At 50.9% G+C, this 57,671-nt stretch carries 54 protein-coding genes, 1 tRNA gene and 2 pseudogenes (2 of these 57 cut by a window edge); 30 read left to right on the plus strand and 27 right to left on the minus strand.

Features of this window, described 5'->3' with window-relative positions; all coding sequences use genetic code 11:
* A protein-coding gene (gene gloC, locus A31E_RS17665) for a hydroxyacylglutathione hydrolase GloC (RefSeq protein WP_001109447.1) crosses the window boundary here: on the plus strand, positions 1-602 show its 3' portion. The gene continues 46 nt to the left of window position 1, outside the view; the window shows 602 of its 648 coding nt (coding positions 47-648); the start codon falls outside the window, past its left edge; it ends in the stop codon at positions 600-602.
* A 50-nt stretch (positions 603-652) separates the two neighbouring features.
* Here gloC and aspC read toward each other — a convergent pair whose 3' ends face one another.
* The 4 genes from aspC to pncB all read right to left on the minus strand — a co-directional run bounded on the left by aspC (position 653) and on the right by pncB (position 6,476).
* Entirely contained in the window at positions 653-1,843 is a 1,191-nt protein-coding gene (gene aspC, locus A31E_RS17660; protein WP_016248556.1) for an aspartate transaminase, read from the minus strand.
* 184 nt (positions 1,844-2,027) lie between these two features.
* Positions 2,028-3,101: a porin OmpF gene (ompF, locus tag A31E_RS17655; RefSeq protein WP_000977929.1), complete on the minus strand. Its 1,074-nt coding sequence runs from the start codon at positions 3,099-3,101 to the stop codon at positions 2,028-2,030.
* Between the two features lie 602 nt (positions 3,102-3,703).
* A complete protein-coding gene (gene asnS, locus A31E_RS17650) occupies positions 3,704-5,104 on the minus strand; it encodes an asparagine--tRNA ligase (protein WP_000117892.1) in 1,401 nt (466 codons plus the stop codon).
* A gap of 169 nt (positions 5,105-5,273) precedes the next feature.
* Positions 5,274-6,476, minus strand: coding sequence for a nicotinate phosphoribosyltransferase (pncB, locus tag A31E_RS17645; RefSeq protein ID WP_010376903.1), 1,203 nt, complete (start codon positions 6,474-6,476; stop codon positions 5,274-5,276).
* A 265-nt stretch (positions 6,477-6,741) separates the two neighbouring features.
* Between pncB and pepN the strand changes: the two genes are divergently transcribed.
* A complete protein-coding gene (gene pepN, locus A31E_RS17640) occupies positions 6,742-9,354 on the plus strand; it encodes an aminopeptidase N (protein ID WP_016248557.1) in 2,613 nt (870 codons plus the stop codon).
* Between the two features lie 105 nt (positions 9,355-9,459).
* On the opposite strand, the gene ssuB is transcribed toward pepN, so the two are convergent.
* From ssuB to ssuE, 5 genes and pseudogenes are all read right to left on the minus strand, one after another.
* Entirely contained in the window at positions 9,460-10,227 is a 768-nt protein-coding gene (gene ssuB, locus A31E_RS17635; protein WP_001090478.1) for an aliphatic sulfonates ABC transporter ATP-binding protein, read from the minus strand.
* Positions 10,224-11,015 carry an aliphatic sulfonate ABC transporter permease SsuC gene (gene ssuC, locus A31E_RS17630; RefSeq protein WP_000235185.1) on the minus strand — a complete coding sequence of 264 codons (792 nt, stop codon included), beginning with the start codon at positions 11,013-11,015 and terminating at the stop codon, positions 10,224-10,226. Before ssuC ends, ssuB begins: the two co-directional genes overlap by 4 nt.
* Positions 11,016-11,026: 11 nt before the next feature.
* The gene (ssuD, locus tag A31E_RS17625; protein ID WP_001516124.1) at positions 11,027-12,172 is read right to left on the minus strand and encodes an FMNH2-dependent alkanesulfonate monooxygenase; all 1,146 of its coding nucleotides are present in this window, start codon (positions 12,170-12,172) and stop codon (positions 11,027-11,029) included.
* Positions 12,169-13,128 (minus strand): annotated as a pseudogene (locus A31E_RS0122270) (sulfonate ABC transporter substrate-binding protein). Before A31E_RS0122270 ends, ssuD begins: the two are co-directional and overlap by 4 nt.
* Entirely contained in the window at positions 13,121-13,696 is a 576-nt protein-coding gene (gene ssuE / locus A31E_RS17620; protein ID WP_001516126.1) for an NADPH-dependent FMN reductase, read from the minus strand. Before ssuE ends, A31E_RS0122270 begins: the two are co-directional and overlap by 8 nt.
* A 236-nt stretch (positions 13,697-13,932) precedes the next feature.
* Here ssuE and pyrD point away from each other — a divergent pair, with 236 nt between their 5' ends.
* Together pyrD and zapC are read left to right on the plus strand one after the other, a co-directional pair.
* Entirely contained in the window at positions 13,933-14,943 is a 1,011-nt protein-coding gene (gene pyrD / locus A31E_RS17615) for a quinone-dependent dihydroorotate dehydrogenase (protein WP_016248560.1), read from the plus strand.
* A 173-nt stretch (positions 14,944-15,116) separates the two neighbouring features.
* Positions 15,117-15,659, plus strand: coding sequence for a cell division protein ZapC (zapC, locus tag A31E_RS17610; RefSeq protein WP_001220666.1), 543 nt, complete (start codon positions 15,117-15,119; stop codon positions 15,657-15,659).
* Here the strand turns inward: zapC and A31E_RS17605 are convergent.
* Positions 15,656-16,765 carry a YcbX family protein gene (locus A31E_RS17605; RefSeq protein WP_001516128.1) on the minus strand — a complete coding sequence of 370 codons (1,110 nt, stop codon included), beginning with the start codon at positions 16,763-16,765 and terminating at the stop codon, positions 15,656-15,658. The genes zapC and A31E_RS17605 overlap by 4 nt on opposite strands.
* Positions 16,766-17,009: 244 nt before the next feature.
* Between A31E_RS17605 and rlmKL the strand changes: the two genes are divergently transcribed.
* From rlmKL to rmf, 6 genes are all read left to right on the plus strand, one after another.
* A complete protein-coding gene (gene rlmKL, locus A31E_RS17600; protein WP_001086563.1) occupies positions 17,010-19,118 on the plus strand; it encodes a bifunctional 23S rRNA (guanine(2069)-N(7))-methyltransferase RlmK/23S rRNA (guanine(2445)-N(2))-methyltransferase RlmL in 2,109 nt (702 codons plus the stop codon).
* Between the two features lie 11 nt (positions 19,119-19,129).
* Positions 19,130-21,037, plus strand: a complete 1,908-nt coding sequence (locus A31E_RS17595) for an ABC transporter ATP-binding protein (RefSeq protein WP_000053064.1) — start codon at positions 19,130-19,132, stop codon at positions 21,035-21,037.
* Positions 21,038-21,238: 201 nt separating this feature from the next.
* Positions 21,239-22,492, plus strand: coding sequence for a membrane integrity-associated transporter subunit PqiA (gene pqiA / locus A31E_RS17590; RefSeq protein ID WP_000333137.1), 1,254 nt, complete (start codon positions 21,239-21,241; stop codon positions 22,490-22,492).
* Positions 22,493-22,496: 4 nt separating this feature from the next.
* Positions 22,497-24,137, plus strand: coding sequence for an intermembrane transport protein PqiB (gene pqiB / locus A31E_RS17585; RefSeq protein WP_000445524.1), 1,641 nt, complete (start codon positions 22,497-22,499; stop codon positions 24,135-24,137).
* Positions 24,134-24,697 carry a membrane integrity-associated transporter subunit PqiC gene (pqiC, locus tag A31E_RS17580; RefSeq protein ID WP_001516130.1) on the plus strand — a complete coding sequence of 188 codons (564 nt, stop codon included), beginning with the start codon at positions 24,134-24,136 and terminating at the stop codon, positions 24,695-24,697. The genes pqiB and pqiC overlap by 4 nt, the downstream gene beginning before the upstream one ends.
* A gap of 255 nt (positions 24,698-24,952) precedes the next feature.
* Complete coding sequence (gene rmf, locus A31E_RS17575) at positions 24,953-25,120, plus strand: ribosome modulation factor (protein ID WP_000828647.1); 168 nt, start codon at positions 24,953-24,955, stop codon at positions 25,118-25,120.
* 69 nt (positions 25,121-25,189) lie between these two features.
* On the opposite strand, the gene fabA is transcribed toward rmf, so the two are convergent.
* The gene (gene fabA, locus A31E_RS17570; RefSeq protein ID WP_000227927.1) at positions 25,190-25,708 is read right to left on the minus strand and encodes a bifunctional 3-hydroxydecanoyl-ACP dehydratase/trans-2-decenoyl-ACP isomerase; all 519 of its coding nucleotides are present in this window, start codon (positions 25,706-25,708) and stop codon (positions 25,190-25,192) included.
* Between the two features lie 68 nt (positions 25,709-25,776).
* Positions 25,777-27,537: an AAA family ATPase gene (locus tag A31E_RS17565; protein WP_000156540.1), complete on the minus strand. Its 1,761-nt coding sequence runs from the start codon at positions 27,535-27,537 to the stop codon at positions 25,777-25,779.
* Positions 27,538-27,724: 187 nt separating this feature from the next.
* On the opposite strand from A31E_RS17565, the gene matP reads away from it, so the two are divergent.
* A complete protein-coding gene (matP, locus tag A31E_RS17560; protein ID WP_001516131.1) occupies positions 27,725-28,177 on the plus strand; it encodes a macrodomain Ter protein MatP in 453 nt (150 codons plus the stop codon).
* Between the two features lie 74 nt (positions 28,178-28,251).
* On the opposite strand, the gene ompA is transcribed toward matP, so the two are convergent.
* Positions 28,252-29,304 carry a porin OmpA gene (gene ompA / locus A31E_RS17555; protein WP_001516132.1) on the minus strand — a complete coding sequence of 351 codons (1,053 nt, stop codon included), beginning with the start codon at positions 29,302-29,304 and terminating at the stop codon, positions 28,252-28,254.
* 355 nt (positions 29,305-29,659) lie between these two features.
* Positions 29,660-30,169, minus strand: a complete 510-nt coding sequence (gene sulA / locus A31E_RS17550; RefSeq protein WP_000288698.1) for an SOS-induced cell division inhibitor SulA — start codon at positions 30,167-30,169, stop codon at positions 29,660-29,662.
* A 217-nt stretch (positions 30,170-30,386) separates the two neighbouring features.
* Between sulA and sxy the strand changes: the two genes are divergently transcribed.
* Complete coding sequence (sxy, locus tag A31E_RS17545) at positions 30,387-31,016, plus strand: CRP-S regulon transcriptional coactivator Sxy (RefSeq protein ID WP_016248561.1); 630 nt, start codon at positions 30,387-30,389, stop codon at positions 31,014-31,016.
* On the opposite strand, the gene yccS is transcribed toward sxy, so the two are convergent.
* Together yccS and A31E_RS17535 are read right to left on the minus strand one after the other, a co-directional pair.
* Entirely contained in the window at positions 30,979-33,141 is a 2,163-nt protein-coding gene (gene yccS, locus A31E_RS17540; RefSeq protein ID WP_000875016.1) for a YccS family putative transporter, read from the minus strand. The two genes, sxy and yccS, sit on opposite strands and share 38 nt — an antisense overlap.
* 9 nt (positions 33,142-33,150) lie before the next feature.
* The gene (locus A31E_RS17535) at positions 33,151-33,597 is read right to left on the minus strand and encodes a YccF domain-containing protein (RefSeq protein WP_001261229.1); all 447 of its coding nucleotides are present in this window, start codon (positions 33,595-33,597) and stop codon (positions 33,151-33,153) included.
* A gap of 122 nt (positions 33,598-33,719) precedes the next feature.
* Between A31E_RS17535 and helD the strand changes: the two genes are divergently transcribed.
* Complete coding sequence (gene helD / locus A31E_RS17530) at positions 33,720-35,774, plus strand: DNA helicase IV (RefSeq protein WP_001516134.1); 2,055 nt, start codon at positions 33,720-33,722, stop codon at positions 35,772-35,774.
* Between the two features lie 31 nt (positions 35,775-35,805).
* Here helD and mgsA read toward each other — a convergent pair whose 3' ends face one another.
* Positions 35,806-36,264, minus strand: a complete 459-nt coding sequence (mgsA, locus tag A31E_RS17525; RefSeq protein ID WP_001516135.1) for a methylglyoxal synthase — start codon at positions 36,262-36,264, stop codon at positions 35,806-35,808.
* Between the two features lie 95 nt (positions 36,265-36,359).
* Positions 36,360-37,022 carry a DUF2057 family protein gene (locus tag A31E_RS17520; protein WP_000847778.1) on the minus strand — a complete coding sequence of 221 codons (663 nt, stop codon included), beginning with the start codon at positions 37,020-37,022 and terminating at the stop codon, positions 36,360-36,362.
* A 172-nt stretch (positions 37,023-37,194) separates the two neighbouring features.
* Between A31E_RS17520 and A31E_RS17515 the strand changes: the two genes are divergently transcribed.
* A complete protein-coding gene (locus A31E_RS17515; RefSeq protein ID WP_001516136.1) occupies positions 37,195-37,608 on the plus strand; it encodes a CoA-binding protein in 414 nt (137 codons plus the stop codon).
* A 44-nt stretch (positions 37,609-37,652) separates the two neighbouring features.
* Here A31E_RS17515 and hspQ read toward each other — a convergent pair whose 3' ends face one another.
* Together hspQ and rlmI are read right to left on the minus strand one after the other, a co-directional pair.
* Positions 37,653-37,970 (minus strand): heat shock protein HspQ, encoded by a 318-nt coding sequence (gene hspQ / locus A31E_RS17510; RefSeq protein WP_001295356.1) that lies wholly within the window; start codon positions 37,968-37,970, stop codon positions 37,653-37,655.
* Positions 37,971-38,027: 57 nt separating this feature from the next.
* A complete protein-coding gene (gene rlmI, locus A31E_RS17505) occupies positions 38,028-39,218 on the minus strand; it encodes a 23S rRNA (cytosine(1962)-C(5))-methyltransferase RlmI (protein WP_000116311.1) in 1,191 nt (396 codons plus the stop codon).
* A gap of 94 nt (positions 39,219-39,312) precedes the next feature.
* Here rlmI and yccX point away from each other — a divergent pair, with 94 nt between their 5' ends.
* A complete protein-coding gene (gene yccX, locus A31E_RS17500) occupies positions 39,313-39,591 on the plus strand; it encodes an acylphosphatase (protein ID WP_016248563.1) in 279 nt (92 codons plus the stop codon).
* On the opposite strand, the gene tusE is transcribed toward yccX, so the two are convergent.
* The 3 genes from tusE to A31E_RS17485 form a co-directional block, all read right to left on the minus strand.
* Positions 39,588-39,917 carry a sulfurtransferase TusE gene (tusE, locus tag A31E_RS17495; RefSeq protein WP_010376933.1) on the minus strand — a complete coding sequence of 110 codons (330 nt, stop codon included), beginning with the start codon at positions 39,915-39,917 and terminating at the stop codon, positions 39,588-39,590. The two genes, yccX and tusE, sit on opposite strands and share 4 nt — an antisense overlap.
* Before the next feature lie 91 nt (positions 39,918-40,008).
* Positions 40,009-40,668 (minus strand): FtsH protease modulator YccA, encoded by a 660-nt coding sequence (yccA, locus tag A31E_RS17490; RefSeq protein ID WP_000375136.1) that lies wholly within the window; start codon positions 40,666-40,668, stop codon positions 40,009-40,011.
* Between the two features lie 207 nt (positions 40,669-40,875).
* Positions 40,876-40,963, minus strand: a tRNA-Ser gene (locus A31E_RS17485).
* Between the two features lie 404 nt (positions 40,964-41,367).
* Between A31E_RS17485 and hyaA the strand changes: the two genes are divergently transcribed.
* The 10 genes from hyaA (at position 41,368) to A31E_RS17435 (ending at position 51,169) form a co-directional block, all read left to right on the plus strand.
* Positions 41,368-42,486: a hydrogenase 1 small subunit gene (gene hyaA, locus A31E_RS17480; protein WP_001516139.1), complete on the plus strand. Its 1,119-nt coding sequence runs from the start codon at positions 41,368-41,370 to the stop codon at positions 42,484-42,486.
* On the plus strand, positions 42,483-44,276 hold the full coding sequence (hyaB, locus tag A31E_RS17475; RefSeq protein WP_016248564.1) for a Ni/Fe-hydrogenase large subunit: 1,794 nt from the start codon (positions 42,483-42,485) through the stop codon (positions 44,274-44,276). The genes hyaA and hyaB overlap by 4 nt, the downstream gene beginning before the upstream one ends.
* 18 nt (positions 44,277-44,294) lie before the next feature.
* On the plus strand, positions 44,295-45,005 hold the full coding sequence (hyaC, locus tag A31E_RS17470; RefSeq protein ID WP_001156752.1) for a Ni/Fe-hydrogenase b-type cytochrome subunit: 711 nt from the start codon (positions 44,295-44,297) through the stop codon (positions 45,003-45,005).
* Entirely contained in the window at positions 45,002-45,589 is a 588-nt protein-coding gene (gene hyaD / locus A31E_RS17465) for a hydrogenase 1 maturation protease (RefSeq protein WP_016248565.1), read from the plus strand. Before hyaC ends, hyaD begins: the two co-directional genes overlap by 4 nt.
* Entirely contained in the window at positions 45,586-45,984 is a 399-nt protein-coding gene (hyaE, locus tag A31E_RS17460) for a hydrogenase-1 operon protein HyaE (RefSeq protein ID WP_001516141.1), read from the plus strand. The genes hyaD and hyaE overlap by 4 nt, the downstream gene beginning before the upstream one ends.
* Complete coding sequence (locus A31E_RS17455; protein ID WP_000004881.1) at positions 45,981-46,838, plus strand: hydrogenase expression/formation protein; 858 nt, start codon at positions 45,981-45,983, stop codon at positions 46,836-46,838. The genes hyaE and A31E_RS17455 overlap by 4 nt, the downstream gene beginning before the upstream one ends.
* Positions 46,839-46,972: 134 nt before the next feature.
* Entirely contained in the window at positions 46,973-48,517 is a 1,545-nt protein-coding gene (gene appC / locus A31E_RS17450) for a cytochrome bd-II oxidase subunit 1 (protein ID WP_016248566.1), read from the plus strand.
* Positions 48,518-48,528: 11 nt separating this feature from the next.
* Positions 48,529-49,665, plus strand: coding sequence for a cytochrome d ubiquinol oxidase subunit II (gene appB / locus A31E_RS17445; protein WP_016248567.1), 1,137 nt, complete (start codon positions 48,529-48,531; stop codon positions 49,663-49,665).
* 13 nt (positions 49,666-49,678) lie between these two features.
* A complete protein-coding gene (gene cbdX, locus A31E_RS17440; protein WP_000270307.1) occupies positions 49,679-49,771 on the plus strand; it encodes a cytochrome bd-II oxidase subunit CbdX in 93 nt (30 codons plus the stop codon).
* An 87-nt stretch (positions 49,772-49,858) separates the two neighbouring features.
* Positions 49,859-51,169 (plus strand): AppA family phytase/histidine-type acid phosphatase, encoded by a 1,311-nt coding sequence (locus A31E_RS17435; RefSeq protein ID WP_016248568.1) that lies wholly within the window; start codon positions 49,859-49,861, stop codon positions 51,167-51,169.
* Here A31E_RS17435 and cspH read toward each other — a convergent pair.
* Positions 51,157-51,369: a cold shock-like protein CspH gene (gene cspH / locus A31E_RS0122285; RefSeq protein WP_000087760.1), complete on the minus strand. Its 213-nt coding sequence runs from the start codon at positions 51,367-51,369 to the stop codon at positions 51,157-51,159. The two genes, A31E_RS17435 and cspH, sit on opposite strands and share 13 nt — an antisense overlap.
* Positions 51,370-51,653: 284 nt before the next feature.
* Between cspH and cspG the strand changes: the two genes are divergently transcribed.
* The 4 genes and pseudogenes from cspG (at position 51,654) to A31E_RS17425 (ending at position 52,424) form a co-directional block, all read left to right on the plus strand.
* Positions 51,654-51,866 (plus strand): cold shock protein CspG, encoded by a 213-nt coding sequence (cspG, locus tag A31E_RS17430; protein WP_000066492.1) that lies wholly within the window; start codon positions 51,654-51,656, stop codon positions 51,864-51,866.
* A 10-nt stretch (positions 51,867-51,876) separates the two neighbouring features.
* Positions 51,877-52,065 carry a cold shock small protein YmcF gene (locus A31E_RS23945; protein WP_071524879.1) on the plus strand — a complete coding sequence of 63 codons (189 nt, stop codon included), beginning with the start codon at positions 51,877-51,879 and terminating at the stop codon, positions 52,063-52,065.
* Positions 52,040-52,261, plus strand: a pseudogene (locus A31E_RS26185) (cold-shock protein). Before A31E_RS23945 ends, A31E_RS26185 begins: the two are co-directional and overlap by 26 nt.
* Positions 52,251-52,424 (plus strand): GnsA/GnsB family addiction module toxin, encoded by a 174-nt coding sequence (locus A31E_RS17425; RefSeq protein WP_001019201.1) that lies wholly within the window; start codon positions 52,251-52,253, stop codon positions 52,422-52,424. Before A31E_RS26185 ends, A31E_RS17425 begins: the two are co-directional and overlap by 11 nt.
* A gap of 49 nt (positions 52,425-52,473) precedes the next feature.
* Here A31E_RS17425 and A31E_RS17420 read toward each other — a convergent pair whose 3' ends face one another.
* Positions 52,474-53,547 carry a 4Fe-4S binding protein gene (locus tag A31E_RS17420; RefSeq protein WP_016248569.1) on the minus strand — a complete coding sequence of 358 codons (1,074 nt, stop codon included), beginning with the start codon at positions 53,545-53,547 and terminating at the stop codon, positions 52,474-52,476.
* Between the two features lie 71 nt (positions 53,548-53,618).
* The gene (gene torS, locus A31E_RS17415; protein WP_071990829.1) at positions 53,619-56,363 is read right to left on the minus strand and encodes a TMAO reductase system sensor histidine kinase/response regulator TorS; all 2,745 of its coding nucleotides are present in this window, start codon (positions 56,361-56,363) and stop codon (positions 53,619-53,621) included.
* Positions 56,364-56,445: 82 nt separating this feature from the next.
* Between torS and torT the strand changes: the two genes are divergently transcribed.
* Positions 56,446-57,474, plus strand: coding sequence for a TMAO reductase system periplasmic protein TorT (torT, locus tag A31E_RS17410; protein ID WP_001516147.1), 1,029 nt, complete (start codon positions 56,446-56,448; stop codon positions 57,472-57,474).
* On the opposite strand, the gene torR is transcribed toward torT, so the two are convergent.
* On the minus strand, positions 57,447-57,671 hold the 3' end of the coding sequence (gene torR, locus A31E_RS17405) for a two-component system response regulator TorR (RefSeq protein WP_001120100.1). 468 nt of this gene lie beyond the right edge of the window; 225 of the gene's 693 nt are visible here — the last part of the coding sequence; the start codon falls outside the window, past its right edge — the gene reads right to left on this strand; it ends in the stop codon at positions 57,447-57,449. The genes torT and torR overlap by 28 nt on opposite strands.

Consider the following 57,671-nt stretch of genomic DNA (forward strand, 5'->3'; position numbering starts at 1 on the left):
CATTGATCTGGTGTGAACAAACTCGCCTGGCAGCACTGGTTGATCCTGGCGGTGATGCGGAAAAAATTAAACAGGAAGTTGATGCCAGCGGCCTGACGCTGATGCAGATCCTACTGACACATGGCCATCTGGATCACGTTGGTGCAGCGGCGGAACTGGCAAAACATTACGGCGTGCCAGTACTTGGTCCGGAAAAGGAAGATGAGTTCTGGCTGCAAGGCTTGCCTGCGCAAAGCCGCATGTTTGGCCTGGATGAGTGTCAGCCACTGACGCCGGATCGTTGGCTGAATGAAGGCGACACGATCAGCATAGGGAATGTGACTTTACAGGTGTTACATTGCCCAGGGCATACACCGGGCCATGTGGTCTTTTTTGATAATCAGTCAAAACTGCTGATTTCTGGCGACGTCATTTTCAAAGGTGGAGTAGGGCGCAGTGACTTCCCACGTGGCGACCATAATCAACTGATCTCCTCTATCAAAGATAAACTGCTGCCGCTTGGCGATGATGTGACGTTTATTCCAGGGCACGGGCCGTTATCCACCCTCGGCTATGAACGGTTGCATAACCCCTTCCTGCAAGACGAAATTCCCGTCTGGTAAAGGCGCATAAAAAAGCCCGCTTTCACAGCGGGCTTCATTGGTTTTAATGCTTACAGCACAGCCACAATCGCTTCGCACAGCGGAGCCATGTTGTCTGGCGTCATCCCGGCTACGTTCACACGACCGGAAGCCACAGCATACACGCCAAACTCTTCACGCAGACGCAGTACCTGTTCTTTAGTCAGACCGCTAAAAGAGAACATGCCGTTTTGTTTGATAATGAAACTGAAGTCGCGGTTTGCGCCTTTTTCCTGCAGCGTATTAACGAACAATTGACGCATACGCTGAATACGCTGACGCATATCAGTCAGCTCTTGTTCCCAGATAGCACGTAACGCATCATTACTCAGGATAGTGGCAACAACCGAAGCTCCGTGCGCGGGTGGGTTAGAATAGTTCGCACGAATCGCCGCTTTCATCTGGCTGAATGCGCGATCCACGGTTTCACTGTCCGCAGCAACCAGCGTACATGCGCCTACACGTTCGTTGTACAGACCAAAGTTTTTAGAGTAGGAACTGGCGACGATCAGTTCTTTATGCAGAGCTGCGAAAACGCGCAGACCTTCAGCATCTTCTTCCAGACCGCGAGCAAAACCCTGGTAAGCAAAGTCAAACAGCGGTAACCAGCCTTTCTCAACGGAAAGCTGCGCCAGCGTTTGCCATTGCTCCAGTGTAGGATCAATGCCGGTTGGGTTATGGCAGCAACCGTGGAACAGCACCACGTCGCCAGACTGGGCTTCGTTCAGACTGTTAATCAGGGCGTCGAAGTCCAGAGTATGTTTTTCCGCGTCGTAATAAGCGTATTCACGTACTTCCAGGCCTGCAGAGTTAAAGACGCTCTTATGGTTCGGCCAGCTAGGGTTGCTCACCCACACACGCTTAACGTCGGTATTTTTTGCCAGGAAATCGGCAGCCACGCGTAACGCACCAGTACCACCAGGGGTCTGAGCTGTGCGGGCGCGTTTGTCGTTGATTAGGGCGCTACCTTTACCAAACAGCAGTTCCTGGGTGCAACGACCAAATTCAGGAATACCGTCAATGCCGAGGTAGTTTTTGGTGGTTTCATTTTCGAGCAGATACTGTTCAGCCTTTTTAACGCTGGTCAGTACCGGGGTTTTGCCCGTCTCATCTTTATAGACACCAATCCCGAGGTTAATTTTGCCGGGACGTTCATCGGCACGAAACAGATCGGCCAGGCCCAGAATCGGGTCGGCAGGAGCGGCGGTAATGTTCTCAAACATGACGAGGTTCCATTATGGTTACAGAAGGGAAGTCCGCTATCAGGGTAACGGGAGATTTACAAAATTCCAACTATTACTGATGAAAACACCGGCTGTTTTTGCAAGACGTGAGATTGCTCTGGAAGGCATAAAAAAAACAGGACCAAAGTCCTGTTTTTTCGGCATTTAACAAAGAGGTCTGCTATTAGAACTGGTAAACGATACCCACAGCAACTGTGTCGTCAGAACCTACGCCCAGTTTGTTGTCAGAATCGATCTGGTTGATGATGTAGTCAACATAGGTAGACATGTTTTTGTTGAAGTAGTAGGTTGCGCCCACTTCAACATAGTTCACCAGATCAACATCACCGATACCACCTTCTACGTCTTTCGCTTTAGATTTGGTGTAAGCGATGGACGGACGCAGACCGAAGTCAAACTGGTATTGTGCAACTAACAGGATATCTTGCGTTTTGTTAGCAAAGCCGCCGGTGATCGGCGTAGCGTTACGGGTTTCACCGTAGTTTGCTGCCAGGTAGATGTTGTTCGCATCGTACTTCAGGCCGGTAGCCCACTGTTCAGCTTTTTTACCCTGGCCGAGAGGCTGGGCTTCCTGCAAGTTTGTACGGTCAGCAGCACCATAAGCACCAACGATACCAAAGCCTTCGAATTCGTAGCTGATGGAGCCGCCAACACCGTCGCCGTTAGAACGACGTGCGGTGTCGCGTTCGTTTTTACCCAGGTACTGAACAGCGAAGTTCAGGCCGTCAACCAGACCAAAGAAGTTGGAGTTACGGTAAGTTGCAACGCCGCCAACACGACCAACGAAGAAGTCATCGCTGTATGCAGTGTCACCACCAAATTCCGGCAGCATATCGGTGTAACCCAGTGCGTCATAAACAACACCATAGTTACGACCGTAATCGATTGAGCCAGCATCAGCAAATTTCAGACCAGCGAACGCCAGACGGGTTTTGTTGCCATTTTGGGCATCAGAACCCTCAGAGTTGTTACCCTGGAAGTTGTATTCCCACTGACCGTAACCGGTCAGATCAGAATTGATTTGAGTTTCCCCTTTAAAACCAAGACGGGCATAGGTCATATCGCCATTGCCACCGTAACTGTTTTCACCGTTACCCTTGGAAAAATAGTGCAGACCGACAGCTTTACCGTACAGATCTACTTTGTTGCCATCTTTGTTATAGATTTCTGCAGCGTTTGCAGTTCCTGCTACTAACAGAGCAGGGACGATCACTGCCAGAATGTTGCGCTTCATCATTATTTATTACCCTCATGGTTTTTTTTATGACACCTGCCACTGCCGTCAATAAGTTTCGTCAATAAATATTTACGGAGCTATTGATGAAAGTTTGGTGTCTTTATGTATCTGCAGGCATCTTTCCATTCAAACTAACGTTTCGCTACCGTGAAAGTGCTACAAAGATAAAGATATAGTTACAAAAAGAAAAAATGTGTAACTAAGTATTAATTTTAAGGAACTTTGTGAACACCGTCATATTTCCACCAGGATTTAATGATATTTATGGCGGATCTTATATATGTATATGATTTACTTATATTAAATCTAACTAAACAGAAATTTTCTTTCTGATGATTTCTCTCTGTGACTTCTCTCTAATACACTTTCAGCCATCCAGAAAGCCAATAATAAGTATAAAAATTGTGCTATCAGATAAGAAATGACTAATCCGCAATAAGGCTATGGGTTATTTTTTGTTCGCAAATGTTGCAAAGAAACATTCCGTAACAGGAAGATTGCTTTGGCAGGGTTGCAATTAGATTGATTGACTTAACAAACAGATAACTTGACAGAAGGGGATAAAAAAGAGCCAGCGGGTGCTGGCTCTCGGAAAAGTTAAATTAGAAACTGGCGTTACGTGGAGTGCGTGGGAACGGAATTACGTCACGCACGTTTTGAACGCCAGTCACGTAGGCGATCAGGCGTTCAAAACCAAGACCAAAACCGGAATGTGGAACAGTACCGTAGCGACGCAGATCGCGATACCACCAGTAATCTTCTTTATTCAGGCCCATCTCCAGCATACGTTCGTCCAGAACGTCCAGACGCTCTTCACGCTGGGAACCACCAATGATCTCACCGATACCCGGAGCCAGAACGTCCATTGCTGCAACGGTTTTACCGTCTTCGTTAAGGCGCATGTAGAACGCTTTAATGTCTTTCGGATAGTTTTTCACGACTACCGGCGCTTTAAAGTGTTCTTCTGCCAGGTAACGTTCATGCTCGGAAGAGAGATCCACACCCCAGTAAACCGGGTTTTCAAATTTCTTACCGCAGTTTTCGAGGATGGTTACCGCGTCGGTATAATCCACCTGCGCGAAGTCTGCCTCAATGAAACGCTCCAGACGTGAAACTGCATCTTTATCCACGCGTTCAGCGAAGAATTTCATATCGTCAGCACGTTCTTCGAGAACCGCTTTAAAGACGTATTTCAGCATGGCTTCTGCCAGGCCGGCGATATCGTTCAGGTTAGCAAACGCGACTTCCGGCTCCAGCATCCAGAATTCCGCCAGGTGACGGCTGGTGTTGGAGTTTTCTGCACGGAAAGTCGGGCCGAAGGTATAAATTTTAGACAGCGCACAGGCATAAGTCTCGCCGTTTAACTGGCCTGATACGGTCAGGAACGACTCTTTACCGAAGAAATCTTTGTCGAAATCAACTTTGCCCTGATCGTTACGTGGCAGGTTTTCCAGATCCAGTGTTGAAACACGGAACATTTCGCCAGCGCCTTCGGTATCGGACGCGGTGATCAGCGGTGTAGAAACCCAGAAGAAACCTTGTTCGTTAAAGAATCGATGCAGTGCCTGCGCCAGCGTGTGGCGAACGCGCGCAACGGCACCAATCAGGTTGGTACGTGGACGCAGGTGAGCGACTTCACGCAGATACTCAATGCTGTGGCGTTTTGCTGCCATCGGGTAAGTGTCTGGATCTTCAACCCAACCAGCGACTTCAACATTGCTGGCCTGAATTTCAAATTGTTGCCCCTGGCCCGGCGACGCCACGACTTTACCCGTCACAATGACCGAGCAACCGGTGGTCAGACGCAGTACGTCTTCATTGTAATTGGGCAGAGAATTATTGATGACAGCCTGTACAGGATCAAAGCAGGAACCGTCATAAACGGCGAGGAAGGAGATGCCAGCTTTTGAATCTCGGCGGGTACGTACCCATCCGCGCACGGTGACTTCGCTGTCAACGGCTACGCGGCCCTGGAGTACGTCGGCTACAGGCACAACGCTCATAATATTCTCTCTGTTAATAGTCGGAAAAAATAAACACTTGTCCACCCGTGAAATGGGGGGATACCTATGTTACCTGGCATCCGCAATCAGACAAGCAGAATTCGCAGATGCAGCGAAAGATTTCGGAATTAAAGGTAAAAAAGGGAGCCGTTATGGCTCCCTGATGATATTAACTGGCTTTTTTAATGTGCGGAAGGTCGAACGCTTTACGAAGTGCGCGAACAAACGCCTTGTCGTGGCAGATTGTTTTGCCAGGACTGTCAGAAAGTTTCGCCACAGGTTTACCGTTACACTCCACCAGCTTAATCACAATATTCAGTGGCTTGACTTGGGGGATATCGCAGGTCAGGCGTGTACCTATACCAAAACTTAATTGCACACGGGAAGAGAAGTGGCGATAAAGCTCGACCGCTTTGCGTAAATCCAGATTGTCAGAGAAAACCAGCGTTTTGCTCTGAGGGTTGATTCCCAGCTTCTCATAATGCGCGATGGCTTTTTCGCCCCATTCTACCGGGTCGCCAGAGTCATGACGCAGCCCCTGATAGCGGCTGGCAAATTCCACGCCGAAATCACGCAAGAATGCGTCCATAGTAATGCAATCGGTTAACGCAATTCCCAGTTGATCGGGATATTCATTGAGCCATGCGGCAAGTGCGGCACGTTGGCTGTTGGCAAGATCCGGGCTGATTTGTTGATGCGCCTGGAACCATTCGTGAGCCTGAGTTCCCATTGGCGTGAGGGAAAGCCGACGCGCCAGATCGTAGTTACTGGTGCCAACGAACCAGGATTCTTGTTGCAAACGTTGAACGATGGTTTCCTGGACTTCGCGGGAAAAACGTCGGCGGGTGCCGAAATCCATCAGATGGAAGCGCGACATATCGAGATCGGCAGTTAACGCCGAGAAGTCGACTAATTTGCTTTCCAGCGTATCGAGGGCTTGCGCAACGTCGGCCTGCGGTGAGCGGTAGCGATGTACCAGTTCACTGATGACCGCCAGCAAAGGAACTTCCCAGAGGATGACTTCACGCCACGGACCGCTTAAACGAATATCCAGCTTGCCGTTATCGTTGGTGACGGTGACCTGTTCCGGGTTAAAGCGGAACTCGCGCAACCAGTTGAGGTAGTCGGCCTTAAAAAAAGGCAGGGCAGAGAGCCATTGATATTCATCATCCTGCAGGCGCAGACGCTGCATCGCCTGGACCTGTTCACGAATAGCATCGGCATAAATACCCAGCAGATCGTCACCTCGGCAACGAAACTCCGCCGCGACATGCACATCATAATAGTGATGAAACACGGCTTGCTGCATATGCAACTTATAAGCATCTGTATCCAGCAGCGAGTGCAGAACAGGAGAAGCGAATTGTGTCATAGGTGCGCAGTAGCGTCCTCGTACGGGAGCGTTTAGTACAATAAACATCTTCAGGAACTGCTGGAGTATACCTTGTTTCGCAATTTATTGAACCCCGATCACACCATATGCCACGTTTATGGTCGATGGCGTTGCGCTCTGTATGTTATAAAAATGTAGCAATAAAAGCGTTTGTACCTGAAAAGATGAAGATTCTGCGTAGCGAGATTTATACAACAGGAATAGACTGAACACCTGACTCTATAAAAGATGCTAAAGGTTATTTATGACTCAACAGCCACAAGCCAAATACCGTCACGATTATCGTGCGCCGGATTACCAGATTACTGATATTGACTTGACCTTTGACCTGGACGCGCAAAAGACGGTGGTTACCGCGATCAGCCAGGCTGTCCGTCATGGTGCATCAGATGCTCCACTTCGTCTTGACGGCGAAGATCTTAAACTGGTCTCTATTCATATTAATGATGAGCCGTGGTCCGCCTGGAAAGAAGAAGAGGGCGCACTGATCATCAGTAATTTACCGGAGCGTTTTACGCTCAAGATCGTTAATGAAATTAGCCCTGCGTCCAACACTGCACTGGAAGGGCTTTACCAGTCAGGCGATGCGCTTTGCACCCAGTGTGAAGCCGAAGGTTTCCGCCACATTACGTACTATCTCGATCGCCCGGACGTGCTGGCGCGTTTTACGACTAAAATTATTGCCGATAAAACCAAATACCCGTTCCTGCTTTCTAACGGTAACCGCGTTGCGCAAGGTGAGTTGGAAAACGGACGTCACTGGGTACAGTGGCAGGACCCGTTCCCGAAACCGTGCTATCTGTTTGCGCTGGTGGCAGGCGATTTTGATGTGCTACGCGACACCTTCACCACGCGTTCTGGCCGTGAAGTGGCGCTGGAGTTGTATGTCGATCGCGGCAACCTTGACCGCGCGCCGTGGGCGATGACCTCGCTGAAAAATTCCATGAAGTGGGATGAAGAGCGCTTTGGTCTGGAGTATGACCTTGATATTTATATGATCGTTGCCGTGGACTTCTTCAACATGGGCGCAATGGAGAATAAAGGTCTTAACATCTTTAACTCCAAATATGTACTGGCGCGCACCGACACCGCTACCGACAAAGATTATCTCGACATTGAACGCGTTATTGGCCATGAATATTTCCACAACTGGACCGGTAACCGTGTGACTTGCCGCGACTGGTTCCAGCTTAGCCTGAAAGAAGGTTTAACCGTGTTCCGCGATCAGGAGTTCAGCTCTGACCTGGGTTCCCGTGCCGTTAATCGCATCAACAATGTGCGCACCATGCGCGGGTTGCAGTTTGCGGAAGACGCCAGCCCAATGGCTCACCCAATCCGCCCGGACATGGTCATTGAGATGAACAACTTCTATACCCTGACCGTTTACGAGAAGGGCGCAGAAGTGATTCGAATGATCCACACCCTGCTGGGCGAAGAAAATTTCCAGAAAGGGATGCTGCTCTATTTCGAGCGTTATGATGGCAGTGCGGCAACCTGTGACGATTTCGTCCAGGCGATGGAAGATGCGTCAAATGTCGATCTCTCTCATTTCCGCCGTTGGTACAGCCAGTCCGGCACGCCGATTGTGACTGTTAAAGACGACTACGATCCAGAAACTGAGCAGTACACCCTGACCATCAGTCAGCGCACGCCAGCTACGCCAGATCAGGCAGAAAAACTGCCGCTGCATATTCCGTTTGCTATTGAGTTGTATGACAACGAGGGCAAAGTAATCCCGTTGCAGAAGGACGGTCATCCGGTCAATTCAGTGCTGAATGTCACCCAGGCGGAACAGACTTTTGTTTTTGATAACGTCTACTTCCAGCCGGTGCCTGCGCTGCTGTGTGAATTTTCCGCGCCGGTGAAACTGGAATATAAATGGAGCGATCAGCAACTGACCTTCCTGATGCGTCATGCGCGCAATGATTTTTCCCGCTGGGATGCGGCGCAAAGTCTGCTGGCAACGTACATCAAATTGAATGTCGCCCGTCATCAACAAGGGCAGCCGTTATCGCTGCCAGCACATGTTGCAGATGCTTTCCGCGCTGTGCTGCTCGATGAGAAGATCGACCCGGCGCTGGCGGCAGAAATCCTGACACTGCCTTCTGTCAATGAAATGGCGGAACTATTCGATATCATCGATCCGATTGCCATTGCCGAAGTTCGCGAAGCACTCACCCGTACACTGGCGACTGAACTGGCGGATGAATTGTTGGCTATCTATAACGCCAATCACCAGAGTGAGTATCGTGTTGAACATGAAGACATTGCGAAACGTACTCTGCGTAATGCCTGCCTGCGCTTCCTCGCCTTTGGTGAAACGCATCTGGCTGACGTGTTAGTGAGTAAGCAGTTCCATAAAGCGAACAATATGACCGATTCGCTGGCGGCACTTTCGGCGGCGGTTGCTGCGCAGTTACCGTGCCGTGACGCGTTGATGCAGGAGTACGACGACAGGTGGCATCAGGACGGTCTGGTGATGGATAAATGGTTTATCCTGCAAGCCACCAGTCCAGCGGCGAATGTGCTGGAGACGGTGCGTGGTCTGTTACAGCATCGCTCATTCACCATGAGCAACCCGAACCGTATTCGTTCGTTGATTGGTGCGTTTGCAGGCAGCAACCTGGCAGCGTTCCATGCTGAAGATGGCAGTGGTTACCAGTTCCTGGTGGAAATGCTCACCGATCTGAACCGCCGTAATCCGCAGGTGGCTTCACGTTTGATTGAGCCGCTGATTCGCCTGAAACGTTACGATGCCAAACGTCAGGAGAAAATGCGTGCGGCGCTGGAACAATTGAAAGGGTTGGATAATCTCTCTGGCGATCTTTACGAGAAGATCACCAAAGCACTGGCTTAATACAAAAGTGCCTGATGCGACGCTGGCGCGTCTTATCAGGCCTACAAACCCGTTGGAATTGTTGGTTTTGTAGGCTGATAAGGCGTTCACGCCGCATCTGGCATGTTAACCATGACGCCGAATTGGTTGTTCAGAATGCCCTCGCTGCATCACCCGCTGTAACACTTCCGCTTCCAGTTCCGCTAACCGTACTGACCCTAATCGGCGCGGGCGAGGAATATCCACCGTCAAATCCAGGCCAATCTTTCCCTCTTCAATCAACAGCACCCGGTCAGCCATCGCTACCGCTTCGCTCACATCATGCGTCACCAGCAAGACGGTAAAGCCGTGCTCCTGCCAAAGTGACACAATTAAATCCTGCATCTCCAGTCGCGTTAAGGCGTCCAGTGCGCCCAGCGGTTCATCGAGCAACAATAAACCCGGACGATGAATCAACGCTCTTGCCAGCGCCACACGCTGTTTCTGCCCGCCAGAAAGTGCGGCAGGCCATTCCCCGGCACGATTTTCCAGCCCTACCGCAGCCAGTGCCTGATGCGCCGCATCGCGCCATTGGCCTTTAAGACCTAACCCAACGTTATCAATCACCGATTTCCATGGCAGCAGACGCGCATCCTGAAACATCATCCGCGTATCATCCTGAATCTCGGCCAGCGGTGTTATACCCGCCAGTACATCACCTGCGGTTGGTGTTTCCAGCCCCGCCAGCAGACGCAGCAGAGTACTTTTACCGCCGCCGCTACGACCAACAACAGCCACAAACTGACCTGCCGGAATATGCAAATCCAGTTGATTCAGCACGATATTTTCTGCGTAATGTTTGCTCACCGCATTAAGTAGCAGTGGTGTACCCTGGTTCAGACGGGCAGTATTCATGCCGTGGCCTCCTTCAGATGATAAGCCGGATTCCAGCGCAACCAGAGACGCTCTAGCAATTGGGCGCTAATGTCAGCAAGTTTGCCGAGCAGGGCGTAGAGAATAATGGCGACGACGACGACATCCGTTTGCAGAAACTCCCGCGCATTCATCGCCAGATAACCAATGCCAGAATTGGCAGAGATGGTTTCGGCAACAATCAGCGTCAGCCACATCAGGCCCAACGCAAAACGCACGCCGACCATAATTGAGGGCAGGGCACCAGGCAGGATCACATGCACAAACAGCGGCAAGCCGGATAAGCCATAGCTACGCGCCATCTCCACCAGCCCGCGATCGATATTACGGATGCCGTGCCAGGTATTGATATAAATGGGGAACAGCGTGCCGAGCGCTACCAGGAAAATTTTTGCAGACTCATCAATGCCAAACCACAAAATCACCAGCGGGATCAGCGCCAGATGCGGCACGTTGCGCAACATTTGAATTGAGCTGTCCAGCAACCGTTCTCCCCAGCGCGACAGGCCGCTAATCAATCCCAGAATCAACCCCAGCGATCCGCCAATCGAAAAACCAATCAGCGCCCGCCAGGAGCTGATCGCCAGATGCTGCCACAGCTCACCGCTGGCCGAGAGCGTCCAGAACGCGGCCACCACTCCTTCCGGAGAGGGCAAAATACGCGTCGACAGCCAGCCAACCGAGGAGGCCAGTTGCCACACCGCCACGATGCCCACCGGTAAAAACCAGGGGGCAACGCGCAATAACCACTTCTTCACTGGCGTTGCCATCATTTTCTTCCTTAGCTTTGCGCGACATTACGTGGGATGAACTCATTCGCTACCGCTTCGCCTTGCAGGTTCAATGGCTGTGGTTGGGGAATCTGTGGAATGGCAACATCCAGATGTGGGAACAGTAATTCGCCAACCCGATACGCTTCTTCCAGATGTGGATATCCTGAGAGGACAAAACTGTCGATGCCAAGCGCGGCGTATTCGTTGATTCGTGCGGCGACTGTCGGACCATCGCCTACCAGCGCCGTCCCCGCACCGCCGCGTACCAGACCAACGCCTGCCCATAAATTGGGGCTGATCTCCAGGTTGTCGCGCTTGCCGTTATGCAACGCAGCCATTCGCTGTTGCCCCACGGAATCCGTGCGGGCAAATGCAGCCTGTGCTCTGGCGATGGTGTCATCATCAAGATGGGAGATTAACCGTTCTGCGGCCTGCCACGCTTCGTCGTTGGTTTCGCGGACAATCACATGGAGGCGAATACCGAAACGAATTTTGCGACCATGTGCGGCCGCTTTTGCCCGCACTTGCTCGATCTTCTCTTTTACCAGTGCTGGCGGCTCGCCCCAGGTGAGATAAAGATCAACTTGTTCTGCGGCCAGATCCTGGGCGACGTCTGACGATCCGCCAAAGTAAAGCGGAGGATACGGTTGTTGAATCGGTGCAAAGAGCAGTTTTGCCCCGCGCACATGAATATGCTTACCGTTGAAATCGACAGTTTCTCCCTGCAATAAACGTCGCCAGACCTGAGTAAATTCCGCCGAGGCTGCGTAACGCTCGCTGTGGTCGAGGAACACGCCGTCTCCCGCCAGTTCTTGTGGATCGCTGCCTGTTACCAGGTTAAACAACGCACGGCCATTCGACAGACGGTCGAGCGTGGCGGCCTGGCGGGCGGCAACGGTAGGTGACGTTACACCAGGGCGCAGGGCGACAAGAAACTTCAGCCTTTGCGTAACCGGGATCATCGACGCCGCCACCAGCCACGCATCTTCGCAGGAACGGCCCGTAGGGATCAGCACGCCGGTATAGCCAAGACGATCCGCCGCTTGCGCGATCTGTTGCAGATAACCGTGATCAACCGGACGAGACTCTGTTTCCGTTCCCAGATAATGACCGTCACCGTGCGTAGGTAAAAACCAGAATATATTCAGACTCATAATTGTTTTCCTTCCAGTTGAGTGGGGTGCCAGATGCGCTGGCGAATATCGACTTTTTTCGGCAGCAGATGATTTTCATAAAACAGGTCGGCAGTATGTTGCTGTAAAGCGGCAACCTCGGCACTCACTGGTTTGATGGTGGTGGGAGGACGGTGGCCAAGATAAGAGGCTATTACCGGTGCCGGTAAGCCCATCGTTTTTGCCAGCAAGGTGATACTTTGCTCGCGCTGGCTGTGGGTTAACGCATCGGCCTGGCTAAAGGTCTCCAGTACGCCCTGAATAAAGGCACCGTTTTTTTCTGCATAGGGGCGGGCCGCCAGATAAAACGACCCGGTCTGATTCAGACCAGTACCATCTTTTAATACCCGCACACCACCCTGTAATAATGCAGCAGAGTAGTAAGGATCCCAGATGGCCTAGGCATCTACGTTACCTTGCTGGAAGGCCGCGCGGGCATCAGCAGGTGTCAGGTAAGTGGGCTGGATATCGGTGAATTTAAGCCCGGCCTGTTGCAGTGCGCGTAGTAACAGGTTGTGCGAACTGGAACCTTTCTGAAATGCGACTTTGTGGCCCTTCAGTTCAGCCACGGTTTTTATGGGACTGTTTTCTGGCACCAGAATGACTTCGGCTTTTGGTTTTGGCGGCTCGACACCGACGTATACCAAATCCGCACCAGCAACTTGGGCAAAGATAGGTGGAATGTCGCCCGTGCTGCCAAGATCAATACTGCCGATGTTGAGTGCTTCCAGCATCTGTGGACCCGCAGGAAATTCCACCCATGAAATTTTTGTTTGCGGATAGCGTTTTTCCAGGAGTTGATGGCTTTTTGCCAGCACCATGCTGATGCTGCCTTTCTGATAACCTATCCGTAACGCTTCAGGCGAAGACTCCGCAGCAACCGCGAGCGTAGTGACGCTAAGTAATCCCGCCAGCGCCAGTTTAAATATGTTACGCATGGGCGTTTCCTCGTAGAGAGAAAAGATCAGGAACCTGGACATCACGACGGTGCAACGCCTGCCAGAAGGCTTCGAGTGCGACATCAAGACGGGATTGCAGATTCGGCGTGAATTGCGGCTTATGCTGGAAATCAATCACCTGCGAGTCATCGGCAAACACACCGTGCAGGATCTCCTGCGCTTTTAAAGCGCTTAGTACCGGTTTGAGTGCGTAATCGACCGCCAATAGATGAGCCACTGTGCCGCCTGTTGCCAGTGGTAAAACCACTTTGCCTTGCAGTGCGCGTTCAGGTAGCAGGTCGAGAAGGGTTTTTAACGCCCCGGAATAAGCCGCTTTGTAGACGGGGGTCGCGACAATCAGCCCGTCAGCCTCTTGCAGTTGTGCAGTGAAAGTTTTCAGGGCCGGGCTGTCGAAACGTGCATAGAGCAAATCTTCCGGGGCGAAGTTTTGCAGATTCCAGTGATAAACCTCCACATCCAGGCTATTCAGCTTTTCTCGCGCATATTCCAGTAAGGAACTGGAGCGAGAAGGAAAGCGAGGACTTCCAGCCAGGGTAATGACACGCATACTCTCTCCTTATAACTAATTGTTCTTATTTCGTTAACATTGATAACAATTGGGTCAGTCTGACAGAGGGAGCTGGTGAGTCGAAATGATTTATCTGGTGAAGGAAAGCCAAAAAAAGCATAAAAAAGGCGCAATAAGAAAACGTTTGCTATTTATTGCCGCAGGTCAATTCCCTTTTTGGCTGAACTCGCACATAATACGCCCCCGGTTTGCACACCGGGAATCCAGGAGAGTTCATGTACTACCCCTTCGTTCGTAAAGCCCTTTTCCAGCTCGATCCTGAGCGCGCTCATGAATTTACTTTTCAGCAATTACGCCGCATTACCGGAACGCCGTTTGAAGCACTTGTTCGGCAGAACGTTCCAGCGAAACCGGTTAACTGCATGGGACTGACCTTTAAAAACCCGCTTGGTCTGGCTGCCGGTCTTGATAAAGACGGGGAGTGTATTGACGCTTTAGGTGCAATGGGATTTGGATCGATCGAGATCGGTACTGTCACCCCGCGTCCACAGCCAGGAAACGATAAGCCTCGTCTCTTTCGCCTGGTGGATGCGGAAGGTTTGATCAACCGTATGGGCTTTAATAACCTCGGCGTTGATAATCTCGTAGAGAACGTTAAAAAAGCCCATTATGACGGTGTTCTGGGAATTAACATCGGCAAAAATAAAGATACGCCGGTAGAGCAGGGTAAAGATGACTATCTGATTTGTATGGAAAAAATCTACGCCTATGCGGGATATATTGCCATCAATATTTCATCGCCAAACACCCCAGGATTACGCACTTTACAATATGGCGAAGCACTGGATGATTTATTAACTGCAATTAAAAATAAGCAAAATGATTTACAGGCGATCCACCATAAATATGTGCCAATTGCAGTGAAGATCGCGCCGGATCTTTCTGAAGATGAGTTGATCCAGGTGGCCGATAGTTTGGTTCGCCATAATATTGATGGTGTTATTGCGACTAATACCACCCTCGATCGTTCTTTAGTTCAGGGAATGAAAAATTGCGAGCAAACCGGTGGTTTAAGTGGTCGCCCGTTACAATTAAAGAGTACAGAAATTATTCGCCGCTTGTCGCAGGAATTAAACGGCCGTTTACCAATCATTGGTGTTGGTGGTATTGACTCGGTCATCGCCGCCCGTGAGAAGATTGCTGCGGGTGCATCACTGGTGCAAATTTATTCTGGTTTTATTTTTAAAGGCCCGCCGCTGATTAAAGAAATCATTACCCATATCTAATTATTTCTTTCATTTTCTCTTTATAAGATAATCAGGGCTTTATTTTCAGCCCTGGTTGTTTTATATTCATTCCTGTTACTTATTTAGATATTTTGTACTTTTCTTGTTGAGGTTATTAAGCAAAGCGACAATGGAATGTGTTGCGGTAGATTTATAGGGTAGAGGAGAGGCATATGCGAATTAAACCAGATGATAACTGGCGTTGGTATTACGATGAAGAGCATGATCGAATGATGCTTGATTTAGCCAATGGTATGCTATTTCGCTCACGTTTTGCTCGTAAAATGCTGACACCGGATGCTTTTTCTCCTGCGGGATTTTGCGTTGATGACGCCGCGCTCTATTTCACGTTTGAAGAAAAATGCCGCGACCTTAACTTATCAAAAGAACAAAAAGCCGAACTGGTGCTTAATGCGCTGGTGGCGATTCGTTACCTCAAACCGCAAATGCCGAAAAGCTGGCATTTTGTTTCTCATGGCGAAATGTGGGCACCAGTATCGGGTGATGCAGCCTGTGTCTGGTTAAGCGACACCAATGAGCAAGTCAATTTACTGGTTATTGAATCTGGCGAAAATGCTGCACTGTGCCTGCTGGCACAGCCTTGCGTCGTCATCGCCGGGCGCGCCATGCAACTGGGTGACGCTATCAAAATTATGAATGACAGGCTGAGACCGCACGTGAGTTATGACAGCGTCAGCCTTGAACAAGCCGTTTAACCTTTCAGTTTCAATGCACTCTTCGGCACACAACTACAGCAAAGAATTGTTCCGTCGTCGCTCATAGCTGATTTTTTCAGCGGGGTGACTTCGCCTTCCAGAAGCTGGATACGACAACTTCCGCAGATGCCAGCACGGCAAGAATAGGGAATACGAATCCCTTGATTTTCTAATTGTTCCAGTAATACCTGTTGGTTATTACCGCGAAATGCCTGCCCTTGCCAGTCGATATCTACATTTGCGTCCGCTTGTTGTGTCGCTGGGAAAGTGTCGTCCGCTGCGGCTGCGCCGTAGGCTTTTGCCGGTGCCGTTGCCAGAATTTCCACTTCATCGCCAACACGAATAACACCGCTGTTGCGGGCAATCAGGTTCTGACCGAAATCGACATCACCGTTATCCTGGGCAGTACGGAAAGATTGCAACGTTTTTAATGGTTCGCCAGCCGGATGCTTTTGCCCTTTTTCCGGGCTAACGGTGGTGAAAATACAACGGCTACATGGCTTCACCACATCGAACACCACATCGCCAATACGAATCACTTTCCAGGTGTCTTCTTCCCACGCAGGCACGCCAGAAACAACCAGATTGGGGCGGAATTGTTCCATTCTGACGCTTGCCGGACAGCGTTGCTGTACATCACGTAATGAGGATTCATTCGCGAGTAGATACGGATAGCCATCAGCGAATGACAGGGGTACAGTGTTGTGGCGTTTTACGCGCCGCGTCATCTGCGGCCCCACCCAGCGCAACTGCACTTCGCGGGAGAAAAATCCACTTAACCATGTGTTGATCGTGGCTGGAGCAATACGTGCAGTAAAATGGTTGCCCCACACTTCCGTTGGTGCGTCCTGTACGGCGAAATCGGCAAAGCGTACCCACGCGCTGCTGCCATCGGGCGCAGTGAGATGCAGACCGTCATGAACGGGAGAGGGGGTAAATCGCACCATCTGTGGAAACTGACGGGCGGTAATAAATGTGCCGTCGGGTTCTGTCAGCATAAAAATTCGATCGAAGGCCAGCCCGCTGATATCTGCAAGAGCGTGTGTCAGACCAATGCCGCGCATGGATTTAACAGGATGAATAAAAAGCCGGGTTAATGTCGCCACGGAGCGGTCCTCAAATGAAAATAAGCCCTCAACTTTATGACATGACGCACTTATTAGCTATAATGCGCAACAATTTTCTTAGAGCCTATACCAATAGGCTATTTTATTTGTCAGTTCGGCCCTGGGCTGCGCCCGAAATCATTAGGTGCTACGTGTACGCACCGGTTTCTCCGCGCTGCCCATCTCCTGACTGACTGCAACAATTACGCCTACTGCGGTAGGCTCTTAGAGTAAAAGTGACGATATGAATTCTCTGTTTGCCAGTACGGCCCGTGGGCTGGAAGAGCTGTTAAAAACTGAACTGGAAAACCTGGGGGCCGTTGAATGCCAGGTGGTTCAGGGTGGGGTCCATTTCAAGGGCGACACGCGGCTTGTTTACCAGAGCCTGATGTGGAGCCGCCTGGCCTCGCGTATTATGTTGCCGCTGAGCGAGTGCAAGGTTTACAGCGATTTAGACCTCTATCTCGGTGTTCAGGCGATCAACTGGACAGAGATGTTTAATCCAGGCGCGACCTTCGCTGTTCACTTCAGCGGCTTGAATGACACCATCCGTAACAGCCAGTATGGCGCGATGAAAGTGAAAGATGCCATCGTTGATGCTTTCACGCGTAAGAATCTGCCGCGTCCGAATGTTGATCGCGATACGCCGGATATCCGCGTTAACGTCTGGCTGAATAAAGAAACCGCCAGCATTGCTCTCGACTTAAGCGGTGACGGTTTACATCTGCGTGGCTATCGCGATCGTGCGGGTATTGCGCCAATCAAAGAAACCCTGGCGGCGGCTATTGTAATGCGTTCCGGCTGGCAGCCGGGAACACCATTGCTCGATCCGATGTGTGGTTCCGGTACGTTGCTGATTGAAGCGGCGATGCTGGCGACCGATCGCGCACCGGGCTTGCACCGTGGGCGTTGGGGATTTAGCGGCTGGGCGCAGCACGACGAAGCCATCTGGCAGGAAGTAAAAGCTGAAGCACAGACCCGTGCCCGTAAAGGTCTGGCGGAATACAGCTCTCATTTTTACGGTTCCGACAGCGATGCGCGGGTGATTCAACGCGCACGCACTAACGCCCGCCTCGCCGGTATTGGCGAACTGATTACTTTTGAAGTGAAAGATGTCGCGCAACTGACCAATCCGCTGCCAAAAGGGCCGTACGGTACAGTACTGAGCAACCCGCCATACGGTGAACGTCTGGACAGCGAACCGGCGCTGATTGCGCTACATAGCCTGCTGGGTCGAACCATGAAAAACCAGTTTGGTGGCTGGAATCTCTCTTTATTCAGCGCTTCGCCGGATCTGTTAAGTTGCCTGCAACTGCGCGCAGACAAACAGTACAAAGCGAAAAACGGACCGCTGGACTGCGTGCAGAAAAATTACCACGTTGCCGAAAGTACTCCGGACAGCAAACCAGCGATGGTGGCGGAAGATTACGCTAACCGTCTGCGTAAAAACCTGAAAAAGTTCGAGAAGTGGGCACGCCAGGAAGGGATTGAATGTTATCGCCTGTATGACGCCGATTTGCCGGAATACAACGTTGCCGTTGACCGCTATGCTGACTGGGTGGTGGTGCAGGAGTATGCGCCGCCGAAAACGATTGATGCGCACAAAGCGCGTCAGCGCCTGTTCGATATTATCGCCGCGACCATTTCGGTATTGGGGATTGCGCCAAACAAACTGGTGCTGAAAACCCGTGAACGGCAGAAGGGTAAAAATCAGTATCAGAAACTGGGCGAAAAAGGCGAGTTTCTTGAAGTCACTGAATACAACGCTCACTTATGGGTGAATCTGACGGATTACCTCGATACTGGTCTGTTCCTCGATCACCGCATCGCACGCCGTATGCTCGGTCAAATGAGCAAAGGCAAAGATTTCCTCAACCTCTTCTCCTATACCGGTAGCGCCACCGTGCATGCGGGATTAGGCGGCGCACGCAGCACCACTACGGTGGATATGTCGCGTACGTATCTGGAGTGGGCAGAACGCAACCTGCGTCTGAATGGCTTAACTGGCCGTGCGCATCGACTGATTCAGGCCGATTGCCTGGCGTGGCTGCGTGAGGCTAATGAGCAGTTCGATCTAATCTTTATCGATCCGCCAACCTTCTCTAACTCAAAACGAATGGAAGATGCGTTTGATGTTCAGCGCGATCATCTGGCGCTGATGAAAGATCTGAAGCGTCTGCTGCGCGCAGGGGGGACGATTATGTTCTCAAACAACAAACGCGGTTTTCGTATGGATCTCGACGGACTGGCAAAACTGGGGCTGAAAGCACAAGAAATTACGCAAAAAACACTTTCCCAGGATTTTGCCCGTAACCGCCAGATCCACAACTGCTGGCTGATTACCGCAGCCTGAAAGGAATAGTAATGTCATTAATCAGTATGCATGGCGCATGGCTGTCGTTCAGCGACGCGCCACTTCTCGATAATGCAGAGCTGCATATCGAAGATAACGAACGTGTTTGTCTGGTGGGCCGTAATGGCGCGGGCAAATCGACGTTAATGAAGATCCTCAACCGTGAACAGGGGCTGGATGACGGTCGCATTATTTACGAGCAAGATTTAATCGTTGCTCGTCTGCAACAAGATCCGCCGCGTAACGTTGAGGGAAGCGTTTATGATTTCGTCGCTGAAGGTATTGAAGAACAAGCGGAATACCTGAAACGCTACCACGATATTTCACGCCTGGTGATGAATGACCCGAGCGAGAAAAATCTTAACGAACTGGCGAAAGTTCAGGAACAGCTTGATCACCATAACCTGTGGCAACTGGAAAACCGCATCAACGAAGTACTGGCACAATTGGGATTAGATCCCAATGCTGCGCTGTCGTCGCTTTCTGGCGGTTGGTTGCGTAAAGCGGCATTAGGACGTGCGCTGGTTAGCAATCCGCGCGTATTACTGCTCGACGAACCGACCAACCATCTGGATATCGAAACTATCGACTGGTTGGAAGGTTTCCTCAAAACATTCAACGGGACGATAATTTTCATCTCCCACGATCGTTCATTTATTCGCAATATGGCGACGCGTATTGTCGACCTCGATCGCGGTAAGCTGGTGACCTATCCTGGGAATTACGACCAGTATTTACTGGAAAAAGAAGAAGCTCTGCGCGTGGAAGAACTACAAAATGCTGAGTTCGATCGCAAGCTGGCACAGGAAGAGGTGTGGATCCGTCAGGGGATCAAAGCGCGTCGTACCCGTAATGAAGGTCGTGTACGTGCCCTGAAAGCGATGCGTCGTGAACGTAGCCAGCGCCGCGAGGTAATGGGCACAGCGAAGATGCAGGTCGAAGAGGCCAGCCGCTCCGGTAAAATCGTCTTTGAAATAGAAGATGTTTGCTATCAGGTTGAGGGCAAACAACTGGTGAAAGATTTTTCCGCTCAGGTGCAACGTGGCGACAAAATTGCGTTGATTGGCCCGAATGGTTGCGGAAAAACCACGTTGTTAAAACTGATGCTGGGGCAACTTCAGCCAGACAGCGGGCGCATCCATGTCGGGACGAAACTGGAGGTGGCTTATTTCGATCAGCATCGTGCGGAACTCGATCCCGATAAAACGGTGATGGATAACCTGGCAGAAGGTAAGCAAGAGGTGATGGTTAACGGTAAACCACGCCACGTGCTGGGCTATTTGCAGGACTTCCTGTTCCATCCGAAACGGGCGATGACGCCGGTACGTGCACTTTCTGGTGGGGAGCGTAACCGTCTGCTGCTGGCGCGTCTGTTCCTCAAACCAAGTAACTTACTGATCCTTGATGAACCGACCAACGACCTTGACGTCGAAACGCTGGAACTGCTTGAAGAACTCATCGACAGCTACCAGGGCACGGTGTTGCTGGTGAGCCACGATCGTCAGTTTGTCGATAACACCGTAACAGAATGCTGGATCTTTGAAGGTGAAGGTAAAATCGGTCGTTATGTTGGCGGTTATCACGACGCTCGCGGTCAGCAAGAACAGTATGTGGCGCTTAAGCAACCAGCGGTGAAGAAAACCGAAGAAGTGCCTGTGCCAAAAGCAGAAACTGTAAAACGCAGCACGAGCAAACTAAGCTATAAACTGCAGCGCGAACTGGAACAGCTCCCGCAATTACTTGAAGAGCTGGAAGCAAAGCTGGAAGCCTTACAGGCACAGGTGGCAGATGCCTCCTTCTTCAGTCAGTCTCATGAACATACGCAAAAAGTGCTTGCCGATCTGGCTGCTGCTGAGCAGGAGCTGGAACAAGCTTTTGAGCGTTGGGAGTATCTTGAAGCGTTGAAAAATGGTGGCTGATCGCAAAACAGTTGTTTGATATAGAGGCTGATGACAAAGATAAATTGCCTGATGCGCTACGCTTATCAGGCATGAGGGAAACCTCAATTTATTGGATTTGTACAATTTATCATGCCGGAAAAGGCGCTCGCGCCGCATCCGGCATGAAAAACGAATACTTTGTCAGCAATCTGTAAAATAGCGCATCATTAAGGAGTACCAATGTGCGAACATCATCATGCCGCGAAGCATATTTTGTGCCCGCAGTGTGACATGCTGGTGGCGTTACCCCACCTTGAGCATGGTCAGAAAGCGGCATGTCCCCGGTGTGGCACGACGTTAACTGTTGCGTGGGATGCCCCACGTCAGCGCCCCACAGCATACGCGTTGGCTGCACTGTTTATGCTGTTGCTGTCCAACCTGTTTCCTTTTGTGAAAATGAACGTCGCCGGGGTAACCAGCGAAATTACGTTGCTGGAAATTCCTGGCGTGTTGTTTTCCGAAAACTATGCCAGCCTTGGCACTTTCTTTCTGTTATTTGTGCAACTGGTTCCTGCGTTTTGCCTGATAACTATTTTGTTATTGGTCAACCGCGCGGAATTGCCAGTTCGCCTGAAAGAGCACTTAGGACGGGTGCTTTTTCAACTTAAAACCTGGGGAATGGCGGAGATTTTCCTCGCTGGTGTACTGGTGAGTTTCGTTAAACTGATGGCTTATGGCAGCATTGGCGTAGGCAGCAGTTTTATTCCCTGGTGTTTGTTCTGCGTGCTTCAGTTGCGTGCCTTTCAGTGTGTCGATCGCCGTTGGTTATGGGATGATATTGCTCCTATGCCTGCGCTGAATCAGCCGCTGAAACCGGGGGTGACAGGTATTAACCAGGGGCTGCGCTCCTGTTCTTGTTGCACAGCAATCCTTCCTGCCGATGAACCGGTGTGCCCACGCTGTAGCACTAAAGGGTATGTTCGACGTAAAAACAGTCTGCAATGGACGCTGGCGTTGCTCGTTACGTCGATCATGCTGTATCTCCCTGCCAATATCTTGCCCATCATGGTGACCGATTTTTTAGGTTCAAAGATGCCGTCGACTATTCTCGCCGGGGTGATCTTGCTGTGGAGCGAAGGTTCTTATCCGGTCGCTGCGGTTATCTTTTTGGCCAGTATCATGGTTCCGACCTTAAAAATGATCGCCATTGGCTGGTTGTGCTGGGATGCCAAAGGACACGGCAAGCGTGACAGCGAAAGAATGCATTTGATTTACGAAGTTGTTGAGTTTGTAGGCCGCTGGTCAATGATTGACGTTTTCGTGATTGCGGTGCTCTCGGCGCTGGTGCGTATGGGAGGTTTAATGAGTATTTATCCGGCAATGGGTGCATTAATGTTTGCTTTAGTCGTCATTATGACAATGTTTTCTGCGATGACGTTTGACCCGCGTTTGTCGTGGGATCGTCAACCTGAACCAGAGCATGAGGAGTCCTGACAGTATGGAATCTAATAATGGGGAAGCCAAAATCCAGAAAGTGAAGAACTGGTCTCCCGTGTGGATATTTCCTATCGTCACGGCGCTTATAGGAGCGTGGGTTCTTTTTTATCATTACAGCCATCAGGGGCCGGAAGTGACCCTGATCACCGCGAATGCGGAAGGGATAGAAGGTGGCAAGACCACTATTAAAAGCCGTAGTGTTGATGTCGGCGTGGTTGAAAGCGCCACACTGGCTGATGATTTGACGCACGTTGAAATCAAAGCGCGTTTGAACGCAGGTATGGAAAAACTGCTGCATAAAGATACCGTTTTTTGGGTAGTAAAACCGCAGATTGGTCGCGAGGGCATTAGCGGCCTGGGGACTCTGCTGTCAGGGGTTTATATTGAGCTGCAGCCTGGGGCGAAAGGGGGCAAGCAGACGAGATACGATTTGCTTGATTCACCACCGCTGGCTCCGCCGGATGCGAAAGGGATTCGGGTGATACTCGACAGTAAAAAAGCCGGGCAACTTTCTCCGGGGGATCCGGTGTTATTCCGCGGCTTTCGGGTTGGCTCGGTGGAAACCAGCACGTTTGATACCCAAAAACGTAATATTAGTTACCAGCTCTTTGTTAACGCGCCTTACGACCGACTGGTGACCAGCAATGTTCGCTTCTGGAAGGACAGTGGCATTGCGGTTGATCTCACGTCAGCGGGAATGCGCGTGGAGATGGGTTCGTTGACAACGCTACTCAGCGGCGGCGTCAGCTTTGACGTGCCTGAAGGGCTGGATTTAGGGCAGCCTGTTGCACCGAAAACAGCATTCGTTTTGTATGACGATCAGAAGAGCATTCAGGATTCGCTGTACACCGATCACATTGATTATCTGATGTTCTTTAAAGATTCGGTACGCGGCCTGCAGCCTGGCGCACCAGTGGAATTCCGTGGTATTCGCCTGGGTACAGTAAGTAAGGTGCCTTTCTTTGCGCCGAATATGCGTCAGACATTTAATGATGATTACCGTATTCCGGTACTCATTCGCATTGAACCGGAACGACTGAAAATGCAGCTTGGCGAAAATGCGGATGTCGTTAAGCATCTCGGAGAGTTGTTGAAGCGTGGTTTACGTGGATCGCTGAAAACCGGAAATCTGGTTACTGGCGCACTCTATGTTGATCTCGATTTCTACCCGAATACGCCAGCGATAACTGGGATCCGAGAGTTTAATGGTTATCAGATTATCCCGACCGTTAGCGGCGGCCTGGCGCAAATCCAGCAGCGACTGATGGAGGCGTTGGATAAGATCAACAAACTTCCGTTGAATCCGATGATTGAGCAGGCGACCAGCACGCTGTCGGAAAGCCAGCGCACGATGAAAAACCTGCAAACTACGCTGGATAGTATGAACAAGATTCTGGCCAGCCAGTCGATGCAGCAGTTGCCGACGGATATGCAGTCAACGTTGCGTGAGCTGAATCGCAGTATGCAGGGCTTCCAGCCCGGCTCCGCAGCTTACAACAAGATGGTGGCGGATATGCAGCGTCTTGATCAGGTCTTGCGTGAATTGCAACCAGTGCTGAAAACGCTCAATGAGAAGAGCAACGCGCTGGTATTTGAAGCGAAGGACAAAAAAGATCCAGAGCCGAAGAGGGCGAAACAATGAAAAAGTGGCTAGTGACGATCGCGGCACTGTGGCTGGCCGGATGCAGCTCCGGCGAAATCAATAAAAACTATTACCAGTTACCTGTTATGCAGAGCGGTACGCAAAGTACCGCCAGCCAGGGTAATCGCCTGTTATGGGTAGAGCAGGTCGCAGTTCCTGACTATCTGGCGGGGAATGGCGTGGTTTATCAAACCAGCGATGTGAAGTATGTGATTGCCAACAACAACCTGTGGGCCAGCCCACTAGATCAACAGTTGCGCAACACCCTGGTCGCCAACCTGAGTACGCAACTGCCTGGTTGGGTGGTTGCCTCCCAGCCTTTGGGAAGCGCCCAGGACACGCTCAACGTAACCGTAACTGAGTTTAACGGCCGCTATGATGGCAAGGTTATTGTCAGTGGCGAGTGGCTATTGAATCACCAGGGACAACTGATCAAACGGCCGTTCCGTCTGGAAGGGGTACAAAATCAGGATGGTTACGATGAAATGGTCAAAGTGCTGGCTAATGTCTGGAGTCAGGAAGCCGCTGCTATTGCGCAAGAGATAAAGCGTCTACCTTAATTATAAATATTTGTAAATATAACCGTCTCCGGCATGTTGCCAGAGGCGGTTTTTTTGTGCAATTCGCAGTAAAAAACTTGTTCCGCTTCACATTTTTTGTACAACCAACATGTCCGTGTGGCTCACAAATATGACAGTGGCGTGAATTTTGCGCATTGACGGCAGTTATGATTCGCGGTATTGCTTAACTGTGATTGCACATTTAGTAATCACTGTTTTCTTTTCCACCAGAAACCAGTATGAGGGAAACGAGGCATGAAGAGACAAAAACGAGATCGCCTGGAACGGGCACATCAACGTGGTTATCAGGCCGGCATCGCCGGACGCTCAAAAGAAATGTGTCCCTATCAGACGCTGAATCAAAGGTCAGAATGGCTGGGAGGCTGGCGAGAAGCCATGGCGGACAGGGTAGTTATGGCCTGATTCTGTCTCTTTAAAAAGAAACCTCCGCAATGCGGAGGTTTCGCCTTTTAATATGCAGCCTGATTTAAATCAGAATGCAGAAGTATCCTGGAACAGACCAACTTTCAGATCGCTGGCGGTGTAGATCAGACGACCATCAACCAGTACTTCGCCGTCTGCCAGACCCATGATCAAGCGACGGTTAACAATGCGTTTAAAGTGAATACGATAGGTCACTTTTTTTGCCGTAGGTAGAACCTGACCAGTGAATTTCACTTCGCCTACGCCCAGTGCGCGGCCTTTACCTTCGCCGCCCAGCCAGCCCAGGTAGAACCCTACCAACTGCCACATGGCATCCAGGCCCAGACATCCCGGCATTACCGGATCACCGATGAAGTGACAACCGAAGAACCACAGATCCGGGTTAATATCCAGTTCTGCTTCAACATACCCTTTGTCGAAGTTGCCACCGGTTTCGGTCATTTTGACCACCCGATCCATCATTAGCATGTTCGGCGCTGGCAATTGCGGGCCTTTTGCGCCAAACAGTTCACCGCGACCAGAGGCAAGAAGGTCTTCTTTTGTATAGGATTCGCGTTTATCTACCATGTTCTCTGTAAGCCTTATTTTATTGAAGCACGCAGGATAGCTAACACGTGTACGCTGAACAAGTCCGATCAGTTCGGAATAAACCAGTTCAGCCAACGTAATGGCCACGGAAAACGGTGACGACCTTCCTGTTGCGATGCTTGCGCAATACGCTCCTGTATGGTCTGCATCAACGTCGTCTGGCCTTCGCCATCCCACATCAGATTTAATAATAAAGGCAGTGCATCAGTGACATCGTCCACTGCCCAGATTGTGAATTTGCCTTCCTCAACCGCCTTCACCAGTTCGCTGTGAAGACTCAAATGGCGAACGTTAGCCGTAGGGATAATCACGCCTTGTTTACCACTTAACTCACGCTGTTGGCAGATAGCGAAGAAACCTTCAATTTTCTCATTTAAACCGCCGACTGGCTGGGCGCGACCGAATTGATCCACCGAACCTGTGATAGCGATACTCTGATTCACCGGTACATCGGCAAGGGCGCTTATCAGGGCGCAGAGTTCAGCCATTGAGGCGCTATCGCCATCCACTTCGCTATATGACTGCTCAAAAGTCAGTGATGCCGAGAAAGGGATCTGTTGCTCGAGCTGCAGTTCCGACATCAGGAACGCCTGCATGATCATCATCCCTTTAGCGTGTATGTTGCCGCCAAGCTCGGCTTTGCGTTCGATATCGGTAAATTCGCCGTCGCCTATATGCACAACACAGCTAATACGAGAAGGTTCGCCAAAAGCGCGCGGATGGCCCGGAAATTCGATAACCGAAAGAGCGTTAATCTGCCCAACGCGTTCACCTTCGGTTTCGATCAGGATCTGCTCCTGAAGGATCTCATCCTGCATCCGTTCGGCAAGGAATCCTTCGCGCCATTCCCGCTGTTGTAGCATCAAGTTTAGCTGCTCGCCGGTAAAGCTATCGCCTTCGCATAAGGATGCGACTTCTTTACACTGGCGCAGGATCCACTGCGGTCCAAGCGGCAGAGTTTCTTGATCACCTGTGTAGCGGGTGGCTTCGCGGATAAGCACAGGCCAGGCATCGGCACCAGGCGCAGGTAACTGGTTATGTCGGGCGATAAACGTAACCCACCGACACCACTGGCTTACTGATCCCGCATCGACAATCTGGAGGGTATCTTCAAATTCACTATAAATAGCCTGCTCAGACAGTTCCGGCTCCATCTCCTGAAAATCAGCCAATGACTCGCGTTCACCGACCAGAATGACTTTAAGCTTCAGCGGTATTGAAGGAACAGAGACAGGGAGGGGGCGCGACTCATCAAACGCTACCCAGTCAAAACGTTCGCGCTTGACGATATTTTTCAGCCGCATCCACAGCAGAGGTTGTGCCAGCAGTGTACGCAAGGAGATGATTAAAATACCGCCATTTGCCTGATGCACCAGCCCTGGTTGCAAGGTAATGTCGCCATTAAACTGGCGAAGGCAGCCAAAGAGTTGTTCCGCTTCCACCCAGTCAGCAATGACGACTTGCGTTAGTGTTGCGAAATTATCATTTGCGCTAACGGCGTTACGTAAGCGAATGGTGTGGCCGGAAATCTCATAGTGACCGCCCATCAGTTGGCCTGCATCGCTTTGTAGCGTGCTTGCGGCATCGGCAATGAAATTCAGATACTCGGACTCTTCCGGGGCTTTCGCCAGCATAAAAGAGGATGATGCTCGGGCGTGCAGTAACTGTTCCAGCGCAAATTGCAGCCGCGGTTGAATGTCACTGAATAAAGGCTCGTTTTCGTCAATCAAATGTGGCTGTGCAAATACTTCCTGATAGCTTTCGGTATCAGGGACTAAGTCACGCCATGCAAGTTTCGTAATGGTCAAAGTTGATGTTTTTTAGTCTGTTGTCAAAGATGCGATTATACCGTAACCGACACTTCAGCACACGTGGAAAGCGCTGACAAAAGACCAGGCATTCACGCTAAAGCATCACAGGATGCGAGATTCTTTTCATCCCACAGTTAAAAAACTGATATTCTGTAAAGAGTTACAGGGTAACATTGAGATCGCTATGAAATATCAACAACTTGAAAATCTGGAAAGCGGTTGGAAATGGAAGTATCTGGTGAAGAAACACCGTGAAGGGGAGTTAATCACCCGTTACCTGGAAGCCAGTGCCGCCCAGGAAGCCGTTGACGTGTTGCTATCGCTGGAAAATGAACCCGTGCATGTTAATGGCTGGATTGAAAAGCATATGAATCCGGAGCTGGTCAATCGCATGAAGCAGACCATTCGGGCCAGACGGAAACGCCATTTTAATGCGGAACATCAGTACACACGTAAGAAATCAATTGATCTGGAATTTATTGTCTGGCAACGGCTGGCAGGTCTTGCGCAGCGTCGCGGTAAAACGCTTTCCGAAACGATTGTCCAGCTAATTGAAGATGCAGAAAACAAAGAAAAATATGCGAATAAAATGTCTTCTTTGAAGCAGGATTTGCAGGCCTTGCTGGGTAAGGAATAACTTGCAAAGATTATTTACTTTACTGAAGACGAAAAAAACCCCGCGTGAAGCGGGGTTTTTTATCAGACGAGAACTTAAGCCTGCGGCTGAGTTACAACGTCTTTGATACCTTTAACTTCGATCTCTACGCGACGATCCGGAGCCAGGCAGTCGATCAGTGCAGCGCGCTGTTTCACGTTGTCACAGGTGTTGCCGGTAACCGGGTTGGATTCGCCCATACCACGTGCAGAGATTTTGTCAGACGGGATACCTTTAGAGATCAGGTAATCAACGACGGACTGAGCACGACGCTCGGACAGAGCTTGGTTGTAAGCGTCAGAACCGATGCGGTCAGTGTAACCCAGAACAACTACGGAACCGTCTTTCGGATCCAGGTTGCTCAGTTGGCTGTACAGCTGATCCAGAGCAGCCTGACCTTCCGGTTTCAGGGTTGCTTTGTTGAAGTTGAACAGAACGTCAGACTTCAGAGTGAAGTGCTTGGTCTGTACTTCCGGTGCCGGAGCTGGAGCCGGAGCAACTACTGGAGCTGCTTCGCCCTGACCGAAACGGTAGGAAACACCCAGGCTCAGCAGGCCGTTGTCCGGACGAGTGCCGATGGTGTGTGCGTCACCGATGTTGTTGGTCCACTGGTATTCCAGACGGGTAGCGATTTCAGGAGTGATCGCGTACTCAACACCACCTGCGAATACCGGGGAAACGCCGGTGTCGTGGTCTTTATAGGATGCGCCACCAGGTACGTTAGCCTTGGTGTCCGCACGCCATACCATACCACCCAGACGAGTGTAGATGTCCAGATCGTCAGTGATTGGGTAACCCAGTTTAGCGGTCAGTTGAACGCCCTGAGCTTTGTATGCGCCATTGATGTTGTCGCCTTTGTACGGCATACGACCTAACCAGTCGTAACCCATTTCAAAGCCAACATACGGGTTAACCTGGTAACCACCAAAAGCACCTGCACCCAGTTGGTTTTCGTGGGTCGGACCATTGTTAGGAATGAAACCAGTGTCATGGTACTGGGACCAGCCCAGTTTAGCACCAGTGTACCAGGTGTTATCTTTCGGAGCGGCCTGCGCTACGGTAGCGAAACCAGCCAGTGCCACTGCAATCGCGATAGCTGTCTTTTTCATTTTTTGCGCCTCGTTATCATCCAAAATACGCCATGAATATCTCCAACGAGATAACACGGTTAAATCCTTCACCGGGGATCTGCTCAATATTAACTCTACCGATATCTTCGGCTTATGCCGAGCACCCCTGGCGATGTAAAGTCTACAACGTAGTTGAAAACTTACAAGTGTGAACTCCGTCAGGCATATGAAAAAAAAGATTTGTATAAGGTACGTTTAACCTTTTTTGTTAACGATAATTTACAGCATAAAATCGCGGAAACCGCTTCAGACAAGCCTCCGCAGGGAAAATGAGCCATGAGTGAAATCATCAGCCGGACGGTAAAAAAAGTTCCAGGATTAATCCTAAATTTACTTAATGATACAAATTAGAGTGAATTTTTAACCCGGAAAGTTGTCTCGTGGCGTGAGAGGATGCGCTTACTGGACGCATAATGAACCCCATTGCGTTACCTTCATTGGCGGCATCCACAAGTTCAGCATGTTCTTCTTCTGTCAGATCATCTGCTAACCAACCGATCACCACGCTGTAATTTCCTGTGCGTAATGCGCGAACCATTGATTCCACTGTGTGGCAAGGGGAAAGCTGGTTGATCTGCATCACTTTCGTTAAAGGTAGTCCAGCAGCCTGAACCCATTCACGACTCAATTTTTGTTGTGGCGTTAACCATAACTGCCAACGCGATTGTTGGCCGAGTTGTTGTAATAATGGCAAAAGCAAGAGTTGCGTCATCATGGGCTGATCTTCGCGATAGACAACTTCACTAATTAGCCCAGCTGTAGTGTTTTCCGTAGAGACACGCGCGATTTTGCTTGTTGCGGATGAGAACAACGAAGAACGATGTGCATAGCCTGAAGTGTACATAATCAATCCAGCCCTGTGAGTTACTGTATAGATATACAGTACATCCGGTGACAACAAAGATCAACCCTATTTTCGGAAAGTGCCTCGCAAATTTTGTCGTTGGTGGCTGGAAAACATAAATTAATCTTGCCCCTTGAGAATAAGTTGCCTATTTTCGTATTTAACGGATCCGTTAATGTGAATCATTCTTTTATATTATGATTTTAAAAGGAATTTTATGAAAAGCCTCTCCTATAAGCGGATCTATAAGTCACAGAAATACCTGGCAACGTTGGGCACAATTGAATACCGATCATTGTTTGGTAGTTACAGTCTGACCGTTGACGACACGGTATTTGCGGTAGTTTCTGATGGTGAGTTGTATCTTCGGGCTTGTGAGCAAAGCGCACAATACTGTGTAAAATATCCGCCAGTCTGGCTGACATATAAAAAGTGTGGACGGTTCGTTACCCTCAATTACTATCGGGTTGATGAAAGTTTATGGCGAAATCAACTGAAGCTGGTACGTCTGTCAAAATATTCTCTCGACGCAGCGCTTAAAGAGAAAACTACACGTAATACCCGGGAAAGACTGAAAGATTTGCCCAATATGTCTTTTCATCTGGAAGCGATTCTCGGGGAAGTGGGGATTAAGGATGTACGGGCGTTACGTATACTTGGGGCGAAAATGTGTTGGTTGCGGCTGCGGCAGCAAAATAGTCTGGTGACAGAAAAGATCTTGTTTATGCTTGAAGGCGCAATTATCGGTATTCATGAAGCAGCGCTCCCGGTGGCACGCCGCCAGGAGCTTGCTGAATGGGCTGATTCTATTACGCCAAAGCAGGATTTTCCTGCGGAACTTGAGTAATCCTGTGCTGCAGGCGGCCAATTTCTGGCAGTAATGCAATCAATAACCCGATTTGTTGTACAACCAGAGGCTCCTTGCTGTCTGCTCGCGGCTCAAGTTGCTGCATCCGTTGTTTCAGGCCTGCTAATGCCTGATTGACGCGTTCTTCATCGGCAGGTTGATGATGTAGCGCGTCATCAACGTAGCAAACAGCATCATCAAGAAACGCCAGAATTTCAGGATTAGTTAACTGCTCACGGTGTGCGCCGAGGGCTGAGATGTAGCTGGTGAATGTATGGTTGAGACACAGTAACCGGAACGCGTCTTCGCGAATTTGCGGTGTAACGTTCGGTTCGCTGGACATATTCGACACTACTGAAGCCAGCTCTGCATCGCGGTTGTGGGCATCGCGGCGGGCAATACGATACGCCAGACGGTTATCACGTCCCTGATGATATTGCTCGAGAATGGCATCGAGATAGCGGCAGTTGGCCTCGGTCGCGCGTTCAAGCATCCTGGGCAGATTGCGGAAACGCCAGTCTGGCCAGATGTAACTTACCGCTGCCCATGCTATGGCACACCCGATTAGCGTATCGATTACGCGTGGCAGCGCCACTTCAAAACCCTCACCCAGCAGATTGAAGCACAGCAGCACCAACAGCGTAATGAACATCGTTGCATGAGCGTATTGCACGTTACGGAAGGCGAAAAAGAGCACGCCGGTAATGACCAGGAGCACCAATTGCCCTTCCAGTGATGGAACAAACCACAGCACTGGAATACCAATCGCAATACCCACCAACGTACCAATAATCCTTAACTTCAGGCGGTGGCGCGTGGCGTTATAGTTTGGCTGGCAAACAAACAGGCTGGTCAGCAAGATCCAGTAACCGTGATGCATCCCGGTTATCTGAATGATGGCGTAGCCGACGCACAACACCAGTGACATCCTTACCGCGTGGCGGAAGAGGGCGGATTCCGGCGTAAAGTTACGGCTAAGGCGCAGCCAGATATCACTTAATCCGTGTGGGCTGTCGTCGGCAAGTTGGCTTTCAGTATCGTTATGCGGCATCGCCTGAGCTTGCTCTGATTCAATCGTCGCCAGTTGAGCATCAATGGCGCGTAAGTTTGTCAGCAGAAATCCCAACGTTTTTAGCAAATCAATCGGCGCACCGTTATCGCGCATCCGCTCAAGCGCTGCGTCAATGTGAGTGAAGGCGCGTTCAAAATGCGGGTCGTGTTGGTAAGGCTGACGCAGCAAAATACAGCGTGACAGTTGCTGGCAAGCTTGTCCCTGCATTGACATCAGCCGCTGGAAACGGAACAGCACGTCGCTGTGGCGAAAATGTTCCCGCAACGTTTGATATTGAATATGAGAAGAGCTGGCACGCTCGTGGATATCTTGCGCCACAAAGTAGTAATGTAATGTGCGACGCGTTCCCCGTTGACCACGATCGCCGCGTAAGCGAGTCAGCAATGAGAGCTTCGTCTGGTTCAGCGTCGCCATTAGTTGCCCGTTGGCGAGAGCCAGTTCGTAGAGCGGCGCCTGGCTTTCGTCTTCTATATCGGGATCGAACATGCGTGATTTCAGTTCCAGATAACGTGCCAGTTGTTCATAGCAACGCGCCAGATTGTCCTGCAATGGGCGGACAGGGAACAGCAGATGGCCGATAAGCGTCAGGATGTTGTACCAGACGGCTCCTGCAAGCAGATACATAGGCTGTTGATACCAGTGCTCATACAGAGATGTTCCCAGCATGGTGTAAATGGCTATCAACAACGCGCCAAAAGCGATAGTCGCGTAGCGTTGCCCCAGTCCGCCGAGCAAAATGAAGCCGCTGGTGGAGAGCGTTAAGCCAATGGCAAACAACCAGGGCCACGGGAACAACAGTTCTACCGAGGCCGAAGCGATAAAAAAGCAGAACAGCGTAATGATGAGGTTACGCAGACGTCCCGCCAGCCGGTCATCGAGATCGGTCAATGCCGCCGCAACCATTCCGAGTGTCAGCGGAATCGTCAGTTTTACATCACCCAGCCACCACGGAAACGCAGTAGTACCGCAAAGTGCGATAAAAATGCGGGCGTAATACAGCCAGGCGCTGTTCCAGGTATAGCGTTTGAGCAAAGGGCTTAGCATAAAGGCCATAAAATTAGATTATTCGAAACGGCGGCGCGCATTCGCTTCACGCGCAGCTTGAGCTGTTTCCACAGAAACTACGCGGCGACCTACCGGCCACAGTGCAATAGCGGCAATTTTAAAGTTCGCAATGCCGACAGGAATACCGATGATGGTGAGGCATTGCGCAATACCAGAAGCAATATGCATTAAGCATAACCACCAGCCGAAGAAAATCAGCCAGAAAATATTCAGTACGGTGCCGCCCGTGTTGAGCAACACATTTTTACCCGCCGGATTCAGTTCATCGACATGAATAGCTTCATTGCCGTAGGGCAACAACGAAAGTTTAGTGATTTCCCAGCAGGAACGAGTCAGCGGTAAGGTAAAAATCAGCACAATACTGACAAGGGTCGCTAACAACCAGGCCAGGGTAGTGGCGAATCCGCCCAGGACAAAGTTCAGAATGTTCAAAACGGTACGCATAAAACCTCGCTTTACTGTGGTTTTCAGTAATGGGCGGCAATTGTAACGTTTTTTTGGGCTGGAGCACGTTTTCTCTGACGGTTACACTGATAAGAAATAACATCGTGTGGATCTACAGAGACATGGAACTGAAAGCGACAACTCTTGGCAAGCGTCTGGCACAGCACCCTTACGATCGGGCGGTGATCCTCAATGCCGGGATAAAAGTTTCCGGCGATCGTCACGAATATCTCATTCCTTTCAATCAATTACTGGCGATTCACTGTAAGCGCGGTCTGGTGTGGGGCGAGCTGGAATTTGTGTTGCCTGATGAAAAAGTAGTGCGTCTGCACGGCACCGAATGGGCTGAGACACAGCGTTTTCACCATCATCTTGATGCTCACTGGCGGCGGTGGAGCGAGGAGATGAGCGAAATTGCGGCCGGCGTCTTACAGCAGCAACTCGATTTGATTGCCACGCGCACCGGCGACAATAAATGGCTGACGCGGGAGCAAACTTCTGGCGTACAGCAACAAATTCGCCAGGCTTTGTCGGCGTTACCGTTGCCGGTCAACCGGCTAGACGAATTCGATAACTGTCGTGAAGCGTGGCACAAATGTCAGGCCTGGCTGAAAGATATTGAAGGCAGTCGGTTGCAGCATAATCAGGCGTACACCGAAATCATGCTCAATAAGTATGCGGATTTTTTCCGTCAGGTTGAGTCTTCACCACTTAATCCGGCGCAGGCTCGTGCAGTTGTCAATGGCGAGCATTCGTTATTAGTACTTGCTGGCGCAGGAAGCGGAAAAACGTCCGTGCTGGTAGCGCGAGCCGGCTGGTTGCTGGCGCGCGGCGAAGCGTCTCCTGAGCAAATCTTATTGCTGGCGTTTGGCCGAAAAGCGGCTGAAGAGATGGATGAGCGTATTCGCGAACGGCTCCATACTGAAGACATTACCGCACGCACGTTTCATTCACTGGCGCTGCATATTATTCAGCAAGGTAGCAAAAAAGTACCGACAGTCAGCAACCTGGAAAATGATACTACTGCCCGTCATGAACTCTTTATTGCTGAGTGGCGCAAGCAATGCAGCGAGAAGAAAGCGCAGGCGAAGGGCTGGCGGCAATGGCTGACGGAAGAAATGCAGTGGTCAGTGCCAGAAGGTAACTTCTGGGATGATGAAAAATTGCAGCGTCGTCTCGCATCTCGCCTCGATCGCTGGGTAAACCTGATGCGGATGCACGGTGGTGCACAGGCTGAAATGATTGCCAGCGCGCCCGAGGAAATTCGTGACTTGTTCAGTAAACGCATCAAGTTGATGGCTCCCTTGTTGAAGGCGTGGAAAAGCGCACTGAAGGCAGAAAATGCCGTTGATTTTTCCGGTTTGATTCATCAGGCCATTGTAATCCTTGAGAAAGGCCGCTTTATCAGCCCGTGGAAACATATTCTGGTCGATGAGTTTCAGGATATCTCACCGCAGCGCGCCGCTTTGTTAGCGGCATTACGCAAGCAAAACAGTCAGACGACGTTGTTCGCCGTTGGCGATGATTGGCAGGCCATTTACCGCTTCAGCGGGGCGCAAATGTCGCTCACCACGGCTTTCCATGAAAACTTCGGTGAAGGCGATCGCTGTGATTTAGATACTACTTATCGTTTCAACAGCCGTATCGGGGAGGTGGCGAATCGCTTTATCCAGCAAAACCCCAGTCAACTGAAAAAGCCGCTAAACAGTTTAACCAATGGCGACAAAAAAGCCGTTACTCTGCTGGAAGAGAGCCAGCTTGATGCTTTGCTGGATAAACTGTCTGGTTATGCCAAACCGGAAGAGCGCATTCTGGTGCTGGCGCGTTACCATCATTTGAAACCCGTCAGTCTGGAAAAAGCGGCGACGCGCTGGCCGAAGTTGCAAATTGACTTTATGACGATTCATGCCAGCAAAGGGCAACAGGCGGATTACGTCATCATTGTTGGTTTGCAGGAGGGGAGTGATGGCTTCCCGGCTGCGGCGCGTGAGTCGATTATGGAAGAGGCGCTATTGCCGCCAGTGGAAGATTTCCCTGACGCCGAAGAACGGCGGTTAATGTACGTTGCGCTGACTCGTGCAAGGTATCGGGTATGGGCATTGTTCAACAAAGAGAATCCTTCTCCCTTTGTCGAAGTCCTGAAAAAACTGGATGTTCCGGTGGCGAGAAAACCGTAAGAAACAGGTGGCATTTGCCACCTGTGCAATATTATTTCAGGCGTTCCGCGAGATAACGCTGATAATCCGGGATCAGAATATCCACGGCGTCGTTGAAATGCGGCGACTGGATGATGAAATCTGCCGTTGCTACGTTGGTAGCGACCGGAATGTTCCACACTGTCGCCAGACGTAGCAATGCTTTCACATCGGGATCGTGCGGCACGGCGTTTAACGGGTCCCAGAAGAAAATCAGCACATCAATTTTCCCTTCAGAAATTAATGCGCCGACCTGCTGGTCACCGCCCATTGGGCCACTTAGCATGGCATTAACGTTCATTCCTGTTGCGCGGGAAATTAAGTTACCCGTGGTGCCCGTTGCATAAAGCTCGTGCTGCTCCAGAAGCGGTTGATGCCGCCCCACCCAGCTCATCAGCGTTTGTTTGCAGTGATCGTGTGCCACCAGCGCAATATGTTTCCGCGCAGGTAAAGTGCGAGTCGTCAGTTCCATAATTTACATCCGTAGTTAGCTTTCCTACAGATTACTGTAAGCACTTACCGCTGCAAGATAAAGACCGAAAAAGCCTGCGCGCAGGCACAAAAATATCAGGACGATGGTTGTTTTTCCGCCCATTGCAGGAAGGTATTTCGCGTTTGTGGATCAGCCAGCTTAAACCAATACTTCAGTCGTTGTTCAGTGAGCACCTGAGATTGCGGTGGAATCGCATCCAGTTCGGAAACGCCAGAAAGCAGTGTGCTGTCATCTGCCATCATGGTGGCAAATTGCGGAAGCGAGGCGCGCTTCGCAGATTTGTTATAGCGTTCAACCTCTCCTTCATAATCAATCGTTTTTGCGGTTGAGGTAATCGCCAGAATATCCAGCTTTACCGGGATCGGCGTCGCATCGCCATCTAACAATTCAAGGCGCGGAGTGGCATCAAAATGGGTCGCTTCCCGTTCATTCTCCAGACGGGGCAGGCGAAAATTCACCTGGCTGATAAGTTGGGTATTAAAACTGACGACCAGAGGTGGGGAGATATACAGACGTTCTTCATTACCAGAAAGGTTGATGGTTTTCTCGACGCGAAACACTAATTGATGCGGGCCGTTATCCAGTTCAATGCTGTCCGCGCCGCGCAGCAGAGAACTGGAAACTTTCTTGCCGTCGAGCACCAGAAGGTCAACGTCGCTGGACAGCCGCAGCGTGGTGGCAAAAACGGTCACCGGCAAACATAATACAATCAAGGTGGTCAAAATGCCGGTTTTCATAGATAGCTCCTGTCTAATGACCGCCCGAATAATAATGTATCAAAATTTTTCTTTAATCATACTTACTAACATATAGACATATTTCCATCTTTTGCTCTCATACATTCGTATTAGCTGCATGGTTGGTATGTCGGTATTGTCGTACACTTTGGTAAATAGTCTGGAGGAAATGATGAAAGAAACCGATATTGCAGCCATTTTAACGTCCACTCACACCATTGCGCTGGTAGGGGCAAGTGATAAACCTGACCGTCCAAGTTATCGCGTAATGAAATATCTGCTTGATCAGGGCTATCACGTCATTCCTGTCTCACCAAAAGTCGCCGGTAAAACGCTGCTGGGCCAGCAGGGTTACGGTACGCTGGCGGAAGTTCCGGAAAAAGTAGATATGGTAGATGTCTTCCGTAATTCAGAAGCTGCGTGGGATGTAGCGCAGGAAGCTATCGCCATCGGTGCGAAAACCTTATGGATGCAGCTAGGGGTGATTAATGAGCAAGCTGCGGTACTGGCGCGGGAAGCTGGGTTAAATGTGGTAATGGATCGTTGCCCGGCCATTGAGATCCCTCGTCTGGGGCTGGCTAAATAAAAAAATCCCCGGAAGGCAAAAACCTTCCGGGGATTTTATGGGGATTAGTTACGCAGACGCGGTGCCTGGAGTTGCTTGCGGATCGTCTGCGCCAGCTCATCCATTGACGGCTGCTCTGGATGTTCATCCTGCAATTCGCTACTTAGCTGGGCTTCAGCCAGGTAGGTATGAACCGGTAGGCCGTTGTCATCCTCCATCACCACGTGATACCACGGAGCGGCGCGAAGCTCATCGTTCACCGCCAGCTCATCAGGTGACGGTTCAGAGAGCGAATAAACCGGGTCGATATCCACGACCACTCCGAGATAACCTAACAGGGAATGGCGGACCTGCTGGCCGATACCGAATTTGCTGGCAATCATAGTCACCTCCCGGGAAATCTTCACCTTTGATATAAGGACAGAATTCCACATTTCAAGTTACATGACGCGACAGGCAAACCCTTTCAGATATAGCCCTTCCGGGTAGGTAGCGATCACCGGATGATCGGCTGCCTGACGGAACTGCTCTATAAATTGTATATCACGACCGGCATCAATTGCGGCATCAGCGATGATTTTCTGAAATAAATCGCTGGTCATCAGGCCAGAACAGGAAAAAGTCAGAAGAACACCGCCCTCATTCAATAACTGAATTGCCAGCATGTTGATGTCTTTATAGCCGCGGCACGCGCCCATTAGCTGACTTTTGTTCTCAACAAACTTCGGCGGATCCATCACGATAACGTCAAATTTTTCACCGCGATCGCGGTAGGTGCGCAGTAATTTAAAGACGTCATCGCGCACAAACTCAGCTTTGCTCAAATCGAGTTTGTTTAGCTCAACGTTTTTCCGTGCGATATCCAGTGCTTCCTGTGAAGTATCGACACTGACCACCTGGCTACAACCGCCCATCAATGCCGATACTGCGAATCCACCGGTATAAGAGAAGCAGTTCAGCACGCGTTTATTTTCTACATAGCGGCGTGTTGCCAGGCGACTGTCACGCTGGTCCAGGTAGTAGCCCGTTTTGTGCCCGTGTTGAATGTCCACCAGTAGCTTCATGCCATGTTCTTCAATAGGCAGCAGGGCAGGTGGCAGCTCGCCGGTTACTGGCCCCTGGGTCAGCTCCATCCCCTCTTTTTTACGTACTGCCACGTCGCTACGATCGTAAATCGCGCATTCCGGATAGAGCGTTTGTAGGGCGCTGATTAATGCTGCGCGCTGATACTCCGCGCCTGCACTCAGCAGTTGCAGCACCAGAAAATTGCCGAAACGATCAATAGTAATACCCGGCAGGCCGTCAGACTCACCGGCGATTAAACGATAGCTATCGAGACCATCTTTTTTCGCCAGCCAGTCGCGCCACTTTTGCGCCTGTTGTAAGCGGCGGGTGAAAAAGGCAATGTCGATGGATTCTGACGGATCAAACGTCCAGACACGAGCGCGGATTTGCGACGCTGGCGAATAAGCGCCGCGTGCTAACCATTTTCCCTGATGATCAACAATATCGATGGTTTCACCGAGGCTGGCTTTACCTTCCATACGTGCGACGGCACCGGAAAAGACCCACGGATGGCGACGAAGTAATGATTTTTCGCGCCCTTTGGCTAACACTAAACGTACACTCATAATTTACTATTCTGTCGATGCAAAGAAATGGGCGTCATTGTCCGGAGTTTTCCATGGATTTGCAACGCGTCCATTAAGGATAAGGAGAGCGGTGATGTCGAAAGTATGCATAATTGCCTGGGTTTACGGGCGAGTTCAGGGGGTAGGGTTTCGTTATACCACTCAGTACGAAGCGAAAAGGCTAGGGTTAACCGGCTACGCAAAAAATCTTGATGATGGCAGCGTGGAAGTGGTTGCCTGTGGTGATGAAGGGCAGGTGGAAAAATTAATGCAGTGGTTAAAGAGCGGCGGTCCGCGTTCAGCCCGCGTGGAACGGGTGCTTAGCGAACCGCATCATCCTTCTGGCGAATTAACGGATTTTCGTATCCGTTAAATGCATTTCACGGGTTTCGGCAGGCCGGCAATTTTGGTGGCTTGCTTTGCCGGGCCTTTCGGGAACAGTCGGTACAGATAGCGGCTGTTACCTTTTTCTTCGCCAAACTTATTCGCCATCGCTTTTACCAGCATACGAATCGCCGGAGACGTATTAAATTCCAGGTAGAAGTCACGCACAAAGCGCACTACTTCCCAGTGTTCAGGCGACAGCGTAATCCCTTCCTTTTCGGCAATCACGGCTGCCAGAGGTTCGCTCCACAGGCTACTCTCTTTGAGATAGCCTTCGGTATCGGTCTCTATCTCTTTACCTTCGAAGATCAACATATTCATTTACTACCTTAGTCAGACTGGCTGCAGTGTAGCAAAAAACAAAGCCCCGCATAAAGCGAGGCTCTGTAAGTGGTATCGGGCGAGATTAATCGCGGCTGGCGAAGCCAAGAATGCTCAACAGGCTCACGAAGATGTTGTACAGCGACACATACAGACTCACCGTGGCACGAATGTAGTTCGTTTCACCGCCATGAATGATGTTGCTGGTTTCAAACAGAATCGCGCCAGAGGAGATCAGAATAAATACCGCACTGATTGCCAGATGCAGGGCAGGCAGTTGCAGGAAGATATTCGCTACCATTCCAATCAACACCACCACAATACCGGCCATCAGCATACCGCCGAGGAAAGACATGTCTTTGCGGGTGGTAAGCACATACGCAGAGCAGCAGAAGAACACTAATGCTGTGCCGCCCAGCGCCATAGCGATTACGTCGCCCATTCCGGCAGACAGGTAAGTGTTCAGAATCGGGCCGAGGATATAACCGAGAAAACCGGTAAAGGCGAACGCGGAGATAATCCCGGTTGGTTTGTTGGCAGTTTTATAGGTCAGGAACATCAGACCATACATCCCTACCAACGTCAGAATCAGGCCCGGAGATGGCAGCATCAGAACCGTACTGGCCGTCGCGGTAATTGCCGAAAAGGCCAGCGTCAGGCTCAGCAGAAAATAGGTATTACGCAGCACCTTATGGGTGCTAAGTAGTGATGTACGGTCATGTGAAGAACTAACTATACGATCCATGGAGTCACTCTCTATGACAGGTGTAATTAATAAAGCAGCATAATGATATTGCCGAAAGCTACCCAGAGGTTTTACCCATCTTTACGCATTTGATCTGGAACAGATTTAGCAAAGACGAGTTTAACCATTGGGAATGGTATAACGGCATGGTGATTTTGACAGGTAAAAGAAAAAGGGGTTAGCATTTAGCTAACCCCTTATCTTATTTGGCGGAAGCGCAGAGATTCGAACTCTGGAACCCTTTCGGGTCGCCGGTTTTCAAGACCGGTGCCTTCAACCGCTCGGCCACACTTCCGGAATGACGCGAACTATAAACATCCCGATGCGTCGTGTAAACCCCCAATTTGTTTGTTTGCCTGAAAAACAGCCAAAATGGTGTTGTTTGCGTGAAATAACAGCAATTTGGGTGTTTCGTCGCCATAAAAACCACTCGTAATCTTCCTGCGCCAGGCTTTTAGGAAAATAAGATCCATTTTTATCGCTAAAAGATAAATCCACACACTTTGTATTGTTTTGTGCAAAACGTTCACTACGCTTTATTAACAATACTTTCTGGCGACGTGCGCCAGTGCAGAAGGATGAGCTTTCGTTTTCTGTCTCTCTCGTGAAGCGATAGTTTACCTTGCTACAGGGACGTCGCTTGCCGACCAAAAGCGCCCGGCACTTCAGTCGGTGTCGCAAGGAGAAGAGACGTGCGATATGAATAATGAGGAAACCTTTTACCAGGCTATGCGACGTCAGGGGGTTACCCGGCGGAGTTTTCTTAAATATTGCAGTCTGGCTGCCACCTCGCTGGGATTAGGCGCGGGGATGGCACCGAAGATTGCTTGGGCGCTGGAGAATAAACCGCGCATTCCGGTAGTGTGGATCCACGGTCTGGAATGTACCTGCTGCACCGAATCTTTTATCCGTTCTGCTCATCCGCTGGCGAAGGATGTCATTCTTTCCCTTATTTCTCTCGACTACGACGATACCTTAATGGCTGCCGCTGGTACTCAGGCGGAGGAAGTCTTTGAAGATATCATCACGCAATACAACGGCAAATATATCCTTGCAGTAGAAGGTAACCCGCCGCTGGGCGAGCAGGGGATGTTTTGTATCAGCAGCGGTCGGCCGTTTATTGAGAAACTCAAACGTGCCGCTGCGGGGGCCAGCGCAATTATTGCCTGGGGAACCTGCGCGTCCTGGGGCTGCGTACAAGCCGCTCGCCCCAATCCGACGCAGGCAACGCCTATCGATAAAGTCATTACCGACAAACCAATCATTAAAGTCCCTGGTTGCCCGCCGATCCCGGATGTGATGAGCGCCATCATTACTTATATGGTGACGTTTGATCGCCTGCCAGATGTCGACAGAATGGGGCGTCCACTGATGTTCTACGGTCAACGTATCCACGATAAATGCTATCGCCGCGCCCACTTTGACGCTGGTGAGTTTGTCCAGAGTTGGGACGATGACGCCGCTCGCAAAGGTTACTGCCTGTACAAAATGGGGTGTAAAGGGCCAACCACCTATAACGCCTGCTCCTCAACCCGTTGGAATGATGGCGTCTCCTTCCCGATCCAGTCCGGTCACGGTTGCCTGGGCTGTTCTGAAAATGGTTTCTGGGATCGCGGCTCATTCTACAGCCGCGTGGTCGATATTCCGCAGATGGGAACGCACTCTACCGCCGATACCGTGGGCTTAACCGCGCTTGGCGTCGTGGCTGCGGCTGTTGGCGTACATGCAGTCGCCAGCGCGATTGACCAGCGCAGACGTCATAACCAGCAACCAGCAGAGACCGAACAACAGCCAGGCAACGAGGATAAACAGGCATGAGCACTCAGTATGAAACTCAGGGATACACCATCAATAATGCCGGACGTCGCCTGGTGGTCGACCCGATCACGCGCATCGAAGGTCATATGCGCTGTGAAGTGAATATTAACGATCAGAATGTGATCACCAATGCTGTCTCCTGCGGCACGATGTTTCGCGGGCTGGAGATCATTTTGCAAGGCCGTGATCCGCGTGATGCGTGGGCGTTTGTTGAACGTATCTGCGGCGTCTGCACCGGCGTACACGCCCTGGCTTCGGTTTACGCCATTGAAGATGCTATTGGCATCAAAGTGCCGGATAACGCCAATATCATTCGCAACATTATGCTGGCGACGCTCTGGTGCCACGACCATCTGGTGCACTTTTATCAGCTCGCCGGAATGGACTGGATCGACGTACTTAACGCGCTGCAAGCCGACCCGCGTAAAACTTCCGAACTGGCGCAAAGCCTCTCCTCGTGGCCGAAGTCTTCCCCTGGTTACTTCTTTGATGTGCAAAATCGACTGAAGAAATTTGTCGAAGGCGGGCAGTTAGGGATCTTCCGCAACGGCTACTGGGGGCACCCGCAGTACAAACTGCCACCAGAAGCCAACCTGATGGGCTTTGCTCACTATCTCGAAGCTCTCGATTTCCAGCGTGAGATTGTCAAAATCCACGCGGTCTTTGGCGGTAAAAACCCGCATCCCAACTGGATTGTCGGCGGGATGCCTTGTGCCATAAATATCGACGAAAGCGGTGCGGTCGGGGCGGTTAATATGGAGCGCCTGAACCTGGTGCAGTCGATCATTACCCGCACGGCGGACTTCATTAATAACGTGATGATCCCCGACGCCTTAGCCATCGGCCAGTTCAACAAACCGTGGAGTGACATCGGCACTGGCCTTTCTGATAAATGCGTCCTCAGCTACGGTGCGTTCCCGGATATCGCTAACGACTTTGGCGAGAAAAGTCTGCTGATGCCTGGCGGTGCGGTGATCAATGGCGATTTCAAAAACGTACTGCCAGTGGATTTAGTTGATCCGCAGCAGGTGCAGGAATTTGTCGATCACGCCTGGTATCGTTATCCCGACGATCAGGTCGGGCGTCATCCGTTCGATGGTATCACCGACCCGTGGTACAACCCCGGCGACGTTAAAGGTAGCGATACAAACATTCAGCAACTGAATGAACAGGAGCGCTACTCGTGGATCAAAGCGCCACGCTGGCGCGGTCACGCGATGGAAGTAGGGCCGCTGGCTCGCACGTTAATCGCTTACCACAAAGGCGATGCTGCGACCGTTGAGTCGGTTGATCGGATGATGTCGGCGCTGAACCTGCCGCTTTCTGGCATCCAGTCGACGTTAGGCCGCATTCTGTGCCGCGCCCATGAAGCTCAGTGGGCTGCAAGTAAGTTACAGTACTTTTTCAACAAGTTAATGACCAACCTGAAAAACGGCAATCTTGCCACCGCCTCCACCGAAAAATGGGAGCCTGCGACCTGGCCGAAAGTGTGCCGTGGCGTCGGCTTTACTGAAGCACCGCGTGGGGCTTTAGGTCACTGGGCCGCTATTCGCGATGGCAAAATCGATCTCTACCAGTGTGTGGTGCCGACCACCTGGAACGCCAGCCCGCGCGATCCCAAAGGGCAAATTGGTGCTTATGAAGCCGCACTGATGAACACCAAAATGGCGATCCCCGAGCAACCGCTGGAGATCCTGCGTACCCTGCACAGCTTCGACCCGTGCCTCGCCTGTTCAACGCATGTGCTGGGCGACGACGGTAGCGAACTGATCTCCGTGCAGGTGCGCTAACAGCGAAGGAGAATCATCATGCAAGAGAAAAGCGACAACGTTATCAGCCACTATGTCTTTGAAGCGCCCGTGCGGATATGGCACTGGCTGACGGTGCTGTGCATGGCGGTATTGATGGTCACCGGCTACTTTATCGGCAAGCCGCTGCCTTCAGTCAGTGGTGAGGCGACGTATCTGTTCTATATGGGCTACATCAGGCTAATACACTTCAGCGCCGGGATGATTTTTACCGTCGTCTTGCTGATGCGGATCTACTGGGCGTTTGTCGGCAATCGCTACTCACGCGAGCTTTTCATCGTGCCGGTATGGCGCAAAAGCTGGTGGCTGGGCGTGTGGTACGAAATCCGCTGGTATCTGTTTCTGGCAAAACGCCCGAGCGCTGACATTGGCCATAACCCCATCGCGCAGGCTGCGATGTTCGGCTATTTCCTGATGTCTGTTTTTATGATCGTCACCGGTTTTGCGCTGTACAGCGAACACAGCCAGTACGCCATTTTTGCGCCGTTTCGTTATGTAGTGGAATTTTTCTACTGGACGGGCGGCAACTCGCTGGACATTCATAGCTGGCATCGGCTGGGCATGTGGTTGATTGGCGCATTTGTGATTGGTCATGTTTATATGGCGCTGCGTGAAGACATCATGTCCGACGACACGGTGATCTCCACGATGGTGAACGGCTACCGTAGCCACAAATTTGGAAAAATGAGCAGCGACAAGGAGCGTTCATGAGCGAGCAACGTGTAGTGGTAATGGGGTTGGGCAACCTGCTGTGGGCCGATGAAGGTTTCGGTGTGCGGGTGGCGGAACGGCTGTATGCCCATTATCACTGGCCCGAAAACGTGGAGATTGTCGATGGTGGTACTCAGGGGCTGAACCTGCTGGGGTATGTTGAAAACGCCAGCCATCTGTTGATTCTCGATGCTATTGATTACGGGCTGGAACCTGGAACACTACGAACATATGCCGGAGAGCGCATTCCGGCATATCTCAGTGCGAAGAAAATGAGCCTGCACCAGAACAGTTTCTCCGAAGTATTAGCGCTGGCAGATATCCGCGGACATCTGCCAACACATATTGCCCTCGTCGGGCTACAACCGGCAATGCTCGACGACTACGGCGGTAGCCTTAGCGGGCTTGCGCGGGAGCAACTGCCTGCAGCGGAACAGGCGGCGCTGGTGCAACTGTCGGCGTGGGGAGTTGTGCCGCAACGGGCGGAGGAATCGCGTTGTCTCAATTATGACTGTCTGTCGATGGAAAATTACGAAGGTGTTCGCTTGCGTCAGTATCGGATGACGCTGGAGGAGCAGGGATGATTAACGACTCACCTTTTAGTGCGTTGTGGCAACGTATGCTGGCGCGTGGTTGGACGCCGATCACTGAGCCTCGTCTCGATCAGTGGCTTATGCAAGCGCCGGATAGTGTGGTGCTGTTAAGCAGCGATCCGAAACGTACTCCTGAAGTCAGTGATAATCCGGTGATGGTCGCAGAGCTACTGCGTGAGTTTCCAGATTATGCATGGCAGGTGGCAATTGCCGATCTTGAGCAAAGTGAAGCCATCGGAGACAGATTTAGTGTTTTTCGTTTTCCAGCCACATTAGTGTTTACTGATGGTCATTATCGCGGCGTATTGAATGGCATTCACCCGTGGGCAGAGCTGATAAACCTGATGCGCGGCCTTGTCGAATCAAAACAGGAATGTGATTCATGAGTGAGACTTTTTTCCATCTGCTGGGGCCAGGAACGCAACCTGATGATGACAGTTTCAGCATGAATCCGCTGCCAATTACCTGTCAGGTGAATGATGAACCGAGCATGGCGGCACTGGAGCAGTGTGCTCATAGTCCACGGGTGATTACGCTGTTAAACGATCTACAGCATCAACTAACGCAACGCGTACCGCCATTAGGCGAGGTGCTGGCCGTCGATCTGTTAAATCTCAATGCTGATGATCGCCACTTTATCAATACGCTTCTCGGAGAAGGGGAAGTGTCAGTGCGCATCCAACATATTGACGGCAGTGAAAGTGAAATTCAGGAGGCGATCTTCTGCGGATTGTGGCGAGTACGCAGGCGTAGCGGTGAGCTGTTGCTGGAAGACCGGCTGGAGACAGGCTGCGCGCCGCTGCCGTTATGGCAGGCGGCAACGCATAATACGCTGCCGACAGATTCGCTGCTACCACCGCCCATTGATGGTCTGATGAACGGACTGCCGCTGGCTCATGAATTGCTGGCGCATGTGCGTAATCCTGAGGCGCAGCCACATAGTATTAACCTGACGCAGTTGCCTGTCAGCGAGGCTGACAGGTTATTTCTCTCGCGGCTGTGCGGGCCGGGTAATATCCAGATTCGCACTATTGGCTATGGCGAGAGCTATATCAACGCCACCGGTTTGCGACATGTCTGGCATTTACGCTGTATGGATACGTTAAAAGGCCCATTACTTGAGAGTTATGAAATCTGCCCGATACCGGAAGTTGTGCTGGCAGCGCCGGAAGATTTGGCGGACTCCGCGCAGCGGTTGGGCGAGGTGTGTCAGTGGCTTATAGAAAGCGCGCAACAGTGAAAATGGCGGCAAATATCGCTTTCAGTCCTATGAATATCGCAATCAGCGAATACAACCACCTACAAACTGTAAGGATAAAAAGGGAGATCTACTATTAAAGGGTTATTTCCCTCTCTTCGCCTACAGGAGTTCGCATGTGGGATGTTATTGATTTATCGCGCTGGCAGTTTGCACTGACCGCGCTATACCACTTTTTGTTCGTGCCCCTTACCCTGGGGCTGATTTTTTTGCTGGCTATCATGGAAACCATTTACGTGGTCACCGGCAAAACAGTCTACCGCGATATGACGCGCTTCTGGGGTAAGCTCTTCGGTATCAACTTCGCTCTCGGCGTGGCTACTGGTCTCACCATGGAGTTTCAGTTTGGTACTAACTGGTCATTCTATTCCAACTATGTGGGCGACATTTTTGGCGCACCGCTGGCGATGGAAGCATTAATGGCCTTCTTCCTCGAATCCACCTTTGTCGGTCTGTTCTTCTTTGGCTGGCAACGGCTGAATAAATACCAGCACCTGCTGGTCACCTGGCTGGTGGCATTTGGTTCCAATATCTCCGCATTGTGGATTTTGAATGCCAATGGGTGGATGCAGTTTCCGACCGGCGCGCATTTCGATATCGACACCTTGCGTATGGAGATGACCAGTTTCAGCGATCTGGTCTTTAACCCCGTCAGCCAGGTGAAATTTGTCCATACGGTGATGGCAGGTTATGTGACCGGGGCGATGTTCATTATGGCGATCAGCGCCTGGTACTTACTGCGCGGACGGGAGCGTGATGTCGCTTTACGTTCGTTTGCTATCGGTTCGGTCTTTGGCACACTGGCGATAATCGGCACGCTGCAACTTGGAGACAGTTCTGCTTATGAAGTCGCACGCGTTCAGCCGGTAAAACTGGCGGCAATGGAAGGGGAGTGGCAAACCGAACCGGCACCTGCGCCGTTCCATCTCATTGCCTGGCCGGAACAGGATCAAGAGCGTAACGCTTTTGCCATCAAAATCCCTGCGCTGTTAGGGATCCTCGCCACTCACTCATTAGATAAGCCTGTACCAGGGTTGAAAAATTTGATGGCTGAAACTTATCCACGATTGCAACGCGGGCGTATGGCCTGGCTGCTGATGCAGGAGATTTCGCAAGGCAACCGCGAGCCGCATGTACTGCAAGCATTTCATGAGCTGGAAAACGATCTCGGTTATGGCATGTTGCTCTCCCGCTATGCGCCGGATATGAATCATGTCACACCTGCGCAGTATCAGGCGGCTATGCGCGGTGCTATTCCACAAGTTGCGCCGGTGTTCTGGAGTTTCCGCATCATGGTGGGCTGCGGTTCGCTGTTGTTACTGGTAATGCTGATTGCGCTCGTTCAGACGCTGCGCGGCAAAATCGACCAGCATCGTTGGGTGCTGAAAATGGTGCTCTGGAGTTTGCCGCTGCCGTGGATTGCCATTGAAGCAGGGTGGTTTATGACCGAGTTTGGCCGTCAGCCGTGGGCGATTCAGGACATTTTGCCAACATACTCCGCGCACTCTGCCTTAACCACAGGACAACTGGCTTTTTCACTGATCATGATAGTAGGGCTTTACACCCTGTTCTTAATCGCTGAAGTCTACCTGATGCAGAAATATGCCCGTCTGGGGCCAAGCGCGATGCAGAGTGAACAACCGACGCAGCAGCAGGGGTAAAGGAGAGAATCATGTTTGATTATGAAACATTGCGCTTCATCTGGTGGCTACTGATTGGCGTGATTCTGGTGGTCTTTATGATCTCCGACGGATTTGACATGGGGATCGGTTGCCTGCTGCCGCTGGTGGCGCGTGATGATGATGAACGCCGGATAGTGATTAACAGTGTTGGCGCACACTGGGAAGGCAACCAGGTCTGGTTAATCCTCGCGGGAGGGGCATTATTTGCCGCCTGGCCCAGAGTTTACGCCGCTGCGTTTTCTGGATTTTATGTGGCGATGATCCTGGTGCTGTGCTCGCTGTTCTTCCGCCCGCTGGCCTTTGATTATCGCGGAAAAATCGCGGATGCACGCTGGCGTAAAATGTGGGATGCCGGGCTGGTCATCGGTAGTCTGATACCGCCGGTCGTCTTCGGTATCGCGTTTGGCAATTTGTTACTCGGCGTGCCGTTTGCTTTCACGCCGCAATTACGCGTGGAGTACCTCGGTAGCTTCTGGCAATTGCTGACGCCATTCCCTCTACTGTGCGGTTTGCTCAGTCTTGGAATGGTGATTTTGCAAGGGGGCGTCTGGCTGCAACTAAAAACAGTCGGTGCTATTCACCTGCGTTCGCAACTGGCGACCAAACGCGCGGCTCTGCTGGTGATGCTCTGCTTTTTGCTGGCGGGGTACTGGCTGTGGGTTGGTATTGATGGCTTCGTATTGCTCGCTCAGGATGTTAACGGTCCATCCAATCCGTTAATGAAACTGGTTGCGGTATTGCCTGGTGCCTGGATGAATAATTTTGTTGAATCGCCGGTATTGTGGATCTTCCCGCTGCTGGGTTTCTTCTGCCCGTTGCTGACGGTGATGGCGATTTATCGTGGTCGCCCCGGTTGGGGATTTCTGCTGGCGTCATTGATGCAATTTGGCGTGATTTTCACGGCAGGCATCACGCTGTTTCCATTTGTTATGCCTTCGAACATCAGCCCGAGCTCCAGCCTGACGCTGTGGGATAGCACCTCCAGTCAACTGACGTTGAGCATTATGTTAGTAATTGTGCTGATATTTTTGCCTATTGTGTTGCTCTACACTGTGTGGAGCTACTACAAAATGTGGGGGCGTATGACAACTGAAACTCTCCGCCATCACGATCATGAGCTGTACTAAGGAGGGATGAACAATGTGGTATTTATTGTGGTTCGTCGGCATTTTGTTGATGTGTTCACTCTCCACCGTGGTGTTGGTGTGGCTGGAACCGCGTCTAAAAGGTTGATTTGACGCACAACGAACATAGGCCGGAGAAGAAGCGTCAGCGTCGTATCCGGCAATAATGCGAAACATGAAAAACGGAAACCTGGCGATGAAAGCGATATTGCTCCCCTTTTTTTCTCTTCTGCTTCCGTTAACACCACTACCTGCATACGCTCAGAGTGAGCCGGAACTGAAATTGGAGAGTGTGGTGATTGTCAGCCGTCATGGCGTGCGTGCCCCCACTAAATCTACGCAACTCATGCAGGAAATTACTCCAGACACATGGCCAGGTTGGCCGGTGAAACTGGGTTGGCTGACACCACGAGGCGGTGAGCTGATCTCTTATCTCGGACATTACCAACGCCAGCGTCTGGTGACTGACGGTTTGCTGGCAAAAAATGGCTGTCCGAAACCAGGTCAGGTGGCGATTATTGCTGATGTCGACGAACGCACCCGTAAAACAGGCGAAGCCTTTGCCGCCGGGCTGGCTCCCAATTGTGCAATAACCGTACATACCCGGTCAGACACCGCCAGTCCCGATCCGCTATTTAATCCGCTGAAAACCGGTGTCTGCCAACTGGATAAAGCGAACGTGACTGAAGCTATTCTTAACAGGGCAGGCGGCTCGATCACTAACTTTACTGATCATCGGCAAACGGCATTTCACGAACTGGAGCGGGTGCTTAATTTCCCGCAATCAAGTCTGTGCCTCAAACGAGAGAAACAAGACGAAAGTTGTTCATTGACGCAAGTATTGCCGTCTGAACTGAAAGTAAGTACCGATAACGTTTCATTAACCGGTGCGGTGAGTCTGGCATCAATGCTGACGGAGATATTTCTCCTGCAGCAGGCACAGGGAATGCCGGAGCCTGGTTGGGGACGAATTACTGATTCACACCAGTGGAACACCTTGCTGAGTCTGCATAATGCGCAGTTTTATCTGCTGCAACGTACCCCAGAAGTGGCCCGTAGCCGTGCCACGCCCCTGTTGGATTTGCTCCTGACGGCGCTGACGCCACATAATCCGCAAAGGCAGAGCTATGGTGTTACGCTACCGACTTCGCTGCTGTTTATTGCCGGGCATGATACTAACCTGGCGAATTTAGGTGGGGCACTGGGACTTAACTGGACGCTGCCGGGCCAACCGGATAACACCCCGCCGGGAGGTGAACTGGTATTTGAACGCTGGCGGCGGCTAAGTGATAACAGTCAGTGGATTCAGGTTTCGCTGGTATTCCAGACCTTGCAGCAGATGCGTGATAAAGCCCGTCTGTCGCTTGATACGCCGCCAGGGGAAGTGAAGTTGACGTTGGCCGAGTGTGAAGAAAGAAACGCGCAGGGCATGTGTTCACTGGCGGATTTTACGCAAATCGTGAATGAAGCGCGTATTCCGGCCTGCAGTTTATATCAGGATAAATAAACATTTGCCGCTGTTGGTCCACGCAGGCCATTAACGCGGCAAAACTCTACGCGTAACCCTGGTATAAGTACTTCTGCGTCGCGGGGGCTGAATGCGGAAATATGGACCTGGACTTCTTTACGACCGTCGGAGGGGATGATGAATCCTTTGCCGCTTTTGCGATCAAAGGTTTTGACAATTCCTGTCATTTTACGGGACAAACAAATTCCTTACTAAAAATACTGCGCTGCACTATACGGTTTTAAAAAAATAAAGCCAGCGATATTTAAGACCGCCGGACGGCTAAAATAAATTTGCTTAATTATGTGTATCATGCGTTAATAGCTGCGTCGGTTTGAAAGACAGACAGCATACAAAGTAGTTTACTAAAGCAGTTCTCATTATCAGGCATTATCCCCTTCTTTTGAGTCTCTCTCCTGAACACTAAGTAGTTTCTGTATTAAAGCCCTGTTTGCCGAAAGGCCCAAAATGAAGGAAGTAAAATATGTCTAATAAAATGACTGGTTTAGTAAAATGGTTTAACGCAGATAAAGGTTTTGGCTTTATCACTCCTGATGATGGCAGCAAGGACGTCTTCGTTCATTTCACCGCCATCCAGAGCAATGAATTCCGCACTCTGAATGAAAATCAGAAAGTCGAATTTTCTATTGAGCAGGGGCAACGTGGTCCCTCGGCAGCGAACGTTGTTGCGCTCTAAGGTTGCCGTTATTACTCAACATCTCCATTTCCGCTGTCCATGTTGTCATGGTTCACAGTACCGCACATCGGCATTCGATGTGACGGAGCGAAATCCTTTGGGAGCTAAGTGTATTTTCTGTAAATCGACGATGATCACCTTTGATAACGTTGCTTTACAAATACGCACAGACCATGCGCCACTGGATTTCACAAAATAATATCAGGCTCCCTCGCGGAGCCTTTTTTATATCTTCTGTTTGCACTCATCCCTGTATGCATATTGAGCGATAACCTACTGATTATTGAATCTTTCAGGCAGATAGCTTATAACTTTTGTTACCTGAACAGGGAACCAACACCTTACTGGCGTGTTGCTGCCTTTTAAGACCAGAAGAGGTTAACAGTGAATATTGAAGAGCTAAAAAAACAAGCCGAAACAGAAATCTCCGACTTTATTGCGCAAAAAATCACCGAGTTAAACAAGAGCACAGGGAAAGAAGTCTCTGAAATTCGCTTCACCGCGCGGGAGAAAATGACCGGGCTTGAAGGCTATGACGTCAAAATCCAAATAATGTGATTTTGTGGACATCACCCCAGCACGAGGTGATGTTCCGCTTGTCACTCTGTTAATGACCAATCATTGCCGCCCGTGGAATTAAGCGTCGGTACAATTCCTCTGGCACCGGGCTTTGCCATACACCTGCATACATCGCGTAACCAATCACCGCGAACATAATTCCCAATATCAGTAGTGTTATTAGCCAGCCAGATAACGCAAAAGCTTTTTTATTTATCGCGGGGTTTCGCAGCGAAAAAGTTAATGTTGAGGCGACCGGGCATGACTCGATGCAGGTCATACAGCCGGTACATTCCACCGTTCTAACCTGGATTAATTTATCGACAGGGATCCGTGACGGACAATTATTTGCGCATTTGCCGCAGTCGATACAACTTTCGGCATTGCGACGAATCTTAAACGGCGATAATAGCGAAACCAGTCCCATTAACGCGCCATACGGGCAGAGATAACGACACCAGGCATGGCGAATAAACAGGCTGGCAATCAGCAAAACGATCACGCTGATTAACGTCGCTGTCCCCATATGACGAAAGAAATCGAGCATTTTAACATCCATCACCACGCTGTAGGGCGATAGCATAAAATAGTGAATCGCCTGAGCGGGCATGAATAACGCGATATAGAGAAAAAAACTCAACAGCAGATATTTCACCGCACGCAGAGGAATATCCAGCCAGAGAGGAAGGGCAAATTGCCGACCAAACAGTTTTTTCCCCAGATCGCCAATTAACTCAGATAGCGTACCAACCGGGCATAGCCACGAGCAAAAGGCTTTTTTCAGCAGCAAGCTGATAATGATAAAAGCGACCAGCAACAGCATCGCGGCGGCGTGCACGGAAGGTAACTGGCCTGTTTCAAGGCTGTATTTCAGATTCATCAGACCGGCAATAGGGAGCCAGCCTTCAATACCACCTGGCCTTGCGATAAAAGGCGTACTACCTGCCGTTTCGTAATAGCGCACCCAATACCAGAAGGTGATGGCAATATAAATATTGATTGCCAGCAGTAATAATTGCGTCGCTTTACGCCAGGTCGTGGCATTGCGCCAGTCATTCCACGGTAATTTACCGCCCGTTGTGCCTGGCCGCCGCTGCCAGCGGATTCTTTTTTTCTCAGCCATGATTTTGCCAGTCCATTAAGTTGCATGCTAAATGCTACTATTCTAAGTCTTCTTATCTGGCTGATATTGATTCAAATCGCGTTCAGGTCTTTCTTATTCAACCACTCTTCCAGAGCCGCGATACTGCGTGTAATTTCTTCGCGCGGCAGGAGAGCGGCTAATGGTTCCCGCTCAAGTTGCCCGCACAACTGGCTGGCACTGCGCATTCCCAGACTGGCGCAACTACTTTTTAGCTGGTGTGCAGCGCGTTTGATTTTCTCGCTGTCGTGTCTGGCGCGAGCAGTATCTATTTCATCAAGAAGCGGCAGGGTATGTTGTTTAAATAATGTCAGCCATTCGTGGATCTTATCCGCTCCCATTAACTGTGCATCTTCATTGAGTTGCGATACATCCAGCGGCTGATCGTTATTTTTTTGCTGGTGGAGATAGTGCGCCAGTAACTGACCGAGCACTTCACGCGGCACCGGTTTAGGGATAATTCCGCGAAATAGCGAACTGGTACGCTGGCGCAACGTTTCGTCGATGACATGGGCGCTAAAGCCAATCAAAACCAGCGACGGATATTGCAGCGAAAGTTGCCTGGCAAGTGTAATGCCGTCGATATCCGGCAGATCAAAATCCACCAGCGCGGCAGCAAACGATTCACTATTTTGCAGCGTCTCTAAAGCCTGCGTGGCATTTCCAACGGCAGTGACCTGAGCACCACTGGTGTTCAGTATCTCGATGGTAATACGCTGCGTTAGCGGGTTATCTTCAATTAACAGCAAGCGTAAACCATCCAGATGCACCGCCTGATTGACTATTTTAGGTGCTGGCGCGGTGGCAACGCGTAACGGTAACCGTAAGCAAAAACAGCTTCCAACCCCCGGCGTGCTTGTGGCGATCAGTTCGCCGCCCATCGCCTGGGCCAGGCTGGTACTGATCGTCAACCCCAGTCCACTGCCGCCGCGTTTACCACTCACCTGAACAAATGGCTGGAAGATATCAGCCAGTTTCGCGGGATCAATACCACAGCCGCTGTCTTCCACTTCGACCAGCCATTGTTCGCCATCAGTGCGGCTACGCAGGACAATCTGCCCCTCGTCAGTGAAACGCAGGGCATTACTCAACAAATTGGTAATAACCTGGCGAATACGTCGCGGATCACCCATTAACGCGGTCGGTACATCGTCGGCAATTTCCGTTGCCAGTCGAATCGGACGACCTTTCACCCGCCCGCTCATTAATTGCAGGGTACTTTCCAGCAGCGGGCGTGGTTCATACGGTTCATCGCTGACCGAGACATTCTTGCCACCTGCTTCGATAGCCGAATAATCGAGAATATCGTTAAGGATGGTCAGCAATGATTCGCCAGAATCGGTAATTGCCCGCAAGTCATCACGCTGGGCGTTAAGCGCCGGGTTATCCGCCAGCAGTTGAGCGGTGCCGAGAATGCCGTACAGCGGAGTGCGGATCTCATGGCTCATTGCCGCCAGAAACGCCGATTTTGCCTGACTGGCTTTTTCTGCTTCTGCCCGTGCCAGCCGGTGTTCTACTACCAGTTCCTGCAATTCGGCAGTGCGCGCTTTGACCTGCGCTGCCAGTTGTTCGCGGTGGCGATTAAGCGCATGAACACTACTGCGAAAAGCATCCATCAGCCGCCCGATGGTATCCAGCTCCCGCACGCCAGCGGTTTCCGGGAAAGGGGAGTCGATATCGCCGTCCAGCAGGCGTTGCAGTGCCTGCGTTTGTTCGGCAAGTGGGCGCGTGACTGAACGATAAACCACGCGCCAGAGGATCAGAATCAAAGAGCAAAGGGAAACAACGCCCAGGAGTAGCAAGCTGTATTGCCCTCGTTCACTGGCTTTTTCCAGATGAGTGAGTCCACTTTGGTTGCGTTGCTCAATAGTGTCAACCAGTTGGCTGACTTCGCTACTAAACTGTGCGAACTGGGCGATGTTATTTTGGGCGAGAGTTTGCAGACGATTGCTGATTTCATTGTCCTGCTGATAAAGCGCCAGTAAATCGCTATAACGATGAATGATTTCTAAGGATTGTGCCACCCGTGTGCGCACACCCGGATCTTCAATGCGAATTTGCCGACGTTGTAGAATTTTCACTGCATTATTGAGTTGATTTTCCAACGTTGGTGCATCTTTCTGGATCTGCTCCAGCCTCAGAGTCATCACCATTTGCTGCACCCGCAGGGCGCTGAGACGCAGTTCATTCATTTGGTTAACGTACTCAAGATCGATATCAATCAGCCGATCGAGCGCACTTTCGGCAGCCTGGTGTTGATGACGTTCGATCAAATCATAAATCCCGGCTTGAGTGGCTCCGGCAGAGGTCGCAGCGTTATTCGCCTGACCTTGCGCCATACGTGCGATCGCATCAGCGGCAGCGACAATTTGCTGACTGAGTTGTTGCTGTTGCTGGCGCAGTTGCAAACGCTGCCCCACCAGTTCGCCTTGCTGACGTAACGAACGGGAGATCTCCTGCTCCTGTTGTTCAATCGCAGAGGTGTCGAAACCTTGTTCCCGTAACGCTTGCAACAACGCGTTAATCTTCAGGCTTTGCGCGGTGAGCATTCGCCCCTGTGCCTGCCACATCTTTTCGTTATCGGCACTGGTCAGGTTCTGCGCGGCGAAAAGTTCCCAGGCGCTGGCTTCGCTCAACTGACGCGCCATATTCATGGTAGGAATCAATGCCTGAGTATTGGCTTTTTCTACCTGGCTGACAAAACGCAGGTTGTACCATCCCACCAGAGTACTGGTCAGGGTTAGCAACGCCATCAGGGCAAAGCCCATCCAGAGTCTTCGGGTCAGGGTTAAATTCACAGTTGGTGCACTTTAGGTGAAAAAGGTTGAGTCGCAAAGTGGAATGCATCTAGCATAAAGCCTTATTATTGATGAGGCTATCATGCGCATACTGCTTTTGTTACTTCTTCCCTTTTTCGTGTTACCCGTTTTTGCGGGCGATAACCTGTTGCGCTGGCATGATGCGCAACATTTTACGGAGCAGCCTGTTACATCACTTAAAGTCAAACGCTCATGGAAATTGTGTGCGCTCTATCCCAGTCTGAAGGATTCATACTGGTTATCGTTGAACTATGGTATGCAGAAAGCAGCCCGCCGCTATGGTGTGGATTTAAAAGTGCTGGAGGCCGGTGGCTACGGTCAGTTGGCTACTCAGCAGGCGCAAATTGAGCAGTGTAAACAATGGGGCGCAGAAGCGATTTTGCTCGGTAGCAGCACGACGTCATTTCCCGAATTGCAAAAGCAGGTAGAAAGTCTGCCAGTGATCGAGCTGGTGAATGCCATTGACGACTCACAGGTAACAAGCCGCGTTGGCGTGCCCTGGTTTCAGATGGGCTATCAGCCGGGGCGGTATCTGGTGCAATGGAGCAACGGAAAACCTCTCAATGTATTGTTGATGCCCGGCCCGGACAACGCCGGGGGTAGTAAGGAGATGGTAGCGGGGTTCCGCGCAGCCATTGCCGGAAGCCCGGTGCGTATTGTTGATATTGCGCTCGGAGATAACGATATTGAAATCCAGCGTAACCTGTTGCAGGAGATGCTGGAGCGTCATCCAGAAATCGACGTTGTTGCCGGAACGGCCATTGCCGCAGAGGCGGCGATGGGCGAAGGGCGCAACCTGAAAACGCCGCTCACCGTAGTGTCATTTTATCTTTCACACCAGGTTTATCGTGGCCTGAAGCGGGGAAGAGTTATTATGGCTGCCAGCGATCAAATGGTCTGGCAGGGGGAACTGGCTGTTGAGCAGGCTATCAGACAATTACAGGGACAATCGGTGTCTGATAATATCAGCCCACCGATTTTAATCCTGACGCCGAAAAATGCCGACCGTAAACATATTCGCCGCTCGCTGTCGCCAGGAGGATTTCGTCCGGTCTATTTTTATCAGCACACATCAGCGGCTAGGAAATAGCCCTCGCCATGTTGAGTCACCAGTAAATCCGCGCTGAGTTTATGGCGTAAACGACGAATTAACACATCGACGGTACGCAGGTCGGGGTTTTCCACCCGACGGGCAGAGAGCATACGCAGCAGACGTTCGCGACTGAGAATTTTGCCGGGATTGGTCACAAACGCCACCAACATTTCATACTCTGCGCGGGTCAGTTT

This window comes from Escherichia sp. KTE159, from assembly GCF_000408805.1.
GTDB lineage: Bacteria > Pseudomonadota > Gammaproteobacteria > Enterobacterales > Enterobacteriaceae > Escherichia > Escherichia marmotae.

What these genes read in the sequence shown, in the direction of transcription:
- aspC (WP_016248556.1), bottom strand. Translation starts at nt 1,843, where the DNA reads ATGTTTGAGAACATTACCGCCGCTCCTGCCGACCCGATTCTGGGCCTG.
- hyaB (WP_016248564.1), top strand. Translation starts at nt 42,483, where the DNA reads ATGAGCACTCAGTATGAAACTCAGGGATACACCATCAATAATGCCGGA.
- hspQ (WP_001295356.1), bottom strand. Translation starts at nt 37,970, where the DNA reads ATGATTGCCAGCAAATTCGGTATCGGCCAGCAGGTCCGCCATTCCCTG.
- A31E_RS17535 (WP_001261229.1), bottom strand. Translation starts at nt 33,597, where the DNA reads ATGCGTACCGTTTTGAACATTCTGAACTTTGTCCTGGGCGGATTCGCC.
- A31E_RS17455 (WP_000004881.1), top strand. Translation starts at nt 45,981, where the DNA reads ATGAGTGAGACTTTTTTCCATCTGCTGGGGCCAGGAACGCAACCTGAT.
- rmf (WP_000828647.1), top strand. Translation starts at nt 24,953, where the DNA reads ATGAAGAGACAAAAACGAGATCGCCTGGAACGGGCACATCAACGTGGT.
- appB (WP_016248567.1), top strand. Translation starts at nt 48,529, where the DNA reads ATGTTTGATTATGAAACATTGCGCTTCATCTGGTGGCTACTGATTGGC.
- pqiC (WP_001516130.1), top strand. Translation starts at nt 24,134, where the DNA reads ATGAAAAAGTGGCTAGTGACGATCGCGGCACTGTGGCTGGCCGGATGC.
- yccA (WP_000375136.1), bottom strand. Translation starts at nt 40,668, where the DNA reads ATGGATCGTATAGTTAGTTCTTCACATGACCGTACATCACTACTTAGC.
- mgsA (WP_001516135.1), bottom strand. Translation starts at nt 36,264, where the DNA reads ATGGAACTGACGACTCGCACTTTACCTGCGCGGAAACATATTGCGCTG.
- pncB (WP_010376903.1), bottom strand. Translation starts at nt 6,476, where the DNA reads ATGACACAATTCGCTTCTCCTGTTCTGCACTCGCTGCTGGATACAGAT.
- yccX (WP_016248563.1), top strand. Translation starts at nt 39,313, where the DNA reads ATGTCGAAAGTATGCATAATTGCCTGGGTTTACGGGCGAGTTCAGGGG.
- A31E_RS17420 (WP_016248569.1), bottom strand. Translation starts at nt 53,547, where the DNA reads ATGGCTGAGAAAAAAAGAATCCGCTGGCAGCGGCGGCCAGGCACAACG.
- cbdX (WP_000270307.1), top strand. Translation starts at nt 49,679, where the DNA reads ATGTGGTATTTATTGTGGTTCGTCGGCATTTTGTTGATGTGTTCACTC.
- torT (WP_001516147.1), top strand. Translation starts at nt 56,446, where the DNA reads ATGCGCATACTGCTTTTGTTACTTCTTCCCTTTTTCGTGTTACCCGTT.
- pqiB (WP_000445524.1), top strand. Translation starts at nt 22,497, where the DNA reads ATGGAATCTAATAATGGGGAAGCCAAAATCCAGAAAGTGAAGAACTGG.
- hyaE (WP_001516141.1), top strand. Translation starts at nt 45,586, where the DNA reads ATGATTAACGACTCACCTTTTAGTGCGTTGTGGCAACGTATGCTGGCG.
- yccS (WP_000875016.1), bottom strand. Translation starts at nt 33,141, where the DNA reads ATGGCCTTTATGCTAAGCCCTTTGCTCAAACGCTATACCTGGAACAGC.
- tusE (WP_010376933.1), bottom strand. Translation starts at nt 39,917, where the DNA reads ATGTTGATCTTCGAAGGTAAAGAGATAGAGACCGATACCGAAGGCTAT.
- A31E_RS17595 (WP_000053064.1), top strand. Translation starts at nt 19,130, where the DNA reads ATGTCATTAATCAGTATGCATGGCGCATGGCTGTCGTTCAGCGACGCG.
- hyaA (WP_001516139.1), top strand. Translation starts at nt 41,368, where the DNA reads ATGAATAATGAGGAAACCTTTTACCAGGCTATGCGACGTCAGGGGGTT.
- rlmI (WP_000116311.1), bottom strand. Translation starts at nt 39,218, where the DNA reads ATGAGTGTACGTTTAGTGTTAGCCAAAGGGCGCGAAAAATCATTACTT.
- zapC (WP_001220666.1), top strand. Translation starts at nt 15,117, where the DNA reads ATGCGAATTAAACCAGATGATAACTGGCGTTGGTATTACGATGAAGAG.
- cspG (WP_000066492.1), top strand. Translation starts at nt 51,654, where the DNA reads ATGTCTAATAAAATGACTGGTTTAGTAAAATGGTTTAACGCAGATAAA.
- pqiA (WP_000333137.1), top strand. Translation starts at nt 21,239, where the DNA reads ATGTGCGAACATCATCATGCCGCGAAGCATATTTTGTGCCCGCAGTGT.
- pepN (WP_016248557.1), top strand. Translation starts at nt 6,742, where the DNA reads ATGACTCAACAGCCACAAGCCAAATACCGTCACGATTATCGTGCGCCG.
- ssuD (WP_001516124.1), bottom strand. Translation starts at nt 12,172, where the DNA reads ATGAGTCTGAATATATTCTGGTTTTTACCTACGCACGGTGACGGTCAT.
- hyaC (WP_001156752.1), top strand. Translation starts at nt 44,295, where the DNA reads ATGCAAGAGAAAAGCGACAACGTTATCAGCCACTATGTCTTTGAAGCG.
- rlmKL (WP_001086563.1), top strand. Translation starts at nt 17,010, where the DNA reads ATGAATTCTCTGTTTGCCAGTACGGCCCGTGGGCTGGAAGAGCTGTTA.
- A31E_RS17515 (WP_001516136.1), top strand. Translation starts at nt 37,195, where the DNA reads ATGAAAGAAACCGATATTGCAGCCATTTTAACGTCCACTCACACCATT.
- pyrD (WP_016248560.1), top strand. Translation starts at nt 13,933, where the DNA reads ATGTACTACCCCTTCGTTCGTAAAGCCCTTTTCCAGCTCGATCCTGAG.
- fabA (WP_000227927.1), bottom strand. Translation starts at nt 25,708, where the DNA reads ATGGTAGATAAACGCGAATCCTATACAAAAGAAGACCTTCTTGCCTCT.
- helD (WP_001516134.1), top strand. Translation starts at nt 33,720, where the DNA reads ATGGAACTGAAAGCGACAACTCTTGGCAAGCGTCTGGCACAGCACCCT.
- appC (WP_016248566.1), top strand. Translation starts at nt 46,973, where the DNA reads ATGTGGGATGTTATTGATTTATCGCGCTGGCAGTTTGCACTGACCGCG.
- hyaD (WP_016248565.1), top strand. Translation starts at nt 45,002, where the DNA reads ATGAGCGAGCAACGTGTAGTGGTAATGGGGTTGGGCAACCTGCTGTGG.
- matP (WP_001516131.1), top strand. Translation starts at nt 27,725, where the DNA reads ATGAAATATCAACAACTTGAAAATCTGGAAAGCGGTTGGAAATGGAAG.
- ssuC (WP_000235185.1), bottom strand. Translation starts at nt 11,015, where the DNA reads ATGGCAACGCCAGTGAAGAAGTGGTTATTGCGCGTTGCCCCCTGGTTT.
- ompF (WP_000977929.1), bottom strand. Translation starts at nt 3,101, where the DNA reads ATGATGAAGCGCAACATTCTGGCAGTGATCGTCCCTGCTCTGTTAGTA.
- A31E_RS17520 (WP_000847778.1), bottom strand. Translation starts at nt 37,022, where the DNA reads ATGAAAACCGGCATTTTGACCACCTTGATTGTATTATGTTTGCCGGTG.
- ssuE (WP_001516126.1), bottom strand. Translation starts at nt 13,696, where the DNA reads ATGCGTGTCATTACCCTGGCTGGAAGTCCTCGCTTTCCTTCTCGCTCC.
- asnS (WP_000117892.1), bottom strand. Translation starts at nt 5,104, where the DNA reads ATGAGCGTTGTGCCTGTAGCCGACGTACTCCAGGGCCGCGTAGCCGTT.
- ompA (WP_001516132.1), bottom strand. Translation starts at nt 29,304, where the DNA reads ATGAAAAAGACAGCTATCGCGATTGCAGTGGCACTGGCTGGTTTCGCT.
- sxy (WP_016248561.1), top strand. Translation starts at nt 30,387, where the DNA reads ATGAAAAGCCTCTCCTATAAGCGGATCTATAAGTCACAGAAATACCTG.
- A31E_RS17435 (WP_016248568.1), top strand. Translation starts at nt 49,859, where the DNA reads ATGAAAGCGATATTGCTCCCCTTTTTTTCTCTTCTGCTTCCGTTAACA.
- ssuB (WP_001090478.1), bottom strand. Translation starts at nt 10,227, where the DNA reads ATGAATACTGCCCGTCTGAACCAGGGTACACCACTGCTACTTAATGCG.
- sulA (WP_000288698.1), bottom strand. Translation starts at nt 30,169, where the DNA reads ATGTACACTTCAGGCTATGCACATCGTTCTTCGTTGTTCTCATCCGCA.